The organism is Quisquiliibacterium sp., from assembly GCF_982640115.1.
Window position 1 is genome coordinate 1 of the sequence record NZ_CEXFHW010000001.1, and the last position, 56,346, is coordinate 56,346.

A 56,346-nucleotide genomic window follows, 5' to 3' on the forward strand; every position below is an offset into this window, starting at 1 on the left:
CGGCAGCAGCTTGCCGCGCGCGGTGTGGCGGGCCCGCGCGGTCTCGCCGCCGCCGGCGGCGTGCAGGGCCATCTGGGCGTGCAGGTCGCCGATCTGCAGGCGCATGGCCTGCTCGTTGGCGCGGAACTGCGGGTTTCGGGGGTTGAGTCGGGATTCCAGCGGTTTCAAGTCAGGGTCTCCTCGGGGAGGGGATGGGGCTGCAGCCCCACGCACTGCATGACCATCAGGGTGTGCCCATCGATGAGCTCGCGCTGGCCGAGCCGGCCGCCCTCGCGGTACCAGCTGCCCACGCCGGTGAACATGGCCAGGATGGCAAAGGCCGCCACCCGCGCATCGGGCAGACGGAAGCGCCCTGCGCGGATGCCTGCGCCGAGGATGCCGCTCAGGATGTCCTCGTAGCGGCGGCGCAGCGCCACCACCCGCCGGTAGTCGGCCGGGGCCAGGCTGCGCAGCTCCATGTTGGCCACGAACACCTCCTTGCGGCGCAGGGTGTGAAAGCGGATGTGGAAGGCGACGAAGGCGCGCAGCAGCGCCACCGGGTCGTCGGTGGCCGGGCGCTCGGCCTGCCAGTGGCCGAGCAGGAAGTCGAGATGGCCCACCTGCAGATCGACCAGCAGCGCGGCCTTGCTCGGGAAGTAGCGGTAGACCGCGCCGGGCTGGATGCCCACCTGCGACGCGATCTGGCGCATGGTGGTGGCCTCGAAGCCGCGTGCTGCGATCAGGCCCACCGCGGCCTGGCGGATGGCTTCTTCGGTGCGGCTGCCTTCGGAACCGGTGGTGCGGGCCATGTCGCGATGATAGCAGGGAATTGAACGCTCGGTCATTTAATGCCGGCCGCGACGCCGGCAGGCGTTTCACGCCGCCGCGCCGGCGCTTCGTCGCATCGCCGCGGCGCTCGCCGGTGCGGCCACGACACTGGCGGCTCCCGTCACCCGATCGCCGGCCAGGCCGGCTCCGAGGAGCTCTGCGATGCCTTTCCCGAATCCCCCCTTCCTGGCCGAGGCCGTCAGCCGCGCTGCGGCGCGCACCGGCGTCACCGGCCGTCGGCCCCTGCCTTCCCGCGCGGCGGCCCTGAAGCTTGCCCTCGCCCTGCTCGCGGCCGGTGGCAGCGCCTCGGCGGCCAGCGCCGCCGGGCTCGAACTGGAGGTGGCCGGCATCACCTCGGCCGAGGGCCGGCTGATGGTGGCGGTGTTTCCGAGCGAGGAACGCTTCCGCGTCAATCCGGTCGAGACGCGCGTCCTCGACGCCAGGCCGGGCAGCGTGCGGGTGCGCTTCCCGGGCCTGCCCGCCGGTCGCTATGCGGTCGCGGTCTTCCAAGATCGCAACGGCAATGGGGTGCTCGACACGAACCTGCTCGGCATCCCGAGCGAGCCGGCGGCGTTCTCCGGCGAGCCGGCCCGGATGGGTCCGTCATCGTGGGCGCAGGCGAGCTTCCCCCTGCCCGAGACCGGCGCGAGCGTGCTCGTGCGCCTGCCGAAGTGAGGCCGCGATGAACCGTCGTGATTTCCATCGCCTGAGCGCCCGTGGGGCGGCTCTCGGACTGCCGTTGACCGGTGCGATCGGCTCGGTGCTCGCCCCGTCGGCGGCATCGGCCGCGACCGCGGCCCCGGCCGCCGCGACCTCGTCCGCCAATGCCCTCTGGGCCCGGGCCTACGATGCGGTTCCCGAAGTCTGGACGCCGCTGCGGGTGGCCTTCGATCGCCCGCTGCCCGAAGCCCTGAGTGGCACGATCTGGCGCAACGGCCCGGCGCGCATGCGTCGCGGCGATACCCGCTACACCCACTGGTTCGATGGCGACGGCATGGTCCACTCGTTCCGTCTGCGGGGTGACGCGGTGGTGCACGCCGGGAAAATGATCCGCACCGACAAGTACCGCGCCGACGAGGCGGCCGGCCGCTTCCTGCGCGACGGCTTCGGCACCGCCGTGCCGGGCTCACAACCCTTTGCCAGGCCCGACGAGGCCAATGTGGCCAACATCTCGGTGCTGCCGCTCGGGCGCGAGCTGCTCGCGCTCTGGGAGGCGGGCTCGCCCTGGCGCGTCGATCCGACCAGCCTCGACACGCTCGGGCGCAAGGTGTGGTCGCCCGCTTCCGACGGGCTGCCCTTCTCGGCCCACCCGCGCATCGAGGCCGACGGCTCGGTGTGGAGCTTCGGCTACCTCACCGGCAGCAGCAAGCTCGCGTTATGGCGCCTGCGGCCCGATGGCAGTCTGGCGACGCTGCGGGTGATCGACGCGCCCAACACCGACATGGTCCATGACTTCGCGATCACCGACCGGCACCTGGTGTTCCTGCTGATGCCCCTGCGGCTCGACCCGCAGGCCCCGCGCGATGCGGCCTTCATCGACCGCCTGCGCTGGCGTGACGGCGAGCCCTCGGTGCTGCTGCTGGTCGACAAGGACACGCTGACGGTGAGCCATCGCGCCGAGCTGCCGGCCCATGCCTTCTTCCATCTCGGCAACGCCTGGCGCGAGGCCGACACCGTGACGCTGCAGGTGATGAGCCTGGGCGGCATGGCCTCGACCATGACCGCGATCCGCGCTGCGATGGCGGGTCAACCCGCCGAGGGGCTGGGCTCGGCAATGCTCGAGGTCCGCATGGGCCTCAACGACCGTCGGGTACGGGTGGAGCGCACCCCGATGCGCGACGCGGAATTCCCGGTCTGGGACGCCCGCCGCACCGGCCAGCCCACCCGCCATCTGATGGCGCTGGCCGCCGCCGAAAGCCTGCCCGCGGGCGGCTTCGGGTTCAACGCGATCCGCCGCTTCGATCGGGTGAGCGGCCAGGTCAGCGGCTTTGATCTGGGCGCCGGCATGCTGGCCGACGAGCACCTGTTCGTGCCGCAGCCCGGCGGCGGTGAAGGCGAGGGCTGGCTGATCGGCACCGCCCATGACCGCCAGGCCGAGCGCACCGTGCTGTCGGTGTATCGCGCCCAGGCGCTGGGCGACGGGCCGGTGAGTCAGGCGGTGATTCCCCGGCGCCTGCCGCCGGGGCTGCATGGGCGGTTTCAGGCGGCCTAATCCACGATCGCCTGATACACCAGCTCCCGCATCAGATACCGGTAGGGCAGCCGGGCCTGCGGCGACTGCATCATCAGCACCGCAAACAGCTTCTCCTTCGGGTCGATCCAGAAGTAGGTGCCGTAGGCGCCGCCCCAGAAGTAGTCGCCGGGGCTGCCGTGCAGGGGGCTGCGGCCGGCCTCGGTGCGCACCGCGAAGCCCAGACCGAAGCCCTGGCCCATCTCGGGCGAGGGTTGCAGGGCCTCGAAGCGGGCCATGTCGGCACCCATGGGGGTGCCGGGCGGCAGATGGTCGCTGGTCATCAGCTCGACGGTCTTGCGCGACACCAGGCGTACCCCGTCGAGCTCGCCGCCGTTCAGCCAGAACTGGCAGAAGCGGGCGTAGTCGGCGGCGGTGGACACCATGCCGCCGCCGCCCGACTTGAAGGGCAGGTCGGCGATCACCGGGGGCACGCGCGGCAGCTCGTTGCGCGGACCTTCGCGCTGCGGCCGCGCGCCGCGCTCGCCCTTGCCCTGCGGCACCGAGAATCCGGTATCCACCAGGCGCAGCGGACCGGTGATGCGCTCGGCGATGAACCGATCCAGCGACAGTCCGCTCACCACTTCCACGATGCGCCCGAGCACATCGGTGGCCACGCTGTACTCCCAGGTGCTGCCCGGCTGATAGACCAGGGGCAGCCGCGCGAGCTTGGCCACCAGCTGCTCGTTGGTGTCCTCGGTGGAGCCCACCTTGGCATCCACATAGGCCTGCTTGACCGGGTTCGGCCCGGCCAGGCCGTAGGTGAGGCCCGAAGTGTGCCGCAGCAGGTCCTGGATGGTCATCGGCCTGCGCGGCGCCTCGAGCACCAGCTCGCCGCGGCCCTCGCCGTCTCGGCGGACCACGCCTACCTTCAGGTCCTTGAAGGCGGGCAGGTACCTTGCGGCCGGGTCGGCAATCGACAGCCGCCCTTCCTCGGCCAGCATCATGATCGCCAGCGAGGTGAAGGGCTTGGTCATCGAGGCGATGCGGAAGATGGCATCGGGCCGCATCGGCACCCGCGCCTCGGCGTCGCGCCAGCCCACGCTCTCCTGGTAGGCGATCCGTCCGCGGCGTGCCACCAGCACCACCGCGCCGGGGATCTCGCCCTTCTCGACTCCCTGGCGCAGGCGCTCGGTGAGCCGGGCCAGGCGCGCGGAAGATAGCCCCACCTCCTCGGGGCGCGCGGCGCGCGGCAGCTCCTGCGCCGCGCCGGTCGCGCCGGCGCCCAGCAGGGTCAGCGCGGCCATGCCGGCCAGCGCCAGGCGGGACGCCGATGAAAAAAGGAACATGGAGGATCTCCGAGGCGGGCGGGGCGCGCGGACGCGCGGGCGGGCGAGGGCAGGGCCAGACCGCTTGATAGTCGCTATCGTCGACTCTCGCAAGCCCTGGACGGCGCTTCCGGAATCGTGCGGGCCGGGCCGGGCCCGGCGCGCCGGGCGGAGTGAGACAATTGCGCACCCGCCCACGCCAGCGCTTCGCGCGCCGTCTTCCAAGGCCTCCCGCCGTGCCCGTTCCCGCCGCCCGCTTCGCGCATCGCCCGACCGGCCCTCGCGCCGGTCGCCGCGGCGGCGGCCGCGAGGCGGATGCCGACCCTGCCGACACCGGCCTCGCGCTGGTGCTCAAGGCCGCGGCCTTCGCCGCCGAGCGCCATCGCCGCCAGCGGCGCAAGGATCTGCATGCCACGCCCTACATCAACCACCCGCTGGCGCTCGCAAGCGTGCTTTCGGTGGAGGCCGGCGTCACCGATCCCGAGGTGCTCGCCGCCGCCTTGCTGCACGACACCCTGGAAGACACCGAGACCAACGCCAGCGAGCTGCGCGAGGCTTTCGGCGAACGGGTGGCGGCGATCGTCGACGAGGTGACCGACGAGCCTGACATCGACGATGACCTGCGACGCCAGCGTCAGGTCGACCGGGCCGGCCAGCTCAGTCTGGGCGCGCGCCTGGTGAAGCTCGCCGACAACATCGCCAACCTGCGCGATGTCGCCGAGCGTCCGCCCCATGCCTGGGGCCTCACCCGCAAGCGCGACTACTTCGACTGGACCGCGCGCGTGGTGGCCGGCCTGCGTGGCACTCACCCGGTGCTCGAGTCGCTGTTCGATCAGGCGCAGTCGCGCCGGCCCTGACTTTCGCAATCCCCGTCGCCCGCCTTGTGGCCCCTCCGGGGGGCTGGCAGCATTCGCCGCTCCTGTTCCCACCCTTCGAGGCCCTGCCGTGGACAACCAGCCCGCCCAGCCCCTGCTGTTCACCCCCATGCGCCTGCGCGGCGTGACCCTGCCCAACCGGCTGGTGCTGCCACCGATGGCGCAGTACAGCGCCGAGGAGGGCTTGGCCAATGAATTCCACCTCGCCCATTACGGCCGCTTCGCGGTCGGCGGTGCCGGCCTGATCTTCATCGAGGCCACCGGCGTGACCCGCGAGGGCCGCATCACGAATGGCTGCCTGGGCCTGTGGAACGATCAGCAGCAGCGCGCCTTCGAGCCGATCGCGCGGGCGATCAAGGCCCAGGGCGCGGTGCCGGCCATCCAGCTCGGCCATGGCGGACGCAAGGCGAGCATGCAGCGGCCCTGGTTCGGCAATGGCCCGCTCAATGATGCCGACCTCGCTCGGGGCGAACAGAGCTGGCAGCCGCTGGGCCCCTCGGCGGTGCCGCTGGCCGAGGGCTGGCTGGTGCCGCGGCAGATGGATGCCGACGACATGGCCCGCACCCGCAAGGCCTTCGCCGATGCCGCGCTGCGCGCGCTCGCCGCCGGTTTCGAGGTGATCGAGATCCACATGGCGCACGGCTATCTGCTGCAGTCCTTCGTGTCGCCACTGTCGAATTTCCGCACCGATGCCTATGGCGGCAGCCTCGAGAACCGCATCCGCTTTCCGCTGGAGGTGGTCGATGCGGTGCGCGCCGCGCTGCCGCAGGCCACGCCGCTGTTCGTGCGCATCTCCAGCGAAGACGGCTTCGAGGGCGGCTGGACCATGGACGACAGCGTGGTGTTCGCCCGCGCCTTGCGCGAGCACGGCGTCGATGTGGTCGACTGCTCCTCGGGCGGCAACACCCCGCGCGGCGCCACCAACGCCAATCTGCAGCGCACGCCCGGCTATCAGGTGCCGTTCGCACGCCGCATCCGTCAGGAGGCTGGGGTGATGAGCGAGGCCGTGGGCCTGATCCGGGATGCCCGCTTTGCCGAGCAGGTGCTGCAGGAGGGCGGCGCCGACCTGGTGGCCGTGGGCCGGCAGTTCCTCTACGAGCCCTTCTGGGGCCTGCATGCCGCGCACCAGCTCGGTATCGATCCCGACTTCACCCGCTGGCCGCGTCAGTACGCCTGGTGGCTCGAGAAGTGGGACAAGGGCATTCGCGCGCGCGAGGCGGCCGAGCGCCGGGCCTGAAGCGGTCAGGCTGACCGCCGCGGGTGCCGCCGGTCAGGACGGCGCGCCGCCTGCCGGCGCCGGCCCCGGCAGGCCGCAGATCGCCGGCAGCAGCTCGCCGATGGGGCCGCGCAGCACCGCGTCGGCCACCTCGTCCATGGCGGTGGCCTGCGCATTGATGATCACCACCTTCGCGCCGGCGCGGCTGGCCAGCGGCACTGCGCCGGCCACCGGATAGACCTGCAGGGTGGAACCCACCGCGAGCAGCAGGTCGGCCTCGCCGGCCACGGCCATGGCCCGGTCGATCACCTCGGGCACCAGCGCCTGACCGAAGGAAATGGTGTCGCTCTTGAGGATGCCGCCGCAGCCCAGACAGGCCGGGTCGGCCTCGCCGGCGCGCACCCGCTCGAGCGCCTGCGGCATGGGCGTGCGCTCGCCGCAACGCCAGCACATCACGCGCCGGATGGTCCCGTGCACCTCGATCACCTTGCCGGGCGAGTTGCCGGCGATCTGGTGCAGCTCGTCGACATTCTGCGTGATCAGCGCGTGCAGCTTGCCGCGCTGCTCCAGATGCACCAGGGCCTGGTGGCCGCGGTTGGGTCGCGCCTGCCAGGCGGTGTGCTCGAGCCGGCCACGCCACGCCGCCCTGCGCACCTCGGGATCGGCGAGATAGTTCTGGAGGGTCGACTGCTTCTCGGCGGCCGGGTTGCGGGTCCAGACGCCCTGCGGGCCGCGGAAGTCGGGAATGCCGGAGTCGGTGGAGATGCCCGCACCGGTGAGCGCCACCACGCGGCGGGCGGTGTCGATCCATCCGGCGACGGTGCGAAGCGCGTCGGCGTTGTCCATGGTCGCGGGCTAGGTAGAGGTCCGGCCGGTCGGTCGGGACAGGGCGCTCAGAGCATGCTGGCGTCGGTGGGCAGGCCCATCAGCACGCGGCCGGCCAGCTCCCAGGTGGGCGGCGCGATCATCATGTGCTGGGTGGCCGCGAAGGCATCGCGAAAGCGCCGCTGCAGGGGATGCGAGGCATAGAGCACGCTGCCCCCGCCCAGCTCGTACATCATGCGCACCACATCGGCGCTGCTGCGGGTGGCGTGGGTGGCCGCCAGGCGCAACAGGGCGCGGCCCTCGACATCGATGGGACTGCCCGACGAGGCCCGTGTCCAGGCCTCGCCGATCGCCTCGTGGAAGAAGGCCCGGGCCGAGCGCAGCTGCGCCTCGGCGCGGGCCAGTTCGGCCTGGGCGCCGGCCCGCTCGGCGAGGGTGCGCCGTGAGCCCTGCGGCTTCTTGCCGCCGGCCAGTTCCACGAGATCGTCGATCGCGGCGCGCGCATTGCCCAGCGCCACCGCGGCGATGCCCAGCGCGAGCAGCCCGAAAGGCGGGAAGCGGTAGAGCGGCCCCGCCTCGCGCGGCGCATCGGTCACCAGCGAGTAGCTGTACGCGGCCGGCACGTGGATGTCGGTGACTTCCATGTCGCCGCTGCCCGAGCCGTTCAGGCCGGCCACCTGCCAGGTGTCGATCAGGTTGGCCTGCGAGGCCGGGAAGACCATCATGCGGGCATCGGGCATGCCGTTCGCCAGCAGGCGGGGCTTGCCGTCCTCGAGCACCACCGAGATGCCCTTGAGCCAGCCGCAGTTGTTGCCGCCGCTCACCCAGGGCCAGCGGCCGTTGAGGCGGTAGCCCTCACCCTCGCGCACCGCGCGGCCGGTGGGGGTGTTGGAGCCGCCGGTGATCGCCATCGGATCGGCGTAGATGCTGGCCGCGGCCTCGGGCTCGAGGTAGGCCGCCGACATGCCCGAGCCGGCGCCGATCATCACGCACCAGCCCGCCGAGGCATCGGCCCGGGCGACCGCCTCGATGGTGTTCATCATGTCGGCCGCGGGCAGCTCGAGCCCGCCGATGCGCCGCGGCACGGCCATGCGGTAAAAGCCGGCGCGGGCGAACTGTTCGGCGATGTCGGCAGGCAGGCGCCGGGCCCGCTCGATGTCGGCGGCGCGGCTGCGCAGCATGGGCTGCAGGGCGCGGGCCGCGCTCAGGGTGTCCTGGGTGACCGGATGGGGGGTTGCCATGGCGGGAGTCCGGGTTGATCGCGCCGGCCGGGAGGGCCCGGGCGCGCGCGGGGATGGCCGCATCTTGCGCCGGATCGCGCGGCCGGCGCGAGTCTTCCGGATCGGCCGCGGGGCCGTTTTCCGCGCTCCCGCCGGCCCAGCTGCGTGGGCCTGCGCCGGGCCGGCAGGTGCGCTGTGTATGCTCGTCGGTCATGTCCTTCACGCTCACCGCCGAGCAGCGTCGCATCCTGATCTGGATGTGCGTGTTCATCGGCGTGAACCAGCTCGGCTTCGGCGCGATGATCCCGGTGCTGCCGCTCTACGCGCAGGCCTTCGGTGTGCCGGCCTCGGCGATCGGCATGACCATCGCGGTCTACGGCTTCTCGCGCATGCTCTCCGCCATGCCCGCGGGCCGGCTCTGTGACCGCCGCGGTCGCCGGCAATCCATGGCGCTGGGCGGCGTGATCTGCGCGCTGGGCAATCTCTGGTGCGCGCTGGCGGGCAGCTTTCCGGAGTTCGTGCTGGCGCGTTTCCTGGCCGGTCTGGGCGCCGGGTGGGTTCAGGTGGTGGGCAACATCGTGCTGGCCGACATCAGCACGCCGGCGCAGCGCGGCCGGATGATGTCCATCTATCAGGGCACCTTCCTGTTCTCGGTAGGCGTGGGGCCCTTTCCGGGTGGGCTGCTGGCCGAGCACTTCGGCCTGGCCGCGCCCTTTGCGGTCTACGCTGCGGCCACCGCGCTGGCCGGGGTGTTCGCGTGGTTCACGGTGCCCGAGACCCGCAGCTTCACCGCCGACGGCCGGCCGGCGGTGCTGCCGCCCTCGGTGCCGTTCGCGGCCCAGATGCGGCTGCTTGCCTCCAGCACCGGCTTCATGCTGGTCTGCCTGGTCGGCCTGATCAACGCGGTGGTGCGCACCGGGGCGCTGTTCAATGTGGTGCCCCTGCTGGCCGCGAGCAAGCTCGGCATGGGGCCCGGACAGGTCGGCGGTCTGCTGGCCTTCGGCAGCGTGGTCGGCCTGCTGGCCAGCTATCCGGCCGGTGCGCTGGCCGACCGGTTCGGGCGCAAACCGATCATCGTGCCCTCGGCGCTGGTCACCGCGCTGTCCTTCGTGGTGTTCTTCGCCGCGCCGTCCATGCTCTGGTTCGGCGTGGCCTGCCTGCTCTGGGGCGTGGCCTCGGCCGTCAACGGCGCGGCGCCCGCTGCCTACGCCGCCGACAACGCCCAGCCCGGCATGAACGCGGCCGCGATGAGCGGCTACCGCATGCTCTCCGATGTCGGCTATGTCATCGGCCCGATCGGGCTGGGGCTGGTGGTCGACGGCCTGGGGGCCGAGGCCGCCCTCGCGGCCGCGGCGCTGCTGGTGGGTGGGGTCGGGCTGCTGTTCGGCCGGTATGCGCCGGAGAGCTGGCCGCGCCAAGCGGGCCGCTAGGCTTCCTGGAGGGCAGTGCCGCGCTCGGGTTAAGCTCCCGCGCCGCCACCCTCCCGACCCTCCCCGGACGCTTCCATGCTGCTCACCCTGGTCATCGGCTACCTGCTGGGCACCATCGCCATCGGCCTGTGGGCCGCCAAGCGCGTGCGCACCGCCGCCGACTTCGCCATCGCCGGCCGCCACCTGCCGATGATGATGATCGTCACCACCACCTTCGCCACCTGGTTCGGCTCCGAGACCGTGCTCGGCATTCCCGCGAAGTTCGTCCAGGGCGGGCTGGGCAGCGTGGTGGAAGACCCGTTCGGCGCCGGCACCTGCCTGATCCTGGTCGGGCTGTTCTTCGCCGCGAAGCTCTACCGGATGACGCTGCTCACCATCAGCGACTACTACCGCGAGCGTTTCGGGCGCGGTGTGGAGGTGGCCTGCTCGCTGATCATCATCCTCAGCTATCTGGGCTGGGTGTCGGCGCAGGTCACCGCGCTCGGCCTGGTGTTCAACCTGCTCTCGGGCGGCGCCATCACCATCCCGATGGGCATGGTCCTGGGCACAGTCTCCATCCTGGCCTACACGCTGTTCGGCGGCATGTGGTCGGTGGCGGTCACCGACTTCATCCAGATGATCATCCTGGTGCTGGGGCTGTCGGTCATCGCGGTGTTCGCCGCCGAGCAGGCCGGCGGGGCCGACAAGGTGATCAGCCTGGCGGTCAGCCGCGATCTCTTCCGGTTCTGGCCCGAGCCCACGCTCACGCAGATCGTCGCGTTCATCGCCGCGGCGATCACCATGATGTTCGGCTCCATCCCGCAGCAGGATGTGTTCCAGCGGGTGATGTCGGCGAAGGACCTGCGCGCGGCTACCCGCGGGCCGGTGATCGGCGGGGTGTGCTACATCCTGTTCGCCGCGGTACCGATGTTTCTCGTCACCAGCGCCCTGATCATCATGCCCGAGCAGGCCGCCAGCCTGATCGCCGATGACCCGCAGAAGGTGCTGCCCACGCTGGTGATGGAGCACATGCCCTTCGTGATGCAGGTGCTGTTCTTCGGTGCGCTGCTCTCGGCGCTCAAGAGCACCGCCTCGGCCACGCTGCTTGCGCCCTCGGTGACCTTCGTGGAGAACATCTGGCGCCAGTTCTTCCCCCGCCGCAGCGACCGCCAGCAGCTCTGGGCGATGCGCGTCGCGGTGCTGGTCTTCAGCGCCTGCGTGTGCGCCTATGCCATCGCGCTGCAGGGCACGCCGATCTACGAAATGGTGTCGGCCGCCTACCAGATCACGCTGGTGGGCGCCTTCGTGCCGCTGGTGGCCGGGCTCTACTGGCAGCGGGCCAGCACCCAGGGCGCGGTGTTCTCGATCGTGCTCGGGCTGCTCGCCTGGGTGCTGTTCATGGCCACCGGTGCGGGTGAGGTTCTGCCGGCGCAACTCGCCGGGCTGCTCATGGCGGCGGTGGGCATGGTGGTGGGTTCGCTCGGGCCGCAGTCGCTCATCCGCAACCGTCACGGCAGCCACCACCACGCCGCCGGGCTCTGAGCCGTCCGTGGGCGCTCAGGCGGGCGGGCGTACCTTGCCGGCCACCGCCCGCACCTTGCCTGGCGCGGCCCGCCAGATGGCCAGCGCCGAGACGAAGCACATCGCCAGCGCGATCCAGAAGGCCAGCGCGTAGCTGCCGGTGCGGTCGTGGATGAGTCCGGTCAGCCAGGGGCCGGCCGCGCCGCCGCCGATCGCAGAGAGCATGAGGGTGCCGAACACCGCGCCGTAGTGCTTGCCCTCGAAGATCTCGGCCGGGATCGCGCCGAACACCGAGGTCATGCCGTAGCCGAGCGCGCCCTGGACCACCACCATGAAGAGCATCAGCGCGGGGTCGGGGCTGCCCTGGAGCAGCAGCAGGGCCACGAAGGTGAGCGCGAAGCCCGCGCAGCCGGTCACCCACACGATCTCGCGTCCGATGCGATCGGACAACCAGCCGAGCAGGATCTGGCCGGGCACGCCGGCCAGGCTCACCACGCCCAGCGCCCAGGCCGCCTGGGTGGCCGAGAACCCGATCTCCACCAGGTACTTGGTCTGGTGGACCTGCGCGGCGTACCACACGAAGAGCCCGCCGAAGTAGCCCAGCGCCACCCACCAGAAGCGTGCGGTGCGCATCGCGCGGGCGAGGGTCCAGTCGGTGGCGGCCCACTGCGCATCGACGATGTTGGCGCGACGCGCCGGCGACGCGCCTGCGGCCACGGGTTCGGGTGCGGCATCGCCGTCGGGCTGCAGGCCGAGGTCCTGGGGCCGGCGGCGCAGCAGCAGGTTCAGCGGCACCAGCACCACGAGCACGATCAGCCCGAGCGTCCAGCAGGCCTGGCGCCATCCGGCGCCGTCGATCACGGTCTGCAGCGCGGGCAGCATCAGGATGGAGCCTGCACCGACCCCGGCGAAGGCCACGCTCAGCGCCAGGCCGCGCCGCCGCTCGAACCACGCCGGCAGGAACAGGGCCTGCCCGCTGTAGCCCAGGCACACGCTGCCCGCGCCTACCAGCACGCCCAGGGTGGCATAGAGATGCCAGGGCTGGCTGGCCAGGGTGGCGAGCATGAGGCCCGCAGCGATGCAGCACACGCCAAACTCGTTCACCACCCGCGGGCCGTGCCGGTCCATCACCCGGCCAAGCACCGGGCTGAGCACCGCCGACACCAGGAAGCCGAAGGAGAAGGCGCCGGCGGTGAGGCCGCGGTCCCATCCGAACTCGTCGAGCATGGGCGGAAAGAAAAGCGAGAACGCGGTGCGCGCGTTCACCCCGAGCGCCATGCTGATGAAGACCACGGCCACCACCACCCAGCCGTAGTAGAAGGGCAGTCGGCGGGCGAGGGCGGCGAGCATGGCGGGCGGGCTCAGTGCGCGAGCAGCTGGCGCAGCTGCGCCATGTCGTCGAAGACCATGCTCGCGCCGGCAGCGAGCAGCTTGCGCGGCTCCATGCGCGCGCAAAAGCCCAGCACCGTGGCGCCCGCGGCCACGCCGGCGCGGGTGCCGGTGGGGGTGTCCTCGATCACCAGGCAGCGGTTCGGCGCGATGCCCAGCGAGCGAGCTGCCAGCAGATACACATCGGGGTGCGGCTTGCTGCGCTCGACCTGATCGGCGCCATAGACATGCGGCATGAGCTGCTCGAGCAGGCCGGTGCGGCCCAGGGTCACCCTCATCTTGCCGCGATCGGCGCCCGAGGCCACGGCGTGGGCGAAGCCTGCTGCCCGCACCGCCTGGATGAGCTCGGCGATGCCCGGCACCGCGGTGACGCTGTCGGCGAGCGCGGCATCACGGCGCTGCAGGAACTGCGGGTACCAGTGGCCCGGGATGGGGCCGCCGATCATCGCCTCGATGGTGGCGGTTTCCTCGCGCACCGTCTTGCCCACGAAGCGCTCGATGGTCTGCTCGTCGCTGATGTCGGCGCCGAGCTCGCGCAGCATCTGCGCCAGCACGCCGCAGGTGACCGGCTCGCTGTCGACCAGCACGCCGTCGCAGTCGAAGATGACGGCGTCGAAGCGGGCGCGCATCAGCCCTGCCCGTCGGCGGCCAGGGCCCGCCCGATCAGGATGCGCTGGATGTCGGAGGTTCCCTCGTAGATCTGGGCCACGCGCACATCGCGCCAGATGCGCTCGACCGGGAAGTCGGCCAGGTAGCCGTAGCCGCCATGGATCTGGATGGCGTCGGAGCACACCCGCTCGGCGATCTCGGAGGCGAAGAGCTTGGCCATGGCGGCCTCCTTCAGGCAGGGCCGGCCGGCATCCTTCAGGCTGGCGGCGTGCAGGATGAGTTGGCGCGCGGCCTCGAGCTGGGTGGCCATGTCGGCCAGCCGGAACTGCACCGCCTGGTGGTTGAAGATGGCCGTGCCGAAGGCCTCGCGTTCGTTGGCGTAACGCAGCGCCGCCTCGAACGCGGCGCGAGCCATGCCAAGCGACTGCGCGGCGATGCCGATGCGCCCGCCCTCCAGGCCCGAGAGCGCGATCTTGTAGCCCTGGCCCTCCTCGGCAAGCAGGTTGGCGGCCGGCACCCGGCAGTCTTGGAACACGATCTGCGCGGTGTCGGAGCAGTGTTGCCCGGTCTTGCTCTCGAGGCGGGCGACCTGGTAGCCGGGCGTGGCGGTGGGCACCAGGAAGGCCGAGATGCCGCGCTTGCCCGCGGCCTTGTCGGTGACCGCCATGACGATCGCGACATCGGCGGTGCTGCCCGAGGTGATGAACTGCTTGACCCCGTTGATCACCCAGTGGTCGCCCTCGCGCCGGGCGGTGGTGGTCAGGCCCGAGGCATCGGAACCGACATGCGGCTCGGTCAGGCAGAACGCGCCGAGCATCCGGCCGCTGGCCAGGGGCACCAGCCACTGCTGCTTCTGCGCCTCGTTGCCCCAGGCCATCAGGATGGAGCACACCGGGCAGTTGTTCACCGAGATGATGGTGGACACCGCGCCGTCACCGGCGGCGATCTCCTCGATGGCCAGGGCCAGCGAGACATAGTCGAGGCCGGCGCCACCGAGTTCGGCGGGCACGGCGATGCCGTAGCAGCCCAGGGCGGCGAGGCCACGCAGCGGCTCGCGCGGGAAGCTCGAGTCGCGATCCCGCTGGGCCGCGCCGGGTGCGACTTCGGCTCGGACATAGTCGCGCACCGCGTCGCGGATCATGCGGTGGTCTTCGTTGAGCAGCATGGTGAAGCGGTCTCCGGTCTACCAGGCCAATGACTGGCCGCGGTAGTCATAGAAGCAGCCGCCGGGGAAAGCCCCGGTGTCGGCGATGACCCGGCGCAGGCCGGCAATGCTGTCGGACACCGCCACATCGGCGTTGGGTCCGCCCATGTCGGTGCGCACCCAGCCGGGATGCAGCGACAGCACGCGCACGCCCAGCGGCGCATGCTCGACATGGGCCAGCTTGGCCACCATGTTCACCGCCGCCTTGGAGACCCGGTAGAGCATGCCGTAGGCCGCGCCGGCCTCGGCGATCGAGCCCATGCGGCTCGACACGAAGGCCAGCGTGCCGCGCGCCGGGGCGAGGAGCGGTGCCACCACCGGCACGATGCGCATCGCCGCCAGCACATTGGTGCGCATGACGGTGTCGAAGTCGGCGTCGCCTGGCGGCTGGCGCGGGCTGCTGGTGCGCGGCCCGTAGACGCCGGCGTTCATCACCGCGACATCCAGGCGTTCGCCGTCGAGCTGCCAGGCGATCCCGGCGACATCGGCCACCTGCATCACATCGAGCCTGAGGGTGTTCGCGCCGAGATCGCGCAGGCGGATGCGGTCATCCTCGCTGCGGTGGGTGGCGAACACCGTCCAGCCCTCGGCGAGGTACTGCCGGGTGAATTCCAGGCCGAGGCCCCTCGAGGCCCCGAGCACCAGCGCCGTGGGCATGGGGAGGCCTTAGAGCATCTCGACGGTGACGGCCACGGCCTCGCCGCCGCCGATGCACAGCGCGGCCAGGCCCTTGCGCCCGCCGGTCTTGCGCAGCGCGCCCAGCAGGGTGACCAGGATGCGCGCGCCGGAGGCACCGATCGGGTGACCCAGGGCGCAGGCGCCGCCGTGGATGTTCACGATCTCGTGCGGCAGGTTGTACTCCTTCATGGCGGCCATGGTCACGGTGGCGAAGGCCTCGTTCACCTCCCAGAGATTGACATCGCCAGCCTGCCAGCCGGACTTCTTCAGGACCTTGTCGATCGCGCCGGCCGGCGCGGTGGTGAACCACTCCGGCGCATGGGCGTGGGTGGCATGGGCCACGATGCGGGCCACCGGCTTGAGGCCGCGCTGGCTGGCGGTGGAGGCGCGCATCATGACCAGGGCCGCGGCGCCATCGGAGATCGACGAGGCGTTGGCGGCGGTGATCGTGCCGTCCTTCTTGAAGGCAGGCTTCAGGCCGGGGATCTTGTCGAGCTTGGCCTTGAAGGGCTGCTCGTCCTTGTCGATGAGCACCTCGCCACCCTTGCCGGGCACGCCCACCGGCGCGATCTCCCACTGGAAGCTGCCGTCCTTGTTGGCGGCCAGCGCGCGCTCGGTGGAGGCGATCGCGAAGCGGTCCTGGTCCTCGCGGCTGAAGGCGTACTTGCTGGCGCAGTTCTCGGCGAACACACCCATCGCCTTGCCGCGGTCGTAGGCGTCTTCCAGCCCGTCGAGGGCCATGTGGTCGTACATCGTGGCCGCGCCGTAGCGGTAGCCCTTGCGCGCGTTCAGCAGCAGGTGCGGCGCGTTGGTCATGCTCTCCATGCCGCCGGCAATCATGACATCGTGGGTGCCGCAGGTCAGCATGTCGTGGGCGAACATCACGGCCTTCAGACCCGAGCCGCACATCTTCGAGAGCGTGACCGCGCCGGCCGACTGCGGCAGCCCGGCACGCAGCACGGCCTGGCGGGCCGGGGCCTGACCCTGGCCGGCCATCAGGCAGTTGCCGAACATGACCTCGCCGACATCGGCGCCGGCGATGCCGGCACGCTCGACGGCTGCCTTGATGGCGACGGCGCCCAGGTCGTAGGCGGGAAGGGCGGCGAAGTCGCCGAGCATGCCGCCGATGGGGGTGCGGGCGGCCGAGACGATGACGATCGGGTCAGTCATGGTGAGATCTCCGTGGTGGAAGCGGGGGCCGACGAGGCGATCCGGTGCTTGAACCGGATGCCGTCGGGATAGGGAAAGACATCCTCGAGCACGCCCTGCCGGATCAGCTGCTGGCGGGCCTGCCAGAAGGCGGCGTCGAGCAGCTCGCCGTGGTGGCGCATGAAGATCTCGCGCACCGCACGGTTGCCGAGCAGGAAGGTGCCGAATTCCTCGGGGAAGACATCGTTGGGACCGACCGCGTACCAGGGCTCGGAGGCCATCTCGTCCTCAGGGGTGCGCGGCGCCGGGATGCGGCGGAAGTTGCAGTCGGTGATGTAGGCGACCTCGTCGTAGTCGTAGAACACCACCCGGCCCTGGCGCGTGACGCCGAAATTCTTGTAGAGCATGTCGCCCGGGAAGATGTTGGCCGCCACCATCTGGCGGATGGCGTCGCCGTACTCGATGATGGACTGCTCGCGCTGCGCCGCAGTGGCGGTCTCGAGGTACATGTTCAGCGGCACCATGCGCCGCTCGATGTACAGGTGGCGGATGATGATGCGATCGCCCTCGTCGACGAGCAGCGAAGGCGCCACCTCGCGCAGCTCGGCCAGCAGCGCCGGATCCATGCGCGATTTCGGGAAGGGCACGCCCGAGTACTCCCAGGTGTCGGCCATGCGGCCCACGCGGTCGTGGAGCTTGACCAGCTGGTACTGCGACTGGATGAACTCGCGGCTCATCTCCTTGCCGCGCTTGTCCTTGATGATCTTGAACACGTACGGGAACGAGGGCAGCGTGAACACGCCCATCACCAGCCCCTTGATGCCGGGTGCGATCGTGAACTGGTCGCTCGAGTGCCGCAGGTGCTGCAGCATGTCTCGGTAGAAGAGCGTCTTGCCCTGCTTGTGCAGCCCGAGCATGGTGTAGAGCTCGGACTCCGGCTTGGTGGGCATCAGGGTCTTGAGGAAGCGCACATAGGCCGACGGCACATCCATGTCGACCATGAAGTAGGCGCGCGAGAAGTTGAACATGGTCTCCAGGCGCTCCACGCCGAAGAGCATGGTGTCGGCGAACAGGCGCCCGCGCGAGTCCTGCAGCAGCGGCACCGCCACCGGCACGATCTCGCCGTCGTCGATCAGCCGGCCGATGAGATAGGCGCCCTTGTTGCGGAAGAAGGGCGTGCGCAGCACCTGCAGCTGGCAGTCGGTGGACGCGGGCAGCTCGCCGCCGAAGTGCTCGGCGACCGCGGCGCACAGCAGCGCGACATCGCGCTCGGCGTCGGCGAAGGGGCAGGCGAAGCCCACGTCGATGAGCAGCTGGCGCATCACCGCGCTCCAGCCCGCGGTGTTCGGGTAGTGGCAGCGGTAGGAGGGCGGATCGGCCACCAGGTACTCGGTGGACACGCCCGGGCGCACGAAGATGAAATCGTTGTGGAAGTAGCTGCGGTGGAGCAGCCGCGTGCACACCGAGTTGAAGAAGGTCTCGGCCAGTTCGGGCTGGCGGTGGCTCGCGAGCAGGCCGACGAAGTCGCGCTTGACCCGGGCCCACACCTGCTCGCCGAGGTCGGCCGCCCTGAAGTCGGACTCGAGGCTGGCCAGGGTTTCGGCCACCCGCTTGTCGTAGAAGGCAATGCGGTCGCGCGCCAGATGCCGGATGCCGTGCCAGTCGCCGCGCTCGAATCGGCTCTTGGCCTGCTGCGCGTTGTAGCGGAACAGGCCGTAGTGGCGGTCGAAGCCGGCGAGTATCGACTGCGCGATCGCTTCGGAGGTGTCTCGCGGCATCGGAGCGGCCGTGTCGGTTTGGCGGGTGGGCGGGCCGGGCAGAGGGCTCAGGCGGTCTCGGCGAACAGCTCGCGACCGATCAGCATCCGGCGGATCTCGGAGGTGCCCGCGCCGATCTCGTAGAGCTTGGCGTCGCGCCAGAGCCGGCCGGTGGGGTACTCGTTGATGTAGCCGTTGCCGCCCAGGCACTGCAGCGCCTCGCCGGCCATCCAGGTGGCCTTCTCGGCCGCGTACAGGATGGCGCCTGCGGCATCCTTGCGCAGGCTTCTTACATCGACCTTACCCTCGCGGCTGCGGTCGCACTGCCGGCCCACCTCGTAGACATAGGCGCGGCAGGCCATCATGGTGGTGTACATGTCGGCGAGCTTGCCCTGCATGAGCTGGAACTCGCCGATCGGCTGGCCGAACTGCCGCCGCTCGTGCACGTAGGGCACCACGGTGTCCATGCAGGCCGACATGATGCCCAGCGGCCCGCCCGAGAGCACCGCCCGTTCGTAGTCGAGCCCGCTCATCAGCACCGTGACGCCGCGGCCCACGCCGCCCAGGACATTCTCGACCGGCACCTCGCAGTCCTGGAACACCAGCTCGCCGGTATGGCTGCCGCGCATGCCGAGCTTGTCGAGCTTCTGCGCCACCGAAAAGCCCCTGAAGGTCTTCTCGACCAGGAAGGCGGTGATACCGCGGGGCCCCGCGGCCGGATCGGTCTTGGCATAGATGACCATGACATCGGCGTCGGGTCCGTTGGTGATCCACATCTTGCTGCCGTTGAGCCGATAGTGGTCGCCGCGCAGCTCGGCGCGCAGCGTCATCGACACCACATCGGAGCCGGCGCCCGGCTCGGACATGGCCAGCGCGCCGATGTGCTCGCCACTGATCAGCCTGGGCAGATACTGGCTGCGCTGGGCCTCGCTGCCATTGCGCATGATCTGGTTCACGCACAGGTTGGAGTGCGCCCCGTAGGACAGGCCCACCGAGGCCGACCCCCGGGAGATCTCCTCCATGGCCACGATGTGCGCGAGATAGCCCATCTCGGTGCCGCCGTACTGCTCGGGCACGGTCATGCCGAGCACGCCGAGATCCCCGAGCTTGCGCCAGAGGTCCATCGGGAACTGGTCCTGGCGGTCGATCTGCGCGGCCCGCGGGGTGATCTCGGCCGCGGTGAACTGCTGCAGGGTCTCGCGCAGCATGGCGATGTCCTCGCCGAGGTCGAAGGTCAGGCCGGGGATGTTCAGCATGCGGACTCCTGGGGGGCGCGAGGCGCCGGACGCGCGCGCGGGCGCCGCGGTGCCGCGGCCCATGGCCGCGCGCGGTTAAACTGGCTCAGCCCCCGATTCTAGCGCCCGCGCGGCGTCCGCCTGCCCATGAACGCCCTCGAGCACCAGCTTCACTACCCCCTGGCCGATGCGCTGCCTGCGCCGGCGCAGACCCTCACGGTGGCGCCGGGCATCCGCTGGGTGCGCATGCCGCTGCCCTTCGCGCTCGACCACATCAACCTGTGGCTGCTGCAGGACCGCATCGACGGCCAGGACTGCTGGACCCTGATCGACTGCGGCATCGCCAGCGACGCCACCCGTGCGCTCTGGAGCCGCCTCTTCGACGAGGGACTGGACGGCCTGCCGATCGGCCGGCTGCTGTGTACCCACAACCATCCCGACCATGTCGGCTCGGCCCATTGGCTGCAGCAGCGCTTTGACGCGCCGCTGTGGATGACCATCGGCGAGTACATGCAGGCCCGGGTGCTGTCCTCGCGCCTGCCCGGGGCTGATGCGCAGGCCACCGCCGCCCACTTCCGTCGTCATGGGATCGCTCCCGGCCCGCTGCTCGACGAGATCCGCGAGCGCAGCGGCAATCACTACGCGGCCCTGGTGCCGGCCATGCCCGAGCATTTCCGGCGCATCCGCGACGGCGAGACCGTGGCCATCGGCGGGCGGCTGTGGCGGGTGGTGGTCGGCCTGGGCCACTCCTGCGAGCACGCCGCGCTCTACTGCGAGGCCGATGGTCTGCTGATCTCCGGCGACATGGTGCTGCCGCGCATCTCCACCAATGTGTCGGTGTGGGAGCTCGAGCCCGAGGCCAATCCGGTGGACTGGTACCTCGAGGCGCTCGACCGCTTCGAGTCCTGCCGCGAGGACACCCTCGTGCTGCCTTCGCACGGCCGGCCCTTCACCGGCCTGCACACCCGCCTGGCCCAGCTGCGTGCCCACCACGCCGAGCGCCTCGAGGCGATGATGGCCGCCTGCCGCCGCGAGCCGCATTCCGCAGCGCAGGCCGTGCCGGCGATGTTCGGCCGGGCCTTCGACGCCCATCAGCTCACCTTCGCGCTGGGCGAGACGCTCGCCCACCTGCATTCGCTCTGGTACGCGGGACGGGTGCGGCGCGAGGTGGATGCCGACGGCGTGGTTCGCTTTGCGGCCTGAGCCGGCCGCGCAGGCCTACTTCAGCACCTCGAAGAGATTGTTGTAGTCGTCGGTCCAGGGGCGGCGGCCGGCCGGCGCGGGCAGCTCCTGCGCGTCGGCCTGCTCGCGCAGGGTGCGGATCAGCCGCTCGTTGGCGGTGATGACCACCCAGTCGGTGCGGTAGAGGTGACTCGACTCCGGCGGATCGTCGAGCACCAGCATGGCTTTCCAGCCCAGGGCGTCGGCCATCTGCCGCACCACGCCCTTCAGGTCGAGGTAGCGGTTGCTGATGTGGATGGCGATCGCGCCGTCATCGCGCACATGGCGACGATAGACCTGCGCTGCCTCGCGGGTGAGCAGGTGCACCGGGATGGAGTCGCTGGAGAAGGCATCGACCGCGAGCAGGTCCAGGCCCTGCGGTGATTCCTTCTCGAGCACCAGGCGGGCGTCGCCCAGCGGGGTCTCGATCTTCGCCTTGCTGTCGGGCAGGTAGCTGAAGTGCCGGCGAGCCCAGTCGAGCACCAGCGGGTTGAGCTCGTAGATGCGGTACTCGTCGCCGGCACGGCCATAGGTGGCGAGCGTGCCCACACCCAGGCCGATCAGGCCGACCTTCTGGCCGCGGCTGGGCTCGGCGGCGCGCAGTGCGAGGATGCTGCGACCCACCCCGGAGCTCTCGCCGTAATAGGTGGTGGTCATGGTTCGCCGCTTCGGGTCGCGATACTGCTCGCCGTGGGTGATCACGCCATGCAGCAGCCGCCAGACCGCGTTGGGGTCACTGTCGGGTGCGGTGGCCTTCACCCGCAGGGTGCCGTAGAAGTTGCGGGCGATGGCCACGCCGTCCTCACGCACATAGCCGGCGTAGTCGTGCACCGCCACCACCGCCGCGCACAGTGCCGCCGCGGCCACCAGCCGCATCGGGCCGCGGGCCATCAGCACCGCGAGCAGGGTGACCAGCACCAGCGCGGCCGGCAGCTCCCAGTACCAGGAAAGCGCCACCGGCGCGGCCAGGCCCACCAGCAGCCCACCGACCGCACCGCCGAGCGACACCATCAGGTAGAAGCGGGTGAGGTGACGGGGCGCGGGCTTGCGCGCCACCAGCTCGCCATGACAGAACAGGCAGCACACGAACAGTCCCAGGGCGAACAGCGGCACGGCCTGCGACAACGGCAGCAGCGAGCGTTCGATCGCCGGTGGCCACAGCGGGTCGAGCCGGGGCCGCCAGCTCAGCGCCAGCAGCATGAGCAACGCCAGCAGCCCGGCCAGGGGCACCACCAGCCGGCGCTTGTACCAGCCGTCGCCGTCGAAGCACATGATGAAGGTGATCAGGTAGAGGGCGAGCGGCAGCACCCACAGGAAGGGGATCGAGGCCACGTTCTGCGTGATGTGCGTGGTGATCGCCAGCAGCAGTACCGAGCCCAGCGCCGACAGACCGAGCCAGGCGGCCTGCGCGCGCCAGCCGGGCGCCGCGGCATCGGTGTCGATCGGCGTCGCGCCGCTGGTGTTCGCCCCGGTTTGGCCGGCGGCCGGGGCATCGTCGGGGGTGTCGGGCGCCTGCCCGCCGCCCGCGGCCACGGGCAAGCGCCGGGCGCCCGCCCAGGCCGAGCCGATCGCCATCAGCGCAAAGAGCGCATAGGCCGCGCTCCAGCCCCAGGACTGCAGGCGGCCGGTGGCGTTGGGTTCGATCAGCGGCGGGTAGGCCACCAGCGCCAGCATGGAGGCGACATTGCTCAGGGCATACAGCCGGTACACCTGGCCACCCTGGTAGCGACGCGAGAACCAGGCCTGCACCAGCGGCCCGGTGGTCGAGAGCATCAGGTAGGGCAGACCGATGGTGAGCGCGAGCAGCAGCAGGATGCGCCCCACCGGATCGCTGGCATCGACCGGCTTGAGCGCTTCGCTCGGGGCGATCGGCAGCAGCGCGAGGCTGACCAGCAGCAGCACGGTGTGCACGATCGCCTGTCGGCGCGGGCTGGCGTGGCGGATGAGCAGGTCGGAATAGAAGTAGCCGGCAAGCAGGGTGAGCTGGAAGAACACCATGCAGGTGGTCCACACCGCTGCCGAACCGCCGAACCAGGGCAGGATCTGTTTGGCGATGATCGGCTGCACCAGGAACAGCAGGAAGGCCGACAGCGTGATGGTCGAGGCGAACAGGATCACTCGTAGACTCCGAGGCTGGCCAGGGCAGCATCGACCGCCGGCTCCCACCCGCGATTGGCCGCCGGCGATGCCGGGCTGGGATGCAGGATCTGGCCCACGCGGATCGCCGTGCGATCGCCGCCCGCGCTGAAGGCGGGGCGGGCCAGCACGGCCTGCAGGCGTCTGGCGGCGAAGCCGCCGATGCCGATCGCCCACTGCGGGCGCAGCGCCTGCAGTGCACGCGCGAGATGGTCGTCGCAGGCCTCGCGCAGCGCCGCCGCCTCGGCCGCGGGCAGGCGGTCGGGGGTGAAGTTGCGGCCCGAGTCCTCGAGGAACACCAGCGGGCACCAGTTGAGCACGAAGCTGTGGGCGAAGAACGCATCCGCGCTGCCGAAGCGCGCCGCCGCCCAGCCCCACAGCCGCCGGCCGCTCACCTCGGAGCGGCGGCAGTCGAAGCCCTCGATGGGGCGCCTGGGATGGCCGCCCGCGGGCTGGCTCACCGGCGCGACGATGCCCATCCAGTCGCGCACCGCAGCCACCTCGCCGAAGGGCACGCCGGTCTGCATCATGCCGAAGGGGCCGGGATTCATGCCGAGGAACACCGCCTTGCGCTCACCCTCGCCGTAGCGCCGCAGGTAGGCCTCGTGAGGAGCCCAGGCGTACTCGAGCGGGTTGAGCACATGGGTCACCGGCGGGCTGAAGTGCAGCCGGGATACGGCGTCGCCGAGATCCCTGGCCGCGTCGATCAGCGCGTCTGCAGTCATGGGGGCGCATGGTAGCCGAAGGCCCATCGGATCGATCCTCGTCCGCGTTGCGCGCCTTGACATCCCGCGCGCCGGCCCCTAGGGTGCGGGTCGATTGTCGCTCTCTCCACGCCGAGGTCGCGCCTTGAACATGATGTCCACGCCGGGGCTCGACGCCGCGGCGCCCCGCCCTGATCGCATTGCCTACCGCAAGCCCCAGCCCTGGGGGATGACGCCTGACATGGTCGTCGCTGATGCCTGCACCGCCGACGAGCGGCTTTGGGCCCCGGTGGCGCCCGACATCTGGTCGCGGCCGCTGCACCTGAATGTCAGCGCCGGCTGGTACACCCATGTGCTGCGGGTGCGTCGCTCGGGCGTGCTGCAGCGCCACCGCCATTCCGGTGCGGTGCATGCCTTCGTGATCAAGGGCCGCTGGCATTACCTCGAACACGACTGGTTCGCCGAGGAAGGCAGTTACATCTTCGAGCCGCCTGGCGAGACCCACACCCTCACCGTGCCCGACGACTGCGCCGAGATGATCACGCTGTTCACCGTGCACGGCCTGCTCGCCTATGTCGATCCCGACGGCAACGCCATCGGCTACGACGATGTCTTCACGCGCATCGAGAAGTACCGGGCCCACTTCGAGGCGGTCGGTCTTGGCGCCGACCATGTCCGTCATTTCATGAGATAAGCAGTTTCATCCGTCCGGCCCCTGGCGGGGCAGGGCCTTTCGCCAAACGCCGGTACAGGCGGGGCAGCATCATTTCAGAGAACGCACCTAGGAGACACGCATGATCAGTCGCTTCCTGGCGGGGATTGCCCTCGCCGTTGCCGCCGTGGGCGCTTTCGCTCAGGGCAAGGAGATCAAGATCGGGGTGGTCTATGACCTCACCGGCCCGCTCGCCGCAGGCGGCTCCTATGCGGGCTATCTCGGCACCAAGTATGCGATCGACATGATCAACGAGCGCGGCGGCGTGGGCGGCTACAAGATCCGCCCCATCTATGCCGACGCGCAGTCCAAGCCCGACGTCGCCATCAACGAGACCACCCGCCTGCTCGAGCAGGAGAAGGTCGACATGCTGATGGGCGTGTTCTCGTCGGCGCACTGCGTGCCCATGTCGCAGAAGGCCGATGCCGCCCGCAAGTTCTTCTGGGCCAACATCTGCGTGGCCTCCAGCGTCTTCAAGGACAAGAACCTGAAGTATGTGTTCCGGGCGCAGGTGCACTCGGACCAGCACGGCTGGGCCTCGTGCAACTTCCTGGCCGAGAACGCCAAGGCGCGCCTGGGCAAGGACCCCAAGGACCTCAAGGTGGCCATCATCTATGAAGACGGCCCCTACGGCAGCGGTGTGGCTGCCGGCAACGAGGCCACCTGCAAGGGCCTGGGCATGCAGGTGGCGCTCAAGGAGGGCTATGCCGCCACCGCGCCCGACCTCTCGCCGCTGGTCACCAAGCTCAAGCGGGCGCGCGCCGATGTCATCCTGCACACCGGTTACAACCCCGACATCACGCTGTTCCTGCGTCAGGCCAAGGAGCAGGGCCTGAAGTGGTCGGCGCTGATCGGCCACGGCGCCGGCTATGGCCAGTTCGACAAGCTCTTCTCCACCTTCAAGGATGACGCCAACCTGATCTACAACGTCGATCCGGTGGCCGCGCAGCTGCTCGATCCCAAGACCCTGGCCCCCGGCCTCGGCGATGTCACCAAGGAGATGGTCCGCCGCTACAAGGCCGATGTGAAGGGCGACGAGGTTCCGCCCCATCTTTCGATGGGCTTCAACCAGGCCTGGATCTTCTTCACCGATGTCATGCCGCGTGCCATCCGCAATCACGGCGGCATCGACTCCGAGGCGCTTCGCAAGGCCGCTCTCGAGACCGACATTCCGGTGGGCGGCACCATCCAGGGCTATGGCGTGAAGTTCTTCCAGCCGGGCACCTCCATGGCCGGCCAGAACGAACGCTCCTCGCCAGTGGTCATGCAGTACAGCGCCAACGACACCTTCATCGTCTGGCCCAGCGCGCTCAAGACCCGCGATGCGGTGCTGCCGCTGCCGCGCGGTCACACCTACGCGCCCTGAGCCCGCTCCATGCTTGAAGTCAACCGCCTCACCAAGCGGTTCGGCGGGTTCACGGCTGTCAACGAGGTCACGTTCCAGGTCGCCCGGGGAGAGATCCTCGGGCTGATCGGACCCAACGGCTCGGGCAAGAGCACGACCTTCAACGTCATTGCCGGCCTGTACCCCCCGTCCGCCGGTTCCGTGCGCTTCGACGGTACCGAGATCGGTGGGCAGCCCCCGAACCAGATCTGCCGCCGCGGCCTCGCCCGGACCTTCCAGATCCCGCGTCCGTTCAGGCGGCTGTCCATCCTCGAGAACGCCACGCTCGCGGCCTTCTACGGCGCCAGTGAACCGATCTCCGAGGGCCAGGCCCGGAGCCGCGCAGTCGACGCGCTGCGGCTGATCGGTCTGCCCACCGAGGCGTCGGCCCGGGTCGATGGCCTGGGTGCAGCCGGACTGAAGAAGCTCGAGATGGCGCGCGCCCTGGCCACCCAGCCCAAGGTGCTGCTCGCCGACGAGAGCCTCGGCGGGCTCGACGAGACCGAGATGAACCAGGCGGCTGACATGCTCAAGCTGATCCGCGACGAGCGCGGGGTCACCATCATCTGGGTGGAGCACATCATGGGCGTGCTGATGCGGGTGATCGACCGCTGCATCGTGCTCGATCACGGCGAGCTCATCGCCCAGGGCAAGCCGGCCGAGATCGCTCACGACCCCAGGGTGATCGAGGTCTACCTCGGCACCGATGCCGGCGAAGTGCAGCAGCAGGTGAAGGCGCGCGCGTCATGAAGCCCATGCTGCAGGTCAATGGAGTGAGCGCCGGCTACGGCAGCTTTCAGGCGCTCTTCGATGTCTCGCTGGAGGTGCGTGCCGGCGAGTCGGTGGCGGTGATCGGCCCCAACGGCGCCGGCAAGACCACGCTGCTGCGCGCGATCTCCCGGTTGATCGACGCCCGCTCCGGCGAGATGTCGATGGAGGGGCGCCGTTACAACCAGCTGCCCGCCCACGAGGTGATCTCGCTGGGCATCGCCCAGGTGCCGGAGGGCCGAAGGCTGTTTCCGCGGCTCACCGTCGAGGACAACCTGCGCATGGGCGCCTTCCTGCCCGCGGCGCGGGCGGAATTCCCGCGCCGGCTCGAGATGGTCTATTCGCTGTTTCCGCGCATGAAGGAACGTCGGCTGCAGCTTGCCGGCACCATGTCGGGCGGCGAGCAGCAGATGTGCGCGATCGGCCGGGCGCTGATGAGCGGCCCGAAGCTGCTCCTGCTCGACGAGCCCTCCGCGGGTCTGGCGCCGGTGATCGTGCAGTCGATCTTCGAGGTCATCCGAAAGATGAGCGCCGAGGGCTACACCGTGCTCATCGTGGAGCAGAACATCCAGCAGGTGCTCAAGGTGGTCGACCGCGCCTACCTGCTGGAGACCGGGCGCATCCGCGCCAGCGGACCGGCGGCCGAGCTGCTGGCCAGCGACGATATCCGTCGCGCCTATCTCGGCGTCTAGCAGGGGCTCACGGTGGACCAGATCTTCGACATCTTCCTGCTCGAGGCGGTGCTCAACGGCCTGCTGCTTGGCGGGCTGCTCGCCCTGCTCTCGTTGGGCCTGAACCTCATCTTCGGCGTGATCGACGTGGTGTGGATCTGCTACGCCGAGCTGATCATGGTCGGCATGTACGCCATCTGGTGGCTCCATTCCAGCCAGGGCGTCCCGCTGTGGGCGGCCTTCGTCGTGGCGATCGCCTTCGTGGCGGCGCTCGGCGCACTGATGCACCAGTTCGTCATCCGGCCGGTGCTCAGCGCCGAGCCGATCAACCAGCTGCTGGTCACCGGTGGCGTGCTGTTCCTGCTGCAGGCGCTGGCCACCGTGTTCTTCGGGGTGGAGTTCCGCAGCATCGGTGTGCGTCTGCCCGGCGTGAATGTGGGCGAGATGAGCTTCTCGCTCTCGCGCATGGTGGCCTTCGCGGTCGCGGCCGTGGCCATCGCCGTCACCTACCTGTTCCTGAACCGCACCTACATGGGCACGGCCATCCGGGCTATCAGCCAGGACCGCACCATCATGCCGCTCATGGGTGTGAACCCCGGCCGGGTCTACCTGCTCACCTCGGCCATGGGCGGTGCGCTGGCCGGGCTGGCAGCCTGTCTGCTGGTGCTTCAGTACGACATCCACCCGGCGATCGGGCTGTCCTTCGGACCGCTCACCTTCCTCATCTGCGTGCTCGGCGGCCTGGGCAACCTGGTGGGCGGCTTCGTGGCGGCCTTCGTGTTCGCCCAGTTCATCTCGGTGGGCGGGTACTTCCTGCAGCTCGAGTGGGGCTACGTGATCGCCTTCGTGTTCTTCATCATGACGATGTTCTGGAAGCCCGAGGGCCTCCTGTCGAAACGGCGGTGACCATGCGCAACCTCGCTCTCGCACTTCTGGCGGTGGCGCTGGTGCTGCCGCTCACCGGCATCGGCAACTACCCGCTGCACCTGATGGTCACCGGCCTGCTCTGGTCGTTCATCTACACCAGCTGGTCGATCATGGGCCGGCTCGGTCTGGTGAGCTTCGGTCACGGCGCTTTCCTGGGGATCGGTGCCTACTCGGTGGTGCTGCTGTGGAACGCCTTCGGCCTGTCGCCCTGGATCGGCATGCTCGTGGGCCTGGCCATCACCCTGGTGGTGGCCTTCCTGATCGGCTGGCCCTGCTTCCGCTTCAAGATCGTGGGCCACTACTTCGCGCTGGTGACGCTGGCGCTGTCCGAGGTGGCGCGGCTGGTGATCGTGGGGCTGCGCGATGTCACTGGCGGTTCGCTGGGCCTCACGCCGAAGTCGGCGCTGGGTGGCGACGAGACCTGGTCGCTGGTGGCCTTGCAGTTCTCCAGCAAGCAGGTCTGGTTCTACCTGATGCTCGGCTGCTGGCTGGTGGCGCTCTATGTCTGGCATCGGGTCGACCGGAGCATGAACCGCCTTGCGCTCGAGGCGATCAGCGAGGAGGAGGACGCCGCCGCTTCCATCGGCATCAATGTCTCGCGCGCCAAGCTCAGCGTCACGCTGCTGTCGGCGGCCATGACCTGCATCGGCGGGGTGCTCTACGCGCAGTACCAGCTCTATGTGAACCCTGACACCGTCTCGGGCATCGGCATCTCGCTGCAGATGGTGTTCGGTGTGATCGCTGGCGGCATGTTCGTGATGCTCGGACCCACCGTGGGCGCGATCTTCCTGCTGGTCCTCTCGGAGTCCCTGCGAGTGCTGATCGGCAATCAGGCGCTCGGCGTGGACATCACCATCTACGGGCTGCTGCTGATCCTGTTCATCATCTTCATGCCCAAAGGCATCCTGGGCGCCCTGCTCGAGCGGGTGGGCGCCCGGCCGGCAGCGGCTCAGCAGCCGGCCGCGCCTGCCTCTCAGCCGGTGAAGTAGCGGCGCCCGTCGTAGCGCGGGTCGGGCTCGCTCACCGGCTTGAGAATGCCGCTGCAGCGGGCCACCATGGCATCGCCGGTGGTGAAAAGGCCCTGCGCGAAGACCAGGCTGCGGGCCACCCGCAGCACCTGCATGCGGCCCTCCACCCAGTCGCCCTCCTGGGCCGGGCCGATGAAGTCGCAGGTGACATTCACCGTGGTGAAGTACCGGTTGACCCGGCCTTCGATGTTGCTGCCCATGAGCAGCAGCATGTCCGAAAGGGTCATGATCATGCCGCCATGGCAGGTGCCGCCGGGATTGCAGTGGCGCCGCTCGATGCGGATGCCCAGCACGAAGCGCTCGTCTTCCAGCCGACCGTAGAGCGGGCCGATGCCGTCGATGAACGGATTGGTGGGCATGCGCATGAGGGTGAATCCCTCGGGCACATCCGCGCCCCGCGAGCCTGGTGCCGGGCGGCCGGCATCATCGCCGGCGCTGGAGTCGGTGGTTCGGGTCATGGCTGCTCGGCGACGAGTTCAGTGGCCACGCTGCGCAGGTCCATCTCGAACTCGAGTTCGAGGATGGGCGGGCGGCAGGTGTGCCAGGTGAGGCCCGTGGCGGTGAGCCCGGCCGCGGCAAAGCGGCTGGCAAGCAGCGGGTGGAAGTCATGCACGGTGTAGATCTGCGAGGCGGTGATTGCCGACCAGTCGGCGCCGAGCGCGTTGGCGCGCGAGCGCATGGTGGCCAGCACATAGTCGACCTTGCTGGCGAAGCCGGTGGCCGAGAGATCGCCGCGGGCGACGATGCCCTCGGGGAAGGGCTGATCCTCGGGCCACTCGCCGCTGCCCGCCACCACGAAGTGGCGCGCGGCGAGGGCGTTCGCAGCCGGCACCGTGTAGCTGAAGGCGTGGAAGCCGGGCTCGGCGGGCGGGTCGAAGGCGGGGCAGACATTGCTGCGGGCCACCGGGTTGCGACCGTCACGGTACAGACCCCACTGCTCGAGCACCGCCACATAGCCGGTGTTGAACCCGCGGAAGCCCTCGAGCGTGAACGGCCTGGGCGAGCGCAGCTCGGCCGCGCACAGCGCGGTGAGGGGTCGGCCGCGGGCCTTGAGGTGCGCGGCAATGGCGGCGAAGCCTTGTTGCACCGGCACTGGCCGGCGCCACCGCACCCGCTCGATGACATGACCCGGCAGCGCGACCACGCCCTGCGAATACGGGAAGCCGCCGAGCTGGAAGGCATAGCCGCCTGGTTCGAATGCGATCACCGGACTCATGCTCGGGCCTCCGATATGCTTGGGGGTTGATGCACGCGCAGCCGGTGTGGCTGCGCGAGCCGCCGAGTATAGAGCCCTGCCGAGGAGACCTCCCCCATGAACCAACCGAATTCCGCCGCGCTGCCCGCCGACATGCGCTACATCGACCATGGCCGCGGTGGCGCGCCCGAGGTGCTGGTGCCGCAGCGCGCCGCCCTGCCGGTGCCGGGCTCCGACGAGATCCTGGTCCGGGTGGCCTATGCCGGGGTCAACCGCCCCGATGTGCTTCAGCGCAGCGGCAACTATCCGCCGCCGCCGGGAGCATCCCCCTGGCTCGGCCTCGAGGTCTCGGGCCAGGTGGCGGCCGTGGGGTCCGCAGTCACGCAATGGCGGGTGGGCGATGCGGTCTGCGCGCTCACCAATGGCGGTGGCTATGCCGAGTTCGTCACCGTGCCCGCGGCGCAGGCGCTGCCGGTGCCGCGCGGGCTCTCGCTGCTGCAGGCAGCCGCCCTGCCCGAGACCTACTTCACCGTGTGGGCCAATGTCTTCGAGCGCGGCCGGCTCGCGGCCGGCGAAACCCTGCTCATCCATGGTGGCTCGTCGGGCATCGGCACCACCGCCATCCAGATGGCCAAGGCCTGGGGTGCCAAGGTGTATGTCACCGTGGGCAGCGCCGAGAAGGCGCTGGCCTGCACCCGCGACCTCGGCGCAGACCACGCCATCAACTACCGTACCCACGACTTCCTTGCCGAGGTGATGCAGCTCACCGACAAGCGTGGCGTCGATGTCATTCTCGACATGGTGGGCGGGGACTACATCGGCCGCAATCTGAAGGCCCTCGCGCTCGAGGGCCGGCTGGTGCAGATCGCCTTCCTGCAGACCTCCAAGGTCGACATCGACCTCATGCCGGTGATGATCAAGCGTCTGACCGTCACCGGTTCCACCTTGCGCGCCCGGCCCGCGGCCGACAAGGCGCGGCTTGCCGCCGAGCTGCGCGCCAGGATCTGGCCGCATCTCGAGCAGGGCCGCATGCTGCCGGTGATCAACAAGGTCTACCCGCTGGCGCAGGCCGCCCAGGCCCACCGGCACATGGAATCCTCCGAGCACATCGGCAAGCTGATGCTCGAGGTGGCCGGCGGCTGAGCGGGCGGCCGGCGCGGCCGGGCGACCGGCGGGCCAGCCCAGCCGGCGGCGCGCCCGCCCGGGAAGCGCGATGCGTGCCGCTCAGGTGGGCGTTTGCGCCAGACGCTCTTCCCGCGACGGGCCGAGCAGCCGGTAAAGCACCGGCAGCACCAGCAGCGTGAGGCTGGTGGAAGTGATCAGCCCGCCAATCACCACCACCGCCAGCGGCCGGGTCACCTCCGACCCGGGGCCGTCGGCAAACAGCATCGGCAGCAGCGCCAGCATGGCCACCGTGGCGGTCATCATCACCGGCCGGAATCGATGGGCGCAGCCCTCGCGCACCGCCGCGGCGATGTCGCCACCGCGCTCGAGCAGATGCCGGAACTCGCTGATCAGCACCACGCCGTTGAGCACCGCGATGCCCCAGAGGTTGATGAAGCCCACCGCGGCCGGCACCGACAGGTACTCCCCTGCCAGCAGCAGACCGAACACGCCGCCGATGGCCGCCAGCGGCAGCACCGTGATGATCAGCGCCGCCTGCCGGGCCGAGTCGAAGAGCAGGAACAGCAGGAAGAAGATCGCCGCCACGGTGATCGGAATGATCAGCGAGAGCCGCTTGATCGCCCGCTCCATGTTCTCGAACTGACCGCCCCACTCGAGGCGGTAGCCCGCCGGCAGCAGCACCTCGGCGGCGATGCGCGCCTGGGCCTGGGCGACATAGCCACCGAGATCGCGGCCCTGGACATTGGCGCCGATCACCAGCCGTCGCTGACCGTCCTCGCGCGAGATCTGCGGCGGGCCGTCAACCACCGAGATGTCGGCGACATCCTTGAGCGCGACCAGCGCCCCGCCCGGCGAGCGCAGCAGCAGGTTCGACACCGCCTCGACATTGCCTCGGAAGCCCTGCGGATAGCGCAGGAACAGGTCGTAGCGCCGCTCGCCCTCGTAGACCACCGACGCCACCCGGCCGCGCACCGCGGTCTCGATCAGGTCGTTGACATCCTCGACATTCAGGCCGAAGCGGGCGATCGCGTTGCGGTCGATGCGCACCGTCAGGTAGTTCTGACCGGTGACCCGCTCGACCCGCAGGTCGGTGGTGCCGGGCAGTGAGCCGAGGATGCGCGCGATCGCATCGCCACGCTCGCGCAGCACGGCGAGGTCTTCGCCGAAGACCTTGATCGCCACCTGCGAGCGCACGCCCGACACCATCTCGTCGACCCGGGCCGCGATCGGCTGGCTGATCGACACTTCCACGCCCGGCAGGAACTTCAGCTTCTCGCGGATGGCGTTGGCGATGTCGTCCTGATCCCAGCCGGCCGGCCATTCCTTGCGCGGCTTGAGGGTCACGATCGGATCGGACTCGTGCGGCAGGCCGGGGTCGGCGGCAGACTCGCCGCCGCCGAGTCGCGACATCACCCGGCTCACGCCCGGCACGGTGGCGATCGCGGCCATGGCCTCGAACTCCAGCTTGAGCGACTCGTCGAGCGAGATGCGCGGCACGCGCACGATCACCGGCGTGAGCTGACCCTCCTGCATGGTCGGGATGAACGCCGTGCCCAGCAGCGGCACGCAGGCCAGTGCCGCGGCCAGCAACGCCCCCGCGCCGAGGATCACCGAGCGGGCGTGGGCCAGGCACCAGTCGAGGGCGCGCAGATAGGGCTGCTTCAGGCGACGCAGCAGCCAGGTGTCCTCCTCCGAACCGCCGCGCAGCAGGTACGAGCAAAGCGCCGGGGTGAGCGTGAACGACAGCGCCAGCGAGATCGACAGCGCGATCGCGATGGTGAGTGCCAGCGGCCCGAACATCTTGCCCTCCATGCCCTGCAGCGACAGCAGCGGCAGGAACACCAGGATGATGATGCCCACGCCGTAGAGCACCGGCTTGCCGACATCGGTGGCAGCCTTGAGGATGATCTGGTCGCGGCGCACCCCCGGCCCGGCCGCCCGGCCGAGTGCCGCGAAGGCGTTCTCCACCACCACCACCGAGCCATCGACCATCAGACCGATCGCGATCACCAGGCCACCCAGCGACATGAGGTTGGCCGAGAGGCCGATCTCGCCCATGATGAGGAAGGTGACCAGCGGCGTGAGCACCAGCGTGCAGACCACGATCAGGCTCGATCGCAGATCGCCGAGAAACACGAACAGCACCGCGATCACCAGCACCACGCCCTCGAGCAGCACCTTGCCGACGGTGAGCAGGGCCGCGTCGACCAGATCGGTGCGATCGTAGAAGGGCACGATCTTCAGGCCACCGGGCAGCACGCCGCTGCGGTTGATGCGCTCGACCTCCTTGCGCACCGCGCCGACCACCTCGCGGGCATTGGCGCCGCGCTGCATCATGACGATGCCGGCAACCGCCTCGGTGACGCCGTCGCGCACGATCGCGCCGCGCCGTACCTCCTCGCCGAAGCGCACCTCGGCCACATCGCGCAGATACACCGGGATGCCGCGCACCTCGCGCAGCACGATGTTGCGGATGTCCTCCAGCGAGCCGATCAGGCCGGTGCCGCGGATCAGGTACTGCTCGGCCTTGACCGGCAGCGCGCCGCCCGAGGAGTTGGCGTTGTTGCGCGCCAGCGCCTGCAGCAGGTCGCGGATGGTGAACCCGTAGTAGCGCAGACGCTCGGGGTTGGCCTCGACCTGGTACTGGCGCACATAGCCGCCCTGCGAGTTGATCTCGGCCACGCCCGGCACCGAGCGCAGCAGCGGCCGCACGGTCCAGTCCTGCAGGTCGCGACGGCGCTTGAGTTCGGCGATATCGAGCCGCCGGTTGCCGTCATCGGGATGCTCGAGGGTGTACTGGTAGATCTCGCCCAGGCCGGTGGACACCGGGCCGAGCACCGGCGTGACCCCCTCGGGCAGACGCTGGCCGACCTCGATCAGACGCTCGAGCACCACCTGCCGCGCGAACCAGACATCGGTGCTGTCGGTGAAGACCAGGGTCACCAGCGACAGCCCGTTGCGGTTGAGCGATCGCATCTCCACCAGGCCGGGGATGCCGCGCATGGCGATCTCCACCGGCACGGTCACGAAGCGCTCCACCTCCTCGGGCGGGCGCCCCGGCGCTTCGGTGGCCACCTGGACCTGCACATTGGTCACATCCGGAAAGGCATCGACCGGCAGGGCGCGCAGGCTGAACAGGCCGAGACCGACCAGCGCGAGGGCAAGCACGGCGAGCACCAGCCGCTGGCGCAGCGACCACGCCATCAGGGAACGGATCATGGCAAGGGCTCCCGGCTCAGCGACCGTCGAGCGCGCGCTGCATGCGCGCGTTGTTCAGGTGGAAGGCACCGTCGAGCGCGAGCTGCGTGCCGGGCGGCAGCGGCCGCAGCAGCGCCCGCATGCCGTCACGCTCGGGGCCGACCTCGGCCGGCACCATGCGGAATACGCCAGGGCGAACCTGCAGGTAGAGGTGATCGGCGTTGCCCTCACGAACCACGGCGCTGGCCGGTACCACCTGACGCTCGGCGGAGCGCCCCTCGACGAGCATGCTGATCAGCATCGAGGGTTTGAATCGCCCGCCCCGATTCTCGAGGTCGACACCCACCCGGACGGTGCGGGTCTCGGGGTTGACCACATCGGCAACGAAGGCCACCCGGCCGTCGAAGCGTTCATTGTCGAGCGCCGGCACCTCGATCTGCACCCGCTGACCGGTCTTCACGAACTGCGCGTCCTGCTCGGGCACTTCGGCAACCGCCCACAGCGCGGTCAGGTCCGACACCACGAACAGCACATCGGCGGGGTTGACCACCTGGCCCTGCGCGACCTTGCGCTCGATCACCGTGCCGCCCAGCGTGGCGGTGATCGCGGCGGTGGGCTGGATCTGGCCGGTGCTCTCCAGCCGGGCGATGCGCTCCACGGTCAGGCCCAGCGCCCGCAACTGGTCGGACGAGGCCCGCTTCTCGGCAGCGGCCACGGTGAGCTCGCCCTGGCGCCGCTGCAGCTCTGCCGAGCCGATCACATCGGCCTCGAGCAGCAGGCGTGCCCGCTCGACCGCCTGCGTGAGCAGCTGCTGCTGCGAGTGCGCGCGCAGGAAATTCAGCTGCGCCTGCGCCAGCTCGGGGCTGTTGATCTCGGCCAGCACCTGGCCCTGGCGAACCACCTGGCCGATCTGCGCATCGATCTGCGTGAGCCGGCCCGTGATCGGCGCGCCGATCCGCGAGCTGCGGTTCTGGTTGGCCTCCAGGCGGCCGGCGATGCGGATGGTGTCCACCACGCGTCGGGTGCTCACCGAGCCGATCACCACCCGGCGCGCGAGCGCCTCGTCGATGGTGAGTTCCAGCGGGTCGTTCGTGGCCGCGCCCGGGGCACCCGCCGCCGGCGTGGTGGCGCTCTTGCCGGCGGTGGCCGGCGCCGTGGCCTCGCGCTGTCCGCAGCCGCTTGCCAGAAGTGCGACCAGTGCGGTCGCGCCCAATGCCATCAGAGTGGAGAATGTCATCGTCCGGCCAGCCTTTCGAGTTCGGTACGGGCGCGCTGAAGATCGAAGCGCGCGGCGATCAGGTCATTGCGCACCAGCCTGAACTGGCGCTGCGCGTCGAGGTATTCGAGGATGCCGCGCTCGCCCAGGCGGTAGGCCGCCTCGGCGATGGCCAGCACCTGGCGGGCCCGGGCGAGCACGCCGCCTTCGATGGCCTGCACCTGGGAGCGGGCCACCTGGTAGGCCTGCCAGGCACCCTCGAAGGCGGCTTCGGTCTCGAAGCGCCGCTGCACCAGCGCGACCCGGGCCCGCTCGCTCTGGGCGATCGCCTCGGCGATCGGGCCCTCGCGCCGATCAAGCAGCGGCAGGCTCATCTGCACGCCCAGGCGGGTCAGCCGCGCCGCCGGGTCGTGTTCATGGCTCGCCCGCACCGTCAGCTGCGGCACGATCCGGGTGCGCTCGAGCGCGATCTGCCGGTCGGCAGCCGACCACTGCTCGCGAGCCAGCGCGATCTCCGGGTTGCGGTCCTCCACCCGACGGCGCAGCGCGAGGTAGTCGGCCTCCCCCAGCATGCGGCTGTCGATGTCGCTGGTGCCGAGCTCGAACTCGCTTTCCAGACTCGGGCCGACCAGCTGGCGCATGCCGACCTGGGCCTCGCGGATGCGCAGCCGGGTGGCTTCGAGGCTTCGGCGCACGCCGGCCACCTCGCCCTCGGCCCGCAGCGAGTCGAAGCGCGGCGCCTCGCCGGCACGCACCCGCACCTCGATGCGATCGCGGATCTGCTCGGTGAGGATCAGGTCCTCCTGCAGCGCCTGCTGCTCGGCCCGCAGTCGCAGCAGCTCGAAGAAGCGCTCGCGCACCGCTGCCACCAGCCGTGACTGGGTGACTCCGGTCTCGGCCAGGGCCACGACAACACGGGCCTCGGCGCTGGCTGAGCGCGCCGCACGCAGCCGCGGGTTCTCGATCGGCTGCGCGAGCGACAGGGCGGTGCTTGCGCCGGCGGGCTCGCCGGGCAGACGCGGCACCAGCCGGCCGGGTTCGATGACGATCTCGGGATTGGGCAGCGCGCGGGCGGTGATCAGGCCCGCCCGGGCTTCGGCCTGCTGGGCACGGCTGGTGGCCAGTGCCGGGCTTTCGTTCAAGGCCCTGTCGATCAGCGCTTCAAGGGTGTAGGTGGGCGTGGCAGCGCCCAGGGGCGCCGAGGCGCCCGCGATCAGCAGGCCGAGCAGGGCTGCGAGGCCCCGATGCGGCGTCGATCGGCGCCAGGTGTGCGGTGACATTCGGACTCCGTGTTGGTTGATGACCCGCACGGACCTCGTGGAACCGTGCCTGGGCTGGCGACGGTCTGGCCGACGGATCTGATGATCCGCGCCTGCGCCGGAGGCCGTCGGGCCTCGGAATGGCGACACAGGCAGAGTCGGTGATCCCGACCCCGGTTACTCCCCGAACCCCCTCATTTTGCCTGTCGGGCGGCGAGCCTCGGCCTTTCGCCCCTGCGCGGTGTGGGCGATTGCCGTCGTGTTCAGCGCCCCCGCGTACCCGGCGCCTTGCGGTGGCGGTGGATGCTCATCAGCATGCCCATGCCCATGCCCAGGGTGACCATGGCGGTGCCTCCGTAGGACATGAAGGGCAGCGGCACGCCCACCACCGGCAGGATGCCCGACACCATGCCCATGTTGACGAAGGCGTAGGTGAACAGCATGAGCGTGATCGCACCGGCGAGCAGTTGACCGAACACGGTGCCGGCACCCGAGGCGATGGCCAGGCCGCGGCCGATCAGCAGCAGGTAGAGCGCGATCAGCACCGCGTTGCCCGCCAGACCGAACTCCTCGGAGAACACCGCGAAGATGAAGTCGGTGGTGCGCTCCGGGATGAACTCGAGGTGGGTCTGGGTGCCCTCCATGTAGCCCTTGCCCCAGAAGCCGCCCGAGCCCACCGCGATGGTCGACTGGATGATGTGAAAGCCCTTGCCAAGCGGGTCGGAGCTGGGATCGAGCAGGGTGAGCACCCGTTGCCGCTGGTAGTCGTGCAGCAGCGGCCAGATCAGCGGCGCTGCCGCGGCGCCCAGCGCGGCCAGCCCGGCGATCACCCGCCAGTTGAGCCCGGCCAGAAAGATCACGAAGCCGCCGGCGGCCAGCACCAGCAGGGCGGTGCCGAGATCTGGCTGGCGGGCGATCAGCGCCACCGGCACGGCGAGCGCGACGGTGGCCAGCAGGAAGTCGGCCCAGTGCCGTCCGCCTTCGCGGCGCTGGAAGTACCAGGCGAGCATCAGCGGCACCGCGATCTTGAGCAGCTCCGAAGGCTGCACCCGTCCGAAGCCGAGATTGAGCCAGCGGCGGGCGCCCTTGGAGACATCGCCGAACAGCGCCACGCCGATCAGCAGGGCCACCCCGAACAGGTAGAGCGGCAGGGCCACCCGCATCAGCAGGGCCGGCGGCACCAGGGCCATGATCCAGAGCACGGCCACCGCCACCGCGAGGTTGCGCGCATGACCCTCGAAGCGGCCGGGGAAGTCATACGCTGCCGAGTGCATGGTGAGCAGACTGAGCAGCATGAGCAGCAGCAGGATGGCCGTCAGGGCGGGGTCGAAGATCCGGGCGCCGGAACGGATCCGCGCCCAGGCGGCGGGCAGGGCGGTCATGGCGATTTCCGCGCCGCGCTGCCGTCGGTGGCCGCTCCCGGCGCTGGCGCAGGCACCGGCTCGGGCTCGGTGCTCTCGGGCACATCGCGCATCTCGGCCTCGGTCGGCGCATCGACGGGCCGGCGGGCGGTCTCGCCCGGCAGCTTGCCGAGCAGGTAGTAGTCGAACACCTTGCGCGCGATCGGCGCGGCCGCCTGCGCGCCGAAGCCGCCGTTCTCGACGATGACTGCCAGCGCCAGCCGCGGGGCGTCGACCGGCGCGAAGGCCATGTAGAGCGAATGATCGCGGTGCCGCTCGGCGATGCGGCGCGCGTCGTAGCGCTCGTTCTGGCGGATGCCGATCACCTGGGCGGTGCCGGTCTTGCCGGCGGCCACATAGCCGGCGTCGGCGAACACCGCCCGGCTGGTGCCGAATCGGTTCACATCGACCATGGCCGACTTCACCAGCGCAAGGTGCTCGGGGCGCAGCGCGATCCGCCGGGGCTCGCCGGGATCGACCAGGCGCTTCTCGCGGCTGAGCGGGTCCTGCACCGCCCGCACCAGCCGTGGACGCAAGGCAACGCCGTCATTGGCCAGCGTGGCGGTGGCATGGGCCAGTTGCAGGATGGTGAAGGCGTTGGCGCCCTGGCCGATGCCGATGGAGGGCGTCTCGCCAGGCAGCCAGCGGCGCTGGAAGCGGCGCATCTTCCAGTCGGACGAGGGCAGCACGCCCGCAGCCTCGTGGCGCAGGTCGATGCCGGTCAGCCCGCCGAAGCCCCAGGGCGCCATGAAGTCGTGGATGCGGTCCACGCCCATCTCGTAGGCCGCGCGGTAATAGTAGGTGTCGCTCGAGACCACGATCGACTTGTGGAGGTTCACGCTGCCGTGGCCATTGGGCTCGGAGTCGCGGAAGCGGTGGTTGCCGAGCTGGAAGTAGCCCGGATCCGGGTACTGCGTCTCGGGCTGGCGAAAGCCGGTGCTCAGCGCGGCCAGCGCCATGAAGGGCTTGTAGGTGGAGCCGGGCGGGTAGGTGCCGCGCAGCGGCCGGTTGAGCAGGGGCCGGTCGGGGTCTTCGTTGAGCGCCTGCCAGGAGGGCGGGTCGATGCCGTCGACGAACAGGTTCGGGTCGAAGCCCGGCCGCGATACGAAGGCGATCACCTCGCCGGTGGCCGGCTCGATCGCCACCAGCGCGCCGCGGCGGTTGCCGAACCACTCCTCGATCAGCCGCTGCAGCCTGAAGTCGATGGCCAGGATCAGGTTGCTCCCGGGCTGCGCCGGACGGCGCGCCAGCGAGCGCACCGTGCGCCCACCTGCCGAGACCTCGATCTCCTCGGCGCCGGCGCGCCCGCGCAGGGTATCCTCCCAGGACTGCTCGAGGCCGGTCTTGCCGATGTGGGTGGCGCCGGCATAGTCGGACTGCTGCTCGGCTTCCTCGATGCGCTGCTTGTCGGCGGGCGAGATGCGGCCGATGTAGCCGATCAGGTGCGCGGCCGCCTCGCCGTTGGGATAGGTGCGGGCGGCGCGGGCGCGGATCTCCACGCCGGGGAAGCGGAAGCGCGCCGCCGAGAAGCGGGCGAGCTCCTCGTCGCTGAGACGGGTGCGGATCGGGATGGAGTCCCAGTGCCGCGAGTCTTCCAGCAGCCGGCGGAAACGCCGCCGGTCGCGTGGCGTGATCTCGATCAGCTCGGCCAGCGCGTCGATGGTGCGCTCGATGCTCTCCACCTGCCCGGGCACGATCTCGAGCGTGAACACCGAGAGGTTGTCGGCCAGCAGCGTGCCGTTGCGGTCGTAGATCAGCCCGCGCGGTGGCGCCACCGGCACCAGCGCGATCCGGTTGTCCTCGGCCAGCGCCGAGTAGTCGCTGTGGCGCACCACCTGCAGCCAGATGAAGCGCGACAGCAGGATGCCGAAGCAGACCAGCACCAGGCCCCAGGCGATGGTCACCCGCAATCGCAGGCGCTGCTGCTCCTGGTCGGGGTCGCGCAGCTCGCTCATCGGCGCATCGGCACAGGCCCGTGCCTCACAGCGGTCGGGTCTCGTCGCGCTCGACCGCCCGGCGCTGCGGCGCGAGCAGCAGCGTCTCGGCCAGCGGCCACAGCAGCGTGGTGGTGAGCGCCGACAGCAGGTAGCCCCAGCCCGGCCAGCCGCTGCCCACCGCCATGCGCGCGAGCAGGGTGATCAGCTGCGCCGCCGACATCAGCACCAGCACATGCATCATGCGGCCGGCGAGGTCGAACCAGGGCACGCGCCGGTGCAGGGCGATGGCGCCCCAGGAGAGCAGGCTGTAGGCCAGCGCGTGCTCGCCGAGCAGCGCGCCCTCGTGGATGTCCATGAGCAGGCCGAACAGGAAGGCCAGGCCGAAGCCGAGCTGCCGGGGCTGACGCACATTCCAGAAGACCAGCGTGAGCGCGAGGAAGTCGGGCATGGCCCCGCCCCGGCCCCAGGGCAGCAGGTTGAGCAGGAAGGCCAGCGCCAGCGTGAATGCGATGAAGGCCCGGTTGGCCGGCAGCAGCAGGGTTTCGCGAGGAGAGAGCATCACGCGGCTCAGGGCGCCGGCCGCCGACGGCGGGTGTCGGCCGGCGCCGGTTCGGCGGGTGGTGGAGGCAGGGCATGGCGCTCGACCAGCAGCACCAGCATCAGCCGCTGGTGCTCGGGTGCGGCCACCGGACGGGCCAGCACCAGGCCGAAGGCGCCGGCCGCGCCGGGCGCCTCGATCCTCTCGACCGTGGCCACCGGCAGGCCGGCCGGGTAGATGCCGTCAAGGCCCGAGGTGATCAGACTGTCACCGGGCTTGATGTCGCTGCTGGCGGCCACGAAGCGCAGTTCGAGCAGCCCGCCCGCGCCGCCGCCGAAGGCGATCGCCCGCTGACCGGTGCGGGCCACCGCCACCGGCACCGCGGCGCCGCGGTCGGTGAGCAGCGTGACCTCGGCCGAGAGCGGCAGCACCCGCGTGACCTGCCCGATGACGCCCTGCGCGCTGATCACCGGCTGGCCGGCGATCAGCCCCTGCTGCAGCCCCTTGTCGATCAGGATGCGGCGGCTGAAGGGGTCGCGCCCGTCGTTGAGCACCTCGGCGATCACCGACGGGATGGCCGAGCGCTCGCGGGCGCCGAGCAGCTCGCGCAGGCGCCGGTTCTCGTCGGCCACCTGCTCGGCCTGCAGCAGTGTGCGGGCATTGGCAGCCTCGACCCGGCGCAGCTCGGTGTTGTCCTGGCGCAGCCGCTCGACGCCATCGATGTGCTCGCCGATCTGCCGCAGCAGATCGCGTGGCGCGAGCAGCGCGCGCTGCAGCGGATAAAGCAGCGTGGCCGCGCCCTGGCGCAGGGCGCCCAGGGTCTGCAGGCGCGAGTCGACCACCAGCAGCGCGATCGCGAGGCCGGCGCACAGGAGCAGCCGCGCGTGGGCGGAGACTCCCTGGTTGAAGATGGGCGGCGGGCTGCGCTCCATGGGGCGGGCCCCGGCGCGGCGGAGGCGCCGGCGGGCTTATTCGTTGGTGAAGATGGTGCCGAGCTTGTCCATGCGCTCGAGCGCCATGCCGCAGCCGCGGACCACGCAGGTGAGCGGGTCTTCGGCGACCAGCACCGGCAGGCCGGTTTCCTCCATGAGCAGGCGATCGAGGTCGCGCAGCAGCGCGCCGCCGCCGGTGAGCATGATGCCGCGCTCGGTGATGTCGGCGCCGAGCTCGGGCGGTGTCTGCTCCAGGCCGATCTTGACCGCCGACACGATCTGGTTGAGCGGATCGGTGAGGGCCTCGAGGATCTCGTTGGAGGACACCGTGAAGCTGCGCGGGATGCCCTCGGACAGGTTGCGGCCCTTGACCTCCATCTCGCGCACCTCGGAGCCGGGGAAGGCCGAGCCGATGCTCTTCTTGACCGCCTCGGCGGTCTGCTCGCCGATCAGCATGCCGTAGTTGCGCCGGATGTAGTTGACGATGGCTTCGTCGAACTTGTCTCCGCCGACCCGCACCGAGCCCTTGTAGACCATGCCCCCGAGCGAGATGACGCCGACCTCGGTGGTGCCCCCGCCGATGTCGACCACCATGGAGCCGGAGGGCTCGGACACCGGCAGGCCGGCGCCGATGGCCGCGGCCATGGGTTCCTCGATGAGGTAGACCTGCGAGGCGCCGGCGCCGAGCGCCGATTCGCGGATGGCGCGACGCTCGACCTGGGTGGAGCCGCAGGGCACGCAGATGATGATCCGCGGGCTCGGCGAGAACAGCCGGGTCTCGTGGACCATCTTGATGAACTGCTTGAGCATCTGCTCGGTGACCGTGAAGTCGGCGATCACGCCGTCCTTCATGGGGCGGATGGCATCGATGTTGCCCGGCACCTTGCCGAGCATCTGCTTGGCGTCGGTGCCCACCGCCGCGATGGTCTTCTTGCCGCTGGGCCCGCCTTCCTGGCGGATGGCCACCACCGAGGGCTCGTCGAGCACGATGCCCTTGCCGCGCACATAGATGAGCGTGTTGGCCGTGCCCAGGTCGATGGCGAGATCGGTGGAGAAGTAGTTGCGAAAGAGCCCGAACATGCCGGTTCCGTGGGTGAATTTGGCCTGGCCGCAGGCGCGGAAGAACCCTAGATCATACCGTATAATCCCGGCCCCTCGGCCCCATTCGGGGCGCTGCCCGGAAACCCCTATGCCGCTCACCGATGCCGATGTCGCCCGCCTGGCCCGGCTGGCCCGTCTCGATCTCTCCGGCGAGCAGGCGCAGCGCACGCTGGGCCAGCTCAACGCCGTGCTCGGCCTGATCGAGCAGCTGCAGGCGGTGGACACCCGCGGCGTCGAGCCCATGACCCATCCCACCGACATGGCCCTGCGCCTGCGGCCCGACGAGGTCACCGAGCCCGATGGGCGCGAGCGCTACCAGCAGGGTGCGCCGGCGGTCGAGCAGGGCCTCTACCTCGTGCCCCGCGTGATCGAGTGACGCCATGAGCCGCCTGCACGACCTCACCGTGGCCGAATTGCGCGCCGGCCTCGACCAGCGCCGTTTCAGCGCCACCGACCTCGCCCGCGCCTTCCTGGACCGCATCCAGGCCAGCACCCTGAATGCCTTCATCGATGTCCGGCCCGAGCTCACCCTCGCCCAGGCCGCGCAGGCCGATGCACGCCTGGCCGCCGGCGAGCGCGGGCCGCTGCTGGGCATCCCGGTTGCTCACAAGGACATCTTCGTGACCGAAGGCTGGCGCTCCACCGCCGCCTCGCGGATGCTGGCCGACTATGTCAGCCCCTTCGATGCCACGGTGGTGGCGCGGCTGCGCGAGGCCGGCGCGGTCTGTCTGGGCAAGACCAACTGCGACGAATTCGCCATGGGTTCGTCCAACGAGAACTCGCACTTCGGTGCGGTGCGCAATCCCTGGGATCCGCAGGCCATTCCCGGCGGCTCCTCGGGCGGGTCGGCGGCGGCGGTGGCTGCGCGCCTGGCGCCGCTGGCCACCGGCACCGACACCGGCGGCTCGGTGCGCCAGCCGGCTTCCATGTGCGGCATCACCGGCATCAAGCCCACCTACGGCCGGGTCAGCCGCTTCGGCATGATCGCCTTTGCCTCCAGCCTCGACCAGGGTGGCGCCATGGGCGGCTCGGCCGCCGACTGCGCGCTGCTGCTTTCGGCCATGGCCGGCTTCGACCCGCGCGACGCCACCAGCATCGAGCGCCCGGCCGAAGACTTCGGCCGCGACTTCGGCGGCTCCCTGCAGGGCCTGCGCATCGGGCTGCCGCAGGAGTTCTTCGGCGAAGGCCTGGCCGACGATGTCCGTGCGCCGGTGCAGGCGGCGCTGCAGGTGCTGCGGGACCTCGGCGCGGTCACGGTGCCGGTGTCGCTGCCGCGTACCGCGCTGGCCATCCCGGCCTACTACGTGATCGCGCCGGCCGAGGCCTCCAGCAATCTCAGCCGCTTCGACGGCGTGCGCTACGGCCATCGCACCACCGGTCACACCGACCTCGCCAGCCTCTACGCCCGCAGCCGCGCCGAGGGCTTCGGCCCGGAGGTGCAGCGCCGCATCCTGGTGGGCACCTACGTGCTCTCCCACGGCTACTACGACGCCTACTACCTGCAGGCGCAGAAGCTGCGGCGCCTGATCGCCGACGACTTCACCGCGGCCTTCGGCCAGGTCGATCTCATCGCCGGCCCGGTCTCGCCCACGGTGGCCTGGAACCTCGGCGAGCGCAGCGACGATCCGGTGCGCAACTACCTCGCCGACATCTTCACGCTGCCGGCCTCGCTCGCCGGCCTGCCCGGCCTGTCCATGCCCGCCGGCTTCGGCGCGGGCGGCCGTCCGGTGGGTCTGCAGCTCATCGGACGGGTGTTCGACGAGGCCCGCCTGCTCGCCGTGGCCGATCGATTCCAGCAGGCCACCGACTGGCACGCACGCCGTCCCGCGGGGGCGGCGTGAACCTGTCCGGGCGCGGGGCTGCGGCCCGCGGCTGGCGGCTGCGGCCGTGGGCCGGCGCGCTCGCCCTGGCCGTGCTGCTGGCCGCCTGCAGCACCCCGCAGCCGCCGGCGCCCATCGTGCCTTCGGGCAAGCCGCCCGCATCGACGGGGGGCGCACAGACCGCACCCCTGCGGCCGGCCTCCCCGCCGGCGGCTGCCCGGCCGGGCCCGATCGCCGATCGCCCCATCGACCTCGACGGCCGCTGCGCGCAGGCCGAGGAGGACGGCTTTCGCGAGGATGCCACCCTGCTGGTGCGTGCCAACGAGGTCCGTGCCATGAGCTGGCAGCTCTGGGTCGGCCGCCGCGGCAGCTGCCGGTTCGAGCAGGCCGATTTCCGTCAGGTGCGCAGCCGGCCCCATATCGAGCTGCTCGCCCGCGACGGCAGCGGCTGCAAGCTGATGGTCTGGCAGGATCCTCGGCGCATCACCCTGGCGCATGCCGGTTGCCAGCGGCGCTGCACCGGCGGCATCTACGATCAGGCCTGGCCGGTGATGTTCGATCCGCGCTCCGGGGCCTGTGCCCGCACCGACCGCTGATGCCGGCGTCGGTCCAACCAGAAAGAGACTCAGCGATGCAATGGGAAGTGGTGATCGGGCTGGAGACGCATGCGCAGCTCGCCACGCGCTCCAAGATCTTCTCGGGCGCGTCCACCGCCTTCGGCGCGGCGCCCAACACCCAGGCGAGCCCGGTGGATCTCGCCCTGCCCGGGGTGCTGCCGGTGATGAACCGCGCGGCGGTGGAATGCGCGATCCGGCTGGGTCTGGCCGTGGGCGCGCAGGTGGCGCCGCGCTCGGTGTTCGCCCGCAAGAACTACTTCTATCCCGACCTGCCCAAGGGTTACCAGATCAGCCAGTACGAGATCCCGGTGGTGGCCGGTGGCAGCCTCGACATCACCTGGGAGGAGGGCGGCGAGCCCCGTTCGCGCACGGTGCGCCTCACCCGCGCCCATCTCGAGGAGGACGCCGGCAAGTCGCTGCACGAGGACTTCCACGGCATGTCGGGCATCGACCTGAACCGCGCCGGCACGCCGCTGCTCGAGATCGTGAGCGAGCCGGACATGCGATCCTCGCGCGAGGCGGTGGCCTATGCCCGGGCGCTGCATGCCCTGGTGATCTGGCTGGGCATCTGCGACGGCAACATGCAGGAGGGGTCGTTCCGCTGTGACGCCAATGTCTCGGTCCGACCGCTCGGCCAGCAGGCCTTCGGCACCCGCTGCGAGATCAAGAACCTGAACTCCTTCCGCTTCCTGGAGCGCGCCATCGACTTCGAGGTGCGCCGCCAGATCGAACTCATCGAGGACGGCGGCACGGTGGTCCAGGAGACCCGGCTCTACGACCCTGACCGGGACGAGACCCGCAGCATGCGCAGCAAGGAAGACGCGCAGGACTACCGGTACTTCCCCGATCCCGACCTGCCGCCGCTCGTCATCGCGCCCGACTGGGTCGCCGCCGTGCGGGCCGCGATGCCCGAGCTGCCGCAGGCGCTGCGCGCGCGCTTCCAGGCCGAGCTCGGGCTGTCGGCCTATGACGCCGGCGGGCTGGCCGCATCCCGGCAGCTGGCTGCCTGGTTCGAGCGCGCGCTGGCGGCGCTGGCCACGCTGCTGCCCCCGACCGACGCCGCTGCCCGTCAGGCGCAGGCCAAGCTGCTGGCCAACTGGCTGCTCACCGACATGGCCGCCGCGCTCAACCGCGACGGCATCGAGATCGACGCCGCGCCGGTGAGCCCGGCGCTGCTGGCGCGGCTGTGCGCCCGCATCCTCGACAACACCGTGTCGGGCAAGATCGCCCGCGAACTGTTCGCCGCGCTCTGGCTCACGCCGGGCGCGCCCGATGATGCGGTCGATCGCGAGATCGATGCCCGCGGCCTGCGCCAGATCAGCGACACCTCCGAGCTCGAGGCGATGGTCGATGCCGTGCTGGCCGCCCATCCGAAGTCGGTGGAGGAGTTCCGCGCCGGCAAGGACAAGGCCTTCAATGCCCTGGTGGGCCAGGTGATGAAGGCCAGTCGGGGCAAGGCCAATCCGCAGGCCGTGAACGACCTGCTGCGCAAGCGGCTCGCCGGCTGAGACGGGCCCGCGGCCGCGCGCGCCGTTCAGGCGCCGCTGCCGTAGCGCTGCCGGTACTGCACCACCCGATCGCGATGGGCGGCGAGTTCGCCGCCCTGCGGCGAGGCCTCCAGGTAGGCGATCAGGTCGTCGAGCGAGGCGATGGAGAGCACCGGGATGCCGAACATCGAGCGCACCTGCTCCACCGCCGACTCGCCGGTGACCTGCACCGCGTCGCCGCCGCGCTCCTGGCGGTCGAGGGCGATCAGCACGCCGGCCGGCTCGGCGCCGGCCTGGCGGATGATGCTCACCGATTCCTTCACCGAGGTGCCGGCCGAGATCACATCGTCGACGATCAGCACCCGGCCGCGCAGCGGGGCGCCGACCAGGCTGCCGCCCTCGCCGTGGTCCTTGGCCTCCTTGCGGTTGTAGGCAAAGCCGATGTTGCGGCCCCGCCCGGCCATGGCCACCGCGGTGGCGCTGGCCAGCGTGATGCCCGTGTAGGCCGGGCCGAACAGCATGTCGAAGCCGATCTCGCCACGGGCCTGCGCCGAGAGCAGGCGCGCGGCATAGAAGCCGGCGAGACGGCCCAGCCGCTCGCCGTCATGGAACAGCCCGGCATTGAAGAAATACGGGGAGTCGCGGCCGGCCTTCGTGATGAACGAACCGAATCGCAACACCCCGGCATCGAGCGCGAAGCGGATAAACTCGCGCGGATCGACTTCGGTCATTGATCATCCTCGCCGGCGTGGGCCGGCCCAGCGCGCCATGATACGGATCATCTCGTTGAACCTGAACGGCATCCGATCGGCCGCCCGCAAGGGCCTGATGCCGTGGCTGGAGTCCGTTCGGCCCGATGTGCTGTGCGTGCAGGAGATCAAGGCCCAGGCTGACGACCTCGACGATACCTTGCGCAATCTGGCGGGCCTTGGCGGTCACTTCCACTTCGCGCACAAGCCGGGGTACAGCGGCGTGGGCGTCTACGCCCGGCGCAAGCCGAAGGCGGTGCGCGCCGGTTTCGGCGACCCCGAGTTCGACGCCGAGGGCCGTTACCTCGAGGCCGACTTCGGCGATTACACCGTGATCTCCATGTACCTGCCCTCGGGGTCGAGCTCGCCCGAGCGGCAGCAGGCCAAGTTCCGCTTCATGGCCTCGTTCGCCGGGCATCTGCGCGATCTCGGCCGCGGCGGCCGCGAGGTGGTGGTCTGCGGCGACTGGAACATCGCCCACCAGGAGATCGACCTGAAGAACTGGCGCAGCAACCAGAAGAACTCCGGCTTCCTGCCCGAGGAGCGGGCCTGGCTGTCGCAGGTCTTTGGCGAGTTCGGCTTCGTCGATGTCTTCCGTCGGCTCGACCCTCGCCCCGAGCGCTACACCTGGTGGAGCAACCGCGGCCAGGCCTGGGCGAAGAATGTCGGCTGGCGCCTCGACTACCAGATCGCCACGCCCGGCAGCGCCGATGCCGCCCGGGCCACCGACATCTACACCGCCGAGCGCTTCTCGGATCACGCGCCGCTGATCATCGACTACGCGCTGCCGCGACGATGACCGATCCTGCCGACGACCTGGCCCCGCCGGCGCCGCTGCCTCTGCGCCGTGCCCTGATCGTCGATGACGATCCGCTGGCCCGCACCCTGGTGGGCGCCAGCTTCACCGACCTGGGCTTTGATGTCACCACCGCCGCCGACGGGGACGAGGCGCTCGCGCTGGCCGCTGCCACCCGCTTCGACTGCGTCGTGCTCGATGTGCAGATGCCCGGCCCGTCCGGTTTCGAGGTCTGCCGGCAGCTGCGCCGCCTGCCGGCCTACCGCAGCACCCCCATCCTGATCCAGACCGGCCTGGAGGACCATGACTCGGTGGAGCAGGCCTTCGAGGCGGGCGCGAGCGACTACCTCACCAAGCCGGTGAACGACGCGCTGCTGCGCCACCGGGTGCGGTTCGTGATGAAGTCGGCCGAGGTCGTGACCGAGCTCGAGAGCAATCGCGCCAAGCTCAACGAGGCGCTCGATCTCGCCCAGCTCGGGCACTGGGAATACGCCTACGCGACCCGCATCATCCAGACCTCCGATGTGCACCGCCGTGTGCTGCACCTGCCCGGGCCGGTGCCGCGCTCGTTCTACCTCTCGCGCATCCACCCCGATGACCGCGAGCTGGTGCGGCGCCAGCTGCAGTCGGTGGGCGTGAGCACCGATCGCATCGATTTCGCCCACCGCTGGCTGGCCCCCGATGGCCGTCAGCTGGTGCTGCATGTGCAGGGCGCCCTGCGGCGCGACGCCGAGGGCCAGCCCGAGACGCTGGTGGGCAGCATCCAGGATGTCACCGAGCGCGAGGCCATCCTCGAGAAGATGCGGCTGTGGTCCAAGGTGATCGAGTCTTCGGTGGAGGGCATGCTGCTGGTCGACGCGGGCCTGCTGCCGCTGCAGGTCAACGCCGCCTTCACCCGTCTCACCGGGCTCGACCTCGACGGCCTGCGCCAGCGCGGCTGGGATTTCTTCGACGAGGCCTTCCGGCGCCAGGTGCTGCCGGTGCTGCGCACGGCCGGCACCTGGCAGGGCGAACGCACCACGCATGGCCCCGACGGCGCGATCCAGCACCACTGGGTGAATGTCGGCGTGCTGCCCGGTCCTACCGGGATGCCCAGCCACTTCGTGGTCATGATCTCCGATGTCAGCGCCTTGCGCCGCTACCAGTCGCGTCTGGACTACCTGGCCCGCCACGATCCGCTCACCGGGCTGCTCAATCGCGCCGCCATGCTCGAGAGGCTTCATGAGCAGGCGGTGGCCGTGAGCACCAGCGGCGGGCGGCTCGGCCTGCTCTACCTCGACCTCGATCGCTTCAAGAACGTGAACGATGCGCTCGGCCAGGGCTGGGGCGACCGCTTCCTGGTCGCCGTGGTCGAGCGCCTGCGCGCCGCCCTGCCGGCCACCGCGCTGCTCGGTCGGCCCGAGAGCGACGAGTTCCTGGTGATGATTCCGCGGGTGGGCGCACCCACCGAGGCGGTGGCGCTGGCCGAGCGGCTTCTCGACGCGCTGCAGGCCCCGCTGCGGGTGGATGACTACGAGTTCGTGATCGGTGCCAGCGCCGGCATCGCCTTCCTGCCCCAGCACGCCGCCAATGTCGAGGATCTGGTCAAGAACGCCAGTATCGCCATGCACCAGGCCAAGGCCCGCAAGGCGCAGGGACGGGGCCGCTACCAGCTGTTCAGTTCGCGCATGGCTGCCGAGATCACCGACCGGGTATCCCTCGAGGCGCGCATCCGCGCCGGTCTTGCCCGCGGCGAATTCCGTGTGCACTACCAGCCCAAGATCGAGCTGGCCACCGGGCTTCTGGTGGGCGCCGAGGCTCTGGTGCGCTGGGAGCATCCCGAGGAGGGGCCGATCGCGCCGGCGCGCTTCGTGCCGGTGGCCGAGAGCGCCGGCCTGATCGCCGAACTCGGCCGCTGGGTCTTCCAGGAGACTGCCGCCCAGATGAAGCGCTGGGATCTCGAAGGCCTGCCGGTGGCCCATGTGGCGGTCAATGTCGCCGGTCCGCAGGTCTGGCGTGGCGACTTCCTTCAGCACATCCGCGACACCCTGCGCGAGGTCGGCGTGGCGCCGGGGCGGCTGCAGATCGAGATCACCGAGACCCTGATCATGCGCGACTCCACCCGCGACGAGACGGTGCTGCGCATGAATGCCCTGCGCGATCTCGGCCTGACGCTGGCGATCGACGATTTCGGCACCGGCTACTCGTCACTGTCGCGACTGAAGCGGCTGCCGGTGGCCACCCTGAAGATCGACCAGTCCTTCGTGCGCGATGTGGTCGACGACCCCAACGACGCCGCGATCGTGCGCGCGATCATCGCCATGGCGCGCACGCTGGGCCTGGCCACGGTGGCCGAGGGCGTGGAGACCGAGGGCCAGCTCGCCTGGCTGCGCGCCGAGGGCTGCGACATCGGCCAGGGCTTCCTGTTCGGCCGGGCTCGGCCGGCCGACGAGTTCGCGGCCCAGCTGCGCGCCGGCCTGCTTGGCGGCCTTCAGGGGATGGGGTCGCCCCAGTTGGAGGTGTAGGGCGGCAGGCTGGCCACCGGGGTGCCGCGAGCCCGCGCGTACAGCGGCAGGGTCTCGCCGAGGTGGCGCCGTATCTCGTTGATGCGGGAGGTGCTCGCCGGGTGGGTGGACAGCCACTGCGGCGGGGCGCCCTTGGCCGCGGCGCTCATCTTCTCCCAGACCCGCACCGCAGCGCGCGGATCGAAGCCCGCGCGGGCGGCGAGGTCGAGCCCCACCAGGTCGGCGTCGGTCTCGTTGTCGCGCGAGAAGCTCAGGGTGAGGAGCTGCGCGCCGGCGCCCACCGCCATGCGGCCGAGGTCCCCCATGCCCAGCAGGCTGGTGACCAGACCCGCGCCCATCTCGGTGAGGCTGCCCTTGGCGGCCCGCTCGCGGGCATGCTCGCGCAGCGCGTGCGCGACCTCGTGGCCCATGACCATGGCGAGTTCATCGTCGGTGAGCTTGAGCTTGTCGAGGATGCCGGTGTAGACGCCGATCTTGCCGCCAGGCATGCAGAAGGCGTTGATCTGGCCGTCGGCCAGCACATTGACCTCCCAGCGCCACTGGCCGGCCCGCGCATTGAAGCGCCCGGCCTGCTCGATGATCGCCCGCGCGATGCGCCGCGCCCGCTGCACCTGCGGATGCTCCGGGGGCAGCAGCGCACCCTTGGCGGCGGCGGCGCGCATCATCTGGCTGTACTGCTCGCCAGCCACCCGTTCGAGCTGCTCGGCCGGCACCAGCTTGGCAAGGCTGCTGGGGTTGCCCACCCGAACCCCGTCCTGCGGCGCCTGCGGCTGGGCGCCGGCGGGCAGGCACACGGCGGCCGCGAACAGGCCCGCGGCCGCCATCCGGCGCAGGCCCTTGCGTACCCGGCGCGGACGGCCGCCCGGGCGGCTGCCAGGCGAAGGCAGGGAGGGGGTGGGAGCAGGCTTGTTCATGGTGTCGATGGTATCGGATGCGTCAAGGTCTCTGCGCGGCGCGGCGCGGCAGTGCTGGGCTGGGCTGGGCTTGGGCCGGGCTTGGGCCTCGCTGGCCGCCGGTGCGGGCTCATCCGCCGCCTGCGAGGCCGCTGCTACACTCGGCCGCTGCCATGGCCTCTGCTCCTCCGCCACCGGCCCTCCTTCAGGCCTTTGCCAGTCGCCGGGTCGGCGTGATGCTGCTGCTCGGCTTTGCCAGCGGGCTGCCGCTGGCGCTCTCGGCGGGCAGCCTGCAGGCCTGGCTCACGGTCTCGGGGGTGGACATCCGCACCATCGGTCTGTTCGCCCTGGCCGGCCTGCCTTACACCTTCAAGTTCATCTGGGCGCCGCTGCTCGACCGCTTCGAGCCGCCGCTGGCCGGCCGACGCCGGGGCTGGCTGGCGATCAGCCAGCTCGCGCTGGGCGCGGCCTGTCTGCTGATGGCCCAGCTCGATCCGGCTGCCGACATCGAGCTGATGGGTGTGACTGCGCTGGCCATCGCCTTCCTGTCGGCCTCGCAGGATGTGGTCTTCGACGCCTACCGCTCCGACCTGCTCGGCGAGCGCGAGCGCGGCGCGGGCGCGGCGGTGTCGGTGCTCGGCTATCGGCTGGCCATGCTCGTCTCGGGGGGGCTGGCCCTGATCCTTGCCGACCAGTGGCTGGGCTGGCCGGCCACCTACCGTCTGATGGGCGGGCTGATCGCGGCTTTCGCGCTGGTCTCGCTGTTTGCGCCGCCGGTGCCCTCGGCCGAGGGGCCGCGGGCACCGGCGCTGCGCGAACTGCTCGGGTTTGCCGCCATGCTGGCCGCCGGGCTGGCGGTCTGGTTCGGGCTGCGCGCGCTGCCCTGGGGCGCGCTGGAGGCCGACCGCTTCGGCCGCCTGCTGGTGCTGAGCGTCTCGCTGCTGGCTTCCTTCGCCGCCGCGATCCGGGTCGCCCGGCTGGCGGGCTTTGCCTCCTTCACCGAGCCCTGGGACCACTTCTTCAGCCGAGACCGGGCGATCGCGTTGCTGCTGCTCATCGTGCTCTACAAGCTCGGCGACGCCTTCGCCGGCAGCCTGTCCACCGCCTTCCTGATCCGTGGCGCGGGCTTCACCCAGACCGAGGTCGGCGCGGTCAACAAGGTCTTCGGCCTGATCGCCACGCTGCTCGGCGCACTGGCCGGCGGCGCATGGCTGGCCCGGGCCAGCCTGTACCGCGCCCTGATGGGTTTCGGGCTGCTGCAGGCGGTGTCGAACCTCGGCTACTGGGGGCTGGCGGTGCTGCCGCCGCACCCGGCGCTGATGGCCGTGGCGGTGGGCTTCGAGAACCTCTGCGGTGGCATGGGCACCGCCGCTTTCGTGGCCCTGCTCATGGCGCTCACCGACCGGCGCTTCTCGGCCGCCCAGTTCGCGCTGCTCTCGGCGCTGGCCGCGATCGGCCGCGTCTATGTGGGGCCCACCGCCGGGGTCATGGTCGAGGCCATCGGCTGGCCGGCCTTCTTCCTGTTTTCCACGGCTGCGGCGCTTCCCGGCCTGTTGCTGCTGGCGCTGCTAAAGCCCACAATCACCCGATTGCAGACGGAGAACCCGCCATGAACGACCTCACCCGGCTCAGCGCCCTTGCCCCCCAGACCGAAGCCGATCCGGCCATGTCGGCGTTCTGGATGCCCTTCACCGCCAACCGGCAGTTCAAGGCCCAGCCCCGGCTGCTCGCCCGCGCCGAGGGCATGCACTACTACACCCCTGAAGGCCGCGCCATTCTCGACGGCACCGCCGGCCTGTGGTGCGTGAACGCCGGCCACTGCCGCCAGCCGATCGTCGACGCCATCTCGCGCGCCGCTGCCTCGCTCGACTTCGCCCCGGCCTTCCAGATGGGCCACCCGGCGGCCTTCGAGCTCTCCAGCCGGCTGGTGGCGCTGGCCGGCAAGCCCTTCAGCCAGGTCTTCTACACCAACTCGGGTTCCGAGGCGGTCGACACCGCGCTCAAGATCGCGATCGGCTACCACCGGGTTCGCGGTGAAGGCCAGCGCACCCGCATCATCGGCCGCGAGCGCGGCTATCACGGCGTGGGCTTCGGCGGCATGTCGGTGGGCGGCATCGCCGGCAACCGCAAGGTGTTCTCCGGCGCGCTGCTGCCGGCGGTCGACCACCTGCCGCACACCCACAGCCTGGCGCACAACGCCTTCAGCCGCGGCCAGCCGCAGTGGGGCGCGCACCTTGCCGACGAGCTCGAGCGCATCCTTGCCCTGCACGACCCCTCCACCGTGGCCGCGGTCATCGTCGAGCCGGTGGCCGGCTCCACCGGGGTGCTGGTGCCGCCGGTGGGTTACCTGGAGCGGCTGCGCGAGATCACCGCCCGTCACGGCATCCTGCTGATCTTCGACGAGGTGATCACCGCCTTCGGCCGCATCGGCAAGCCCTTCGGCTTCCAGAAGCTCGGCGTGGTCCCCGATCTCTTCACCGTGGCCAAGGGCATCAACAGCGCCACCGTGCCCATGGGCGCGGTCTTCGCCCGCGAAGGCATCTACGACGCCTTCATGCAGGGCCCGGCCACCGCGATCGAGTTCTTCCACGGCTACACCTACTCGGCCCACCCGCTGGCCTGCGCCTCGGCCATGGCCGCGCTCGACATCTACCAGCAGGAAGGCCTGCTCGAGCGCGCCGACGAGCTCGCCGCGCACTGGGAGAACGCGCTGCATTCCCTGCGCGGCACCCGCCATGTCATCGACATCCGCAACATCGGCCTGATGGGCGCCGTCGAGCTCGAGCCGCGTGCCGGCGCGGCGGGCGCGCGCGCCTTCGAGGCCCATGTGAAGGCCTTCTTCGAGGAAGACCTGATGGTGCGATTCACCGGCGACATCATCGCGCTGTCGCCGCCGCTGATCGTTCAGAAGGATCAGATCGACCAGATGGTCGAGCGGCTCGGCCGGGTGCTGCGCGCGCTCGACTGACCCTCGCGGGCGGACGATCGCGCCACGCACCCCGCCGCCGGATGCCGTTCTCCGCCGGCAATCCCGGCGCGGGCGCGGCGTTCAGGGTGCCGACAGCACCCCGGCGGCGCGCAGGGCCGCCACTTCCTCAGGGCTGCGCCCGAGATCGCCGCCGACGATGGCCGGGCCGTGCTCGCCCAGGGTGGGCGCGGGCGTCACCGGCTGCGGCGGCAGGTCGCCGAAGCGCATCGGCGAGCCGGCCGCCAGATAGCGGCCGATGCCGGCCTGATCGATCTCCTGGAACAGCGGGTTGGCGGTGGAGCAGTTGGGGTCTTCGGCCAGCGCCTGACGGGGGCTGCGATACACCCCCCAGCAGACCCCGTTGGCATCGAAGAGCGGCCCGATCTCGGCCAGACTGCGGGCCCGCACACCCGGCTCGATCCAGGCCACCAGCTGCTCGCGGTGGCGAAAGCGGGCACCCTCGTCATTGAGGTCGACGCCGTTGGCCTTCTCCCAGGCGCTCACCGCCTCGGCGAAGCCCAGTGCCTTCTGCAGGCCGCGCCACTGCCGCACCGAGATTGCCATGATCATCACCCGGCGGTCGTCGCGGGTGCCGAAGTCATGGCCGAAGGTGCCGAAGATGTGATTGCCGTAGCCCTGCCGGTCTTCGCCGTTGACCTGCACCTCGGCGAGATAGCCCAGGCTGCCGATGGTGGCCAGGCCCATGTCCTGCAGCGCGATGCGCACATGGCTGCCGCGGCCGGTGTCGCGGCGCCGGCGCTCGGCGGCCAGCACCGCGATGGCCACATGCGAGCCGCACATCAGGTCCCAGGCCGGGGTGACATTGTTGACTGGCTGGGTGGGGCCGCCGTTGCCGGTGATGAAGGGGAAGCCCGCGCCGGCATTAACCGTGTAGTCGAGCGCGGTGCGGCCCTGCCAGTCGCCGGTGATCTGCACCACGATCAGGTCGGGGCGACGCGCTGCCAGCTTGTCGTAGGCCAGCCAGCCTTTCATGGGGAAGTTGGTGATCAGGATGCCGCCGCCCGGGGCGTCGTCGCAGATCAGGTCGGCCACCAGCGCCTGGCCGCGCTCGTCGCCGAGGTCCACGCACAGCGACTGCTTGGCCTTGTTCAGCCCGGCCCAGTAGAGGCTGCGGCCATTGGCGGCGACCGGCCAGCGACCGATGTCGGCATTGCCACCGACATCATCCACACGGATGACGCGCGCGCCGAGCTGGGCCAGCGTCATGCCGGCGAGGGGACCGGCCACGAAGGCGGCCATTTCCACGACCCGAAGGTCATTGAGCACCTGGAACACGGGATGGTCTCCTTCAGATCAGGCCGCGGGCGATGATGTGGGCCTGGATCTCGCCGGCCCCCTCGAAGATGTTCAGGATGCGGGCGTCGCACAGCAGCCGCGAGACCGGGTACTCGAGCGCGTAGCCGTTGCCGCCGTGCACCTGCAGCGCGTTGTCGGCGTTCGACCAGGCCACCCGCGCAGCCACCAGCTTGGCCATGCCGGCCTCGACATCGCAGCGCTTGCCGGTGTCCTTGCGGCGGGCCGCGAAGTAGGTGAGCTGGCGCGCGAGCATGGTTTCCACCGCCATCATCGCGAGCTTGTCGCGCACCCGCGGGAACTCGATGATCGGCCGGCCGAACTGGCGCCGCTCCTGGGCATAGGCCAGGGCGA

Annotated in this window: 49 protein-coding genes (1 of these 49 only partly in view); 22 read left to right on the top strand and 27 right to left on the bottom strand. The window is 70.5% G+C overall.

Features of this window, described 5'->3' with window-relative positions; all coding sequences use genetic code 11:
- Positions 1-164: 164 nt before the first annotated feature.
- Complete coding sequence (locus tag AC2H6A_RS00005) at positions 165-788, bottom strand: TetR/AcrR family transcriptional regulator (RefSeq protein WP_484271062.1); 624 nt, start codon at positions 786-788, stop codon at positions 165-167.
- 181 nt (positions 789-969) lie between these two features.
- Here AC2H6A_RS00005 and AC2H6A_RS00010 point away from each other — a divergent pair, with 181 nt between their 5' ends.
- Together AC2H6A_RS00010 and AC2H6A_RS00015 are read left to right on the top strand one after the other, a co-directional pair.
- Positions 970-1,482: a DUF2141 domain-containing protein gene (locus tag AC2H6A_RS00010; protein WP_484271063.1), complete on the top strand. Its 513-nt coding sequence runs from the start codon at positions 970-972 to the stop codon at positions 1,480-1,482.
- Between the two features lie 7 nt (positions 1,483-1,489).
- On the top strand, positions 1,490-3,019 hold the full coding sequence (locus AC2H6A_RS00015) for a carotenoid oxygenase family protein (RefSeq protein WP_484271064.1): 1,530 nt from the start codon (positions 1,490-1,492) through the stop codon (positions 3,017-3,019).
- Here AC2H6A_RS00015 and AC2H6A_RS00020 read toward each other — a convergent pair.
- Positions 3,016-4,326, bottom strand: coding sequence for a serine hydrolase domain-containing protein (locus tag AC2H6A_RS00020; RefSeq protein WP_484271065.1), 1,311 nt, complete (start codon positions 4,324-4,326; stop codon positions 3,016-3,018). The genes AC2H6A_RS00015 and AC2H6A_RS00020 overlap by 4 nt on opposite strands.
- A 323-nt stretch (positions 4,327-4,649) precedes the next feature.
- Here AC2H6A_RS00020 and AC2H6A_RS00025 point away from each other — a divergent pair, with 323 nt between their 5' ends.
- Both AC2H6A_RS00025 and AC2H6A_RS00030 read left to right on the top strand, forming a co-directional pair.
- On the top strand, positions 4,650-5,162 hold the full coding sequence (locus AC2H6A_RS00025; RefSeq protein WP_484271118.1) for an HD domain-containing protein: 513 nt from the start codon (positions 4,650-4,652) through the stop codon (positions 5,160-5,162).
- A gap of 88 nt (positions 5,163-5,250) precedes the next feature.
- The gene (locus AC2H6A_RS00030; protein ID WP_484271066.1) at positions 5,251-6,417 is read left to right on the top strand and encodes an NADH:flavin oxidoreductase/NADH oxidase; all 1,167 of its coding nucleotides are present in this window, start codon (positions 5,251-5,253) and stop codon (positions 6,415-6,417) included.
- Positions 6,418-6,450: 33 nt separating this feature from the next.
- Here AC2H6A_RS00030 and AC2H6A_RS00035 read toward each other — a convergent pair whose 3' ends face one another.
- Entirely contained in the window at positions 6,451-7,242 is a 792-nt protein-coding gene (locus AC2H6A_RS00035) for an SIR2 family NAD-dependent protein deacylase (protein ID WP_484271067.1), read from the bottom strand.
- 47 nt (positions 7,243-7,289) lie between these two features.
- Entirely contained in the window at positions 7,290-8,462 is a 1,173-nt protein-coding gene (locus AC2H6A_RS00040) for an acyl-CoA dehydrogenase family protein (RefSeq protein WP_484271068.1), read from the bottom strand.
- A gap of 191 nt (positions 8,463-8,653) precedes the next feature.
- On the opposite strand from AC2H6A_RS00040, the gene AC2H6A_RS00045 reads away from it, so the two are divergent.
- On the top strand, positions 8,654-9,871 hold the full coding sequence (locus AC2H6A_RS00045) for an MFS transporter (RefSeq protein WP_484271069.1): 1,218 nt from the start codon (positions 8,654-8,656) through the stop codon (positions 9,869-9,871).
- 75 nt (positions 9,872-9,946) lie between these two features.
- Positions 9,947-11,392: a high affinity choline transporter 1 gene (locus AC2H6A_RS00050; RefSeq protein WP_484271070.1), complete on the top strand. Its 1,446-nt coding sequence runs from the start codon at positions 9,947-9,949 to the stop codon at positions 11,390-11,392.
- Between the two features lie 15 nt (positions 11,393-11,407).
- On the opposite strand, the gene AC2H6A_RS00055 is transcribed toward AC2H6A_RS00050, so the two are convergent.
- From AC2H6A_RS00055 to AC2H6A_RS00085, 7 genes are read right to left on the bottom strand one after another with little or no spacing between them, the layout of a single operon-like run.
- A complete protein-coding gene (locus AC2H6A_RS00055; protein WP_484271071.1) occupies positions 11,408-12,721 on the bottom strand; it encodes an MFS transporter in 1,314 nt (437 codons plus the stop codon).
- 11 nt (positions 12,722-12,732) lie between these two features.
- The gene (locus AC2H6A_RS00060) at positions 12,733-13,389 is read right to left on the bottom strand and encodes an HAD family hydrolase (protein ID WP_484271072.1); all 657 of its coding nucleotides are present in this window, start codon (positions 13,387-13,389) and stop codon (positions 12,733-12,735) included.
- Positions 13,389-14,534: an acyl-CoA dehydrogenase family protein gene (locus tag AC2H6A_RS00065; protein ID WP_484271073.1), complete on the bottom strand. Its 1,146-nt coding sequence runs from the start codon at positions 14,532-14,534 to the stop codon at positions 13,389-13,391. The genes AC2H6A_RS00060 and AC2H6A_RS00065 overlap by 1 nt, the downstream gene beginning before the upstream one ends.
- Before the next feature lie 18 nt (positions 14,535-14,552).
- Positions 14,553-15,230, bottom strand: a complete 678-nt coding sequence (locus tag AC2H6A_RS00070) for an SDR family oxidoreductase (protein ID WP_484271074.1) — start codon at positions 15,228-15,230, stop codon at positions 14,553-14,555.
- Positions 15,231-15,239: 9 nt separating this feature from the next.
- Entirely contained in the window at positions 15,240-16,421 is a 1,182-nt protein-coding gene (locus tag AC2H6A_RS00075) for an acetyl-CoA C-acyltransferase (protein WP_484271075.1), read from the bottom strand.
- Complete coding sequence (aceK, locus tag AC2H6A_RS00080) at positions 16,418-18,178, bottom strand: bifunctional isocitrate dehydrogenase kinase/phosphatase (RefSeq protein WP_484271076.1); 1,761 nt, start codon at positions 18,176-18,178, stop codon at positions 16,418-16,420. The genes AC2H6A_RS00075 and aceK overlap by 4 nt, the downstream gene beginning before the upstream one ends.
- Before the next feature lie 47 nt (positions 18,179-18,225).
- Positions 18,226-19,413, bottom strand: a complete 1,188-nt coding sequence (locus AC2H6A_RS00085; protein ID WP_484271077.1) for an isovaleryl-CoA dehydrogenase — start codon at positions 19,411-19,413, stop codon at positions 18,226-18,228.
- Positions 19,414-19,539: 126 nt separating this feature from the next.
- Here AC2H6A_RS00085 and AC2H6A_RS00090 point away from each other — a divergent pair, with 126 nt between their 5' ends.
- A complete protein-coding gene (locus tag AC2H6A_RS00090) occupies positions 19,540-20,595 on the top strand; it encodes an MBL fold metallo-hydrolase (protein WP_484271078.1) in 1,056 nt (351 codons plus the stop codon).
- A 15-nt stretch (positions 20,596-20,610) separates the two neighbouring features.
- Here AC2H6A_RS00090 and AC2H6A_RS00095 read toward each other — a convergent pair whose 3' ends face one another.
- Together AC2H6A_RS00095 and AC2H6A_RS00100 are read right to left on the bottom strand one after the other, a co-directional pair.
- The gene (locus tag AC2H6A_RS00095; RefSeq protein WP_484271079.1) at positions 20,611-22,731 is read right to left on the bottom strand and encodes a spermidine synthase; all 2,121 of its coding nucleotides are present in this window, start codon (positions 22,729-22,731) and stop codon (positions 20,611-20,613) included.
- Complete coding sequence (locus tag AC2H6A_RS00100; protein WP_484271080.1) at positions 22,728-23,474, bottom strand: uracil-DNA glycosylase family protein; 747 nt, start codon at positions 23,472-23,474, stop codon at positions 22,728-22,730. The genes AC2H6A_RS00095 and AC2H6A_RS00100 overlap by 4 nt, the downstream gene beginning before the upstream one ends.
- 130 nt (positions 23,475-23,604) lie before the next feature.
- Here AC2H6A_RS00100 and AC2H6A_RS00105 point away from each other — a divergent pair, with 130 nt between their 5' ends.
- The 6 genes from AC2H6A_RS00105 to AC2H6A_RS00130 all read left to right on the top strand — a co-directional run bounded on the left by AC2H6A_RS00105 (position 23,605) and on the right by AC2H6A_RS00130 (position 28,904).
- Positions 23,605-24,147, top strand: coding sequence for a 2,4'-dihydroxyacetophenone dioxygenase family protein (locus AC2H6A_RS00105; RefSeq protein WP_484271119.1), 543 nt, complete (start codon positions 23,605-23,607; stop codon positions 24,145-24,147).
- 100 nt (positions 24,148-24,247) lie between these two features.
- Positions 24,248-25,531: an ABC transporter substrate-binding protein gene (locus AC2H6A_RS00110; RefSeq protein ID WP_484271081.1), complete on the top strand. Its 1,284-nt coding sequence runs from the start codon at positions 24,248-24,250 to the stop codon at positions 25,529-25,531.
- A gap of 9 nt (positions 25,532-25,540) precedes the next feature.
- Entirely contained in the window at positions 25,541-26,299 is a 759-nt protein-coding gene (locus AC2H6A_RS00115; RefSeq protein WP_484271082.1) for an ABC transporter ATP-binding protein, read from the top strand.
- The gene (locus tag AC2H6A_RS00120) at positions 26,296-27,009 is read left to right on the top strand and encodes an ABC transporter ATP-binding protein (protein WP_484271083.1); all 714 of its coding nucleotides are present in this window, start codon (positions 26,296-26,298) and stop codon (positions 27,007-27,009) included. The genes AC2H6A_RS00115 and AC2H6A_RS00120 overlap by 4 nt, the downstream gene beginning before the upstream one ends.
- 12 nt (positions 27,010-27,021) lie before the next feature.
- Positions 27,022-27,894: a branched-chain amino acid ABC transporter permease gene (locus tag AC2H6A_RS00125; RefSeq protein WP_484271084.1), complete on the top strand. Its 873-nt coding sequence runs from the start codon at positions 27,022-27,024 to the stop codon at positions 27,892-27,894.
- 2 nt (positions 27,895-27,896) lie between these two features.
- Positions 27,897-28,904, top strand: a complete 1,008-nt coding sequence (locus AC2H6A_RS00130) for a branched-chain amino acid ABC transporter permease (protein ID WP_484271085.1) — start codon at positions 27,897-27,899, stop codon at positions 28,902-28,904.
- Here the strand turns inward: AC2H6A_RS00130 and AC2H6A_RS00135 are convergent.
- Both AC2H6A_RS00135 and cnbZ read right to left on the bottom strand, forming a co-directional pair.
- Positions 28,889-29,401: a PaaI family thioesterase gene (locus tag AC2H6A_RS00135; RefSeq protein ID WP_484271086.1), complete on the bottom strand. Its 513-nt coding sequence runs from the start codon at positions 29,399-29,401 to the stop codon at positions 28,889-28,891. The genes AC2H6A_RS00130 and AC2H6A_RS00135 overlap by 16 nt on opposite strands.
- Positions 29,398-30,159: a 2-amino-5-chloromuconate deaminase CnbZ gene (cnbZ, locus tag AC2H6A_RS00140; RefSeq protein ID WP_484271087.1), complete on the bottom strand. Its 762-nt coding sequence runs from the start codon at positions 30,157-30,159 to the stop codon at positions 29,398-29,400. The genes AC2H6A_RS00135 and cnbZ overlap by 4 nt, the downstream gene beginning before the upstream one ends.
- A 132-nt stretch (positions 30,160-30,291) precedes the next feature.
- Between cnbZ and AC2H6A_RS00145 the strand changes: the two genes are divergently transcribed.
- The gene (locus AC2H6A_RS00145; RefSeq protein WP_484271120.1) at positions 30,292-31,281 is read left to right on the top strand and encodes an NAD(P)H-quinone oxidoreductase; all 990 of its coding nucleotides are present in this window, start codon (positions 30,292-30,294) and stop codon (positions 31,279-31,281) included.
- A gap of 81 nt (positions 31,282-31,362) precedes the next feature.
- Here the strand turns inward: AC2H6A_RS00145 and AC2H6A_RS00150 are convergent, their stop codons facing one another.
- From AC2H6A_RS00150 to AC2H6A_RS00185, 8 genes are all read right to left on the bottom strand, one after another.
- Positions 31,363-34,482: an efflux RND transporter permease subunit gene (locus tag AC2H6A_RS00150; protein ID WP_484271088.1), complete on the bottom strand. Its 3,120-nt coding sequence runs from the start codon at positions 34,480-34,482 to the stop codon at positions 31,363-31,365.
- Positions 34,483-34,498: 16 nt separating this feature from the next.
- Positions 34,499-35,698, bottom strand: coding sequence for an efflux RND transporter periplasmic adaptor subunit (locus AC2H6A_RS00155; RefSeq protein WP_484271089.1), 1,200 nt, complete (start codon positions 35,696-35,698; stop codon positions 34,499-34,501).
- Positions 35,695-36,957 (bottom strand): TolC family protein, encoded by a 1,263-nt coding sequence (locus tag AC2H6A_RS00160; RefSeq protein WP_484271090.1) that lies wholly within the window; start codon positions 36,955-36,957, stop codon positions 35,695-35,697. The genes AC2H6A_RS00155 and AC2H6A_RS00160 overlap by 4 nt, the downstream gene beginning before the upstream one ends.
- 242 nt (positions 36,958-37,199) lie before the next feature.
- Positions 37,200-38,318: a rod shape-determining protein RodA gene (gene rodA / locus AC2H6A_RS00165; RefSeq protein ID WP_484271091.1), complete on the bottom strand. Its 1,119-nt coding sequence runs from the start codon at positions 38,316-38,318 to the stop codon at positions 37,200-37,202.
- Positions 38,315-40,291 (bottom strand): penicillin-binding protein 2, encoded by a 1,977-nt coding sequence (mrdA, locus tag AC2H6A_RS00170; protein ID WP_484271092.1) that lies wholly within the window; start codon positions 40,289-40,291, stop codon positions 38,315-38,317. Before mrdA ends, rodA begins: the two co-directional genes overlap by 4 nt.
- 25 nt (positions 40,292-40,316) lie before the next feature.
- The gene (gene mreD / locus AC2H6A_RS00175; RefSeq protein WP_484271093.1) at positions 40,317-40,832 is read right to left on the bottom strand and encodes a rod shape-determining protein MreD; all 516 of its coding nucleotides are present in this window, start codon (positions 40,830-40,832) and stop codon (positions 40,317-40,319) included.
- Positions 40,833-40,840: 8 nt separating this feature from the next.
- The gene (gene mreC, locus AC2H6A_RS00180; RefSeq protein ID WP_484271094.1) at positions 40,841-41,743 is read right to left on the bottom strand and encodes a rod shape-determining protein MreC; all 903 of its coding nucleotides are present in this window, start codon (positions 41,741-41,743) and stop codon (positions 40,841-40,843) included.
- A 36-nt stretch (positions 41,744-41,779) separates the two neighbouring features.
- Entirely contained in the window at positions 41,780-42,823 is a 1,044-nt protein-coding gene (locus tag AC2H6A_RS00185) for a rod shape-determining protein (protein WP_484271095.1), read from the bottom strand.
- Between the two features lie 109 nt (positions 42,824-42,932).
- Here AC2H6A_RS00185 and gatC point away from each other — a divergent pair, with 109 nt between their 5' ends.
- From gatC to gatB, 4 genes are read left to right on the top strand one after another with little or no spacing between them, the layout of a single operon-like run.
- Positions 42,933-43,220, top strand: a complete 288-nt coding sequence (gatC, locus tag AC2H6A_RS00190) for an Asp-tRNA(Asn)/Glu-tRNA(Gln) amidotransferase subunit GatC (protein WP_484271096.1) — start codon at positions 42,933-42,935, stop codon at positions 43,218-43,220.
- A 13-nt stretch (positions 43,221-43,233) separates the two neighbouring features.
- A complete protein-coding gene (gatA, locus tag AC2H6A_RS00195; RefSeq protein ID WP_484271121.1) occupies positions 43,234-44,685 on the top strand; it encodes an Asp-tRNA(Asn)/Glu-tRNA(Gln) amidotransferase subunit GatA in 1,452 nt (483 codons plus the stop codon).
- Between the two features lie 38 nt (positions 44,686-44,723).
- Positions 44,724-45,260 carry a hypothetical protein gene (locus tag AC2H6A_RS00200; protein WP_484271122.1) on the top strand — a complete coding sequence of 179 codons (537 nt, stop codon included), beginning with the start codon at positions 44,724-44,726 and terminating at the stop codon, positions 45,258-45,260.
- Positions 45,260-46,789, top strand: a complete 1,530-nt coding sequence (gene gatB, locus AC2H6A_RS00205; RefSeq protein WP_484271097.1) for an Asp-tRNA(Asn)/Glu-tRNA(Gln) amidotransferase subunit GatB — start codon at positions 45,260-45,262, stop codon at positions 46,787-46,789. Before AC2H6A_RS00200 ends, gatB begins: the two co-directional genes overlap by 1 nt.
- Before the next feature lie 26 nt (positions 46,790-46,815).
- Here gatB and pyrE read toward each other — a convergent pair whose 3' ends face one another.
- Positions 46,816-47,499 carry an orotate phosphoribosyltransferase gene (gene pyrE / locus AC2H6A_RS00210; protein WP_484271098.1) on the bottom strand — a complete coding sequence of 228 codons (684 nt, stop codon included), beginning with the start codon at positions 47,497-47,499 and terminating at the stop codon, positions 46,816-46,818.
- A 37-nt stretch (positions 47,500-47,536) separates the two neighbouring features.
- On the opposite strand from pyrE, the gene AC2H6A_RS00215 reads away from it, so the two are divergent.
- Positions 47,537-48,316: an exodeoxyribonuclease III gene (locus tag AC2H6A_RS00215; protein WP_484271099.1), complete on the top strand. Its 780-nt coding sequence runs from the start codon at positions 47,537-47,539 to the stop codon at positions 48,314-48,316.
- A complete protein-coding gene (locus AC2H6A_RS00220) occupies positions 48,313-50,817 on the top strand; it encodes a two-component system response regulator (RefSeq protein WP_484271100.1) in 2,505 nt (834 codons plus the stop codon). Before AC2H6A_RS00215 ends, AC2H6A_RS00220 begins: the two co-directional genes overlap by 4 nt.
- Here AC2H6A_RS00220 and AC2H6A_RS00225 read toward each other — a convergent pair.
- The gene (locus AC2H6A_RS00225; RefSeq protein ID WP_484271101.1) at positions 50,784-51,731 is read right to left on the bottom strand and encodes a M48 family metallopeptidase; all 948 of its coding nucleotides are present in this window, start codon (positions 51,729-51,731) and stop codon (positions 50,784-50,786) included. The two genes, AC2H6A_RS00220 and AC2H6A_RS00225, sit on opposite strands and share 34 nt — an antisense overlap.
- Before the next feature lie 152 nt (positions 51,732-51,883).
- Between AC2H6A_RS00225 and AC2H6A_RS00230 the strand changes: the two genes are divergently transcribed.
- Both AC2H6A_RS00230 and aptA read left to right on the top strand, forming a co-directional pair.
- The gene (locus AC2H6A_RS00230; RefSeq protein WP_484271102.1) at positions 51,884-53,323 is read left to right on the top strand and encodes an AmpG family muropeptide MFS transporter; all 1,440 of its coding nucleotides are present in this window, start codon (positions 51,884-51,886) and stop codon (positions 53,321-53,323) included.
- Positions 53,324-53,376: 53 nt separating this feature from the next.
- On the top strand, positions 53,377-54,678 hold the full coding sequence (gene aptA, locus AC2H6A_RS00235; protein ID WP_484271123.1) for an omega-aminotransferase AptA: 1,302 nt from the start codon (positions 53,377-53,379) through the stop codon (positions 54,676-54,678).
- Between the two features lie 81 nt (positions 54,679-54,759).
- Here the strand turns inward: aptA and AC2H6A_RS00240 are convergent, their stop codons facing one another.
- Positions 54,760-55,974, bottom strand: a complete 1,215-nt coding sequence (locus AC2H6A_RS00240; protein WP_484271103.1) for a CoA transferase — start codon at positions 55,972-55,974, stop codon at positions 54,760-54,762.
- A 13-nt stretch (positions 55,975-55,987) separates the two neighbouring features.
- Positions 55,988-56,346, bottom strand: the 3' end of a protein-coding gene (locus tag AC2H6A_RS00245; protein ID WP_484271104.1) for an acyl-CoA dehydrogenase family protein. 1,312 nt of this gene lie beyond the right edge of the window; the window shows 359 of its 1,671 coding nt (coding positions 1,313-1,671); its start codon lies off the right edge, out of view; its stop codon occupies positions 55,988-55,990.

Bases quoted from the DNA above. Each gene is read 5' to 3' on its own strand.
- AC2H6A_RS00005 (WP_484271062.1), bottom strand. From the start codon at position 788: ATGGCCCGCACCACCGGTTCCGAAGGCAGCCGCACCGAAGAAGCCATC.
- AC2H6A_RS00010 (WP_484271063.1), top strand. From the start codon at position 970: ATGCCTTTCCCGAATCCCCCCTTCCTGGCCGAGGCCGTCAGCCGCGCT.
- AC2H6A_RS00015 (WP_484271064.1), top strand. From the start codon at position 1,490: ATGAACCGTCGTGATTTCCATCGCCTGAGCGCCCGTGGGGCGGCTCTC.
- AC2H6A_RS00020 (WP_484271065.1), bottom strand. From the start codon at position 4,326: ATGTTCCTTTTTTCATCGGCGTCCCGCCTGGCGCTGGCCGGCATGGCC.
- AC2H6A_RS00035 (WP_484271067.1), bottom strand. From the start codon at position 7,242: ATGGACAACGCCGACGCGCTTCGCACCGTCGCCGGATGGATCGACACC.
- AC2H6A_RS00040 (WP_484271068.1), bottom strand. From the start codon at position 8,462: ATGGCAACCCCCCATCCGGTCACCCAGGACACCCTGAGCGCGGCCCGC.
- AC2H6A_RS00045 (WP_484271069.1), top strand. From the start codon at position 8,654: ATGTCCTTCACGCTCACCGCCGAGCAGCGTCGCATCCTGATCTGGATG.
- AC2H6A_RS00050 (WP_484271070.1), top strand. From the start codon at position 9,947: ATGCTGCTCACCCTGGTCATCGGCTACCTGCTGGGCACCATCGCCATC.
- AC2H6A_RS00055 (WP_484271071.1), bottom strand. From the start codon at position 12,721: ATGCTCGCCGCCCTCGCCCGCCGACTGCCCTTCTACTACGGCTGGGTG.
- AC2H6A_RS00060 (WP_484271072.1), bottom strand. From the start codon at position 13,389: ATGCGCGCCCGCTTCGACGCCGTCATCTTCGACTGCGACGGCGTGCTG.
- AC2H6A_RS00065 (WP_484271073.1), bottom strand. From the start codon at position 14,534: ATGCTGCTCAACGAAGACCACCGCATGATCCGCGACGCGGTGCGCGAC.
- AC2H6A_RS00070 (WP_484271074.1), bottom strand. From the start codon at position 15,230: ATGCCCACGGCGCTGGTGCTCGGGGCCTCGAGGGGCCTCGGCCTGGAA.
- AC2H6A_RS00075 (WP_484271075.1), bottom strand. From the start codon at position 16,421: ATGACTGACCCGATCGTCATCGTCTCGGCCGCCCGCACCCCCATCGGC.
- aceK (WP_484271076.1), bottom strand. From the start codon at position 18,178: ATGCCGCGAGACACCTCCGAAGCGATCGCGCAGTCGATACTCGCCGGC.
- AC2H6A_RS00085 (WP_484271077.1), bottom strand. From the start codon at position 19,413: ATGCTGAACATCCCCGGCCTGACCTTCGACCTCGGCGAGGACATCGCC.
- AC2H6A_RS00090 (WP_484271078.1), top strand. From the start codon at position 19,540: ATGAACGCCCTCGAGCACCAGCTTCACTACCCCCTGGCCGATGCGCTG.
- AC2H6A_RS00100 (WP_484271080.1), bottom strand. From the start codon at position 23,474: ATGACTGCAGACGCGCTGATCGACGCGGCCAGGGATCTCGGCGACGCC.
- AC2H6A_RS00105 (WP_484271119.1), top strand. From the start codon at position 23,605: ATGATGTCCACGCCGGGGCTCGACGCCGCGGCGCCCCGCCCTGATCGC.
- AC2H6A_RS00110 (WP_484271081.1), top strand. From the start codon at position 24,248: ATGATCAGTCGCTTCCTGGCGGGGATTGCCCTCGCCGTTGCCGCCGTG.
- AC2H6A_RS00115 (WP_484271082.1), top strand. From the start codon at position 25,541: ATGCTTGAAGTCAACCGCCTCACCAAGCGGTTCGGCGGGTTCACGGCT.
- AC2H6A_RS00120 (WP_484271083.1), top strand. From the start codon at position 26,296: ATGAAGCCCATGCTGCAGGTCAATGGAGTGAGCGCCGGCTACGGCAGC.
- AC2H6A_RS00130 (WP_484271085.1), top strand. From the start codon at position 27,897: ATGCGCAACCTCGCTCTCGCACTTCTGGCGGTGGCGCTGGTGCTGCCG.
- AC2H6A_RS00135 (WP_484271086.1), bottom strand. From the start codon at position 29,401: ATGACCCGAACCACCGACTCCAGCGCCGGCGATGATGCCGGCCGCCCG.
- cnbZ (WP_484271087.1), bottom strand. From the start codon at position 30,159: ATGAGTCCGGTGATCGCATTCGAACCAGGCGGCTATGCCTTCCAGCTC.
- AC2H6A_RS00145 (WP_484271120.1), top strand. From the start codon at position 30,292: ATGCGCTACATCGACCATGGCCGCGGTGGCGCGCCCGAGGTGCTGGTG.
- AC2H6A_RS00150 (WP_484271088.1), bottom strand. From the start codon at position 34,482: ATGATCCGTTCCCTGATGGCGTGGTCGCTGCGCCAGCGGCTGGTGCTC.
- AC2H6A_RS00155 (WP_484271089.1), bottom strand. From the start codon at position 35,698: ATGACATTCTCCACTCTGATGGCATTGGGCGCGACCGCACTGGTCGCA.
- AC2H6A_RS00160 (WP_484271090.1), bottom strand. From the start codon at position 36,957: ATGTCACCGCACACCTGGCGCCGATCGACGCCGCATCGGGGCCTCGCA.
- rodA (WP_484271091.1), bottom strand. From the start codon at position 38,318: ATGACCGCCCTGCCCGCCGCCTGGGCGCGGATCCGTTCCGGCGCCCGG.
- mrdA (WP_484271092.1), bottom strand. From the start codon at position 40,291: ATGAGCGAGCTGCGCGACCCCGACCAGGAGCAGCAGCGCCTGCGATTG.
- mreD (WP_484271093.1), bottom strand. From the start codon at position 40,832: ATGCTCTCTCCTCGCGAAACCCTGCTGCTGCCGGCCAACCGGGCCTTC.
- mreC (WP_484271094.1), bottom strand. From the start codon at position 41,743: ATGGAGCGCAGCCCGCCGCCCATCTTCAACCAGGGAGTCTCCGCCCAC.
- AC2H6A_RS00185 (WP_484271095.1), bottom strand. From the start codon at position 42,823: ATGTTCGGGCTCTTTCGCAACTACTTCTCCACCGATCTCGCCATCGAC.
- gatC (WP_484271096.1), top strand. From the start codon at position 42,933: ATGCCGCTCACCGATGCCGATGTCGCCCGCCTGGCCCGGCTGGCCCGT.
- gatB (WP_484271097.1), top strand. From the start codon at position 45,260: ATGCCGGCGTCGGTCCAACCAGAAAGAGACTCAGCGATGCAATGGGAA.
- pyrE (WP_484271098.1), bottom strand. From the start codon at position 47,499: ATGACCGAAGTCGATCCGCGCGAGTTTATCCGCTTCGCGCTCGATGCC.
- AC2H6A_RS00215 (WP_484271099.1), top strand. From the start codon at position 47,537: ATGATACGGATCATCTCGTTGAACCTGAACGGCATCCGATCGGCCGCC.
- AC2H6A_RS00220 (WP_484271100.1), top strand. From the start codon at position 48,313: ATGACCGATCCTGCCGACGACCTGGCCCCGCCGGCGCCGCTGCCTCTG.
- AC2H6A_RS00225 (WP_484271101.1), bottom strand. From the start codon at position 51,731: ATGAACAAGCCTGCTCCCACCCCCTCCCTGCCTTCGCCTGGCAGCCGC.
- AC2H6A_RS00230 (WP_484271102.1), top strand. From the start codon at position 51,884: ATGGCCTCTGCTCCTCCGCCACCGGCCCTCCTTCAGGCCTTTGCCAGT.
- aptA (WP_484271123.1), top strand. From the start codon at position 53,377: ATGTCGGCGTTCTGGATGCCCTTCACCGCCAACCGGCAGTTCAAGGCC.